The following is a 57,671-nucleotide window of genomic DNA, read 5'->3' as shown; positions in this document are numbered from 1 at the left end:
TTTGCTCCAGATAAGAACCATCACGCAAAATAAATACATTCCAAATACACGAGTGAGACCTAAATCCTTAAAGCCAGCTAAAAACTCTCTGTAACTTGCCATCAACCAAGCCGAAACCTCGCTATAAAACGACTAACTGGAAGCAATACAACCAAGCCTTAATCAACCGCAGTTCACCCACCTTCTGGATTGATAAGACGCCACAAACAAGTGGAAAGCCGAAGTTAAGTTGCGCAAGAAAGGCCGTCCACGTTTGTTTAGCGACTTAGCCATTATCACTGCCCTGCCACGAAGTTATTCGTCGAAAACGTGCCTTATTGCTTTTCACTCCTAAGTAAGCCACAGCGTTATGGTATAAGAGCATCCCAATAACTTAGCGGTCAGTAGGCAAAAGCTTCATGGCTCAAATAAGCAATAGAAGAAACTGTACAGTTATCGTCGCCGGTCATCTCAAAAAGCGCCATGTACAGGATAAAGTATCTGCGAGGTGGTACGCTGAGGATGCGAAATGATAACGCTCAGGTGGGAGAGACTTACACCATGATAAAGGCTCTGAACAAGCTTATAGTGCTATTTATGCCTGAAACCCATCATATCGTCCAATATTTAAACAGCCATAAAAGTTCTGCTCACTGAATCTGCTTAGGAAACAATGAGTTGACTGAGTTTAATGCAAGGCTGAGCCCGTGTAGTGTCGTTATCCACATAAACGGGCAACATAAGCAGGTGATGAACACAATTTTGAGCTAGCTTGATAACAACACTAGTCGTGTCCCCAAGGTTTGGGCGGTAATGCTACTGGCTGGGTAAGATCAAAATCGACTTTGAAATCGCGGTTTTCGCGCGTAAGTTGATAGCTAAACGTTGTTGGCGTAATTTCCATGTGCCACACATTCGTGATCGACTGGGTTAGCCCATTCTTAACGAAGTTATCGATAGATTCCCTATCAATTGGAAATGATTGTTTCTGTACTGTCCCATCATTCATAGTGTCGCCGCCATACATGGTCACAGCATCTTCACTTCCATCCTGATGGCGATGGTCGTGCTTCAACTTAAGTCCTTGCTGCGTTTTAGTCAGCACCCAAGTACGCGAGTGGTCATCACCCACATGGAACGGGATCTTAAGCTCAGTGTCGCTACATTCACGCACGTGCATAATTAACGACTTGCCGCTAAAGGCCGAATCAGCCGTGTCACCCGATACCACTTTTCCCGCAAAGGCTTGGCCACAATGGGCCGCGATTTGTGCGAAAAAAGTATTCTGCGTCTTGGTGGATAGCGACTCAACTTGAGCGGCGATTGATGGCAACGCGATAAAAGACAAACTGATGAGCCCGAGGCTCGGTAGGGTAATGTTGGGATTCATTATGTTCTCCACTTTTTTAGATGAAAAACACCCTAACACTAGGAAATAAATTCAAACTGAATTTCACCTAGTGTTAGTGATGATAAACCAAAGTGATTACCAGCCGATATAAGTACGCGAACGATTACCCAGACGCTTTTTGATAAAGCGAGCCGTCATAATACTGCCTACCATCATGAAAATGAAAATCCCAGCGGAAAAGAGCACGCTAGTCACAGCAGAACCTGGTGGGAAGCGGAAACGCATTACGGTTGCAGCCGTGTTAAATAGCATATCGAAGAGTGGATGAATAAAGAAAATTGCAAAACTCATCTCAGCGACTTCGACTAACCAAGGCAAACGACTTCGTCCCGACAACCATTCACAGAAATTCAGTACTAATACACATAAACAAAGTTTCTGAATAAACTGCCAATCGATACCGTTATACTCAAACGGTGCCTTATGATAATTACCAATATGCTGCACTATGTAAGTTTGTTCGACTAAGCTCACCACTAAAAAAATCATCGCTAGTGCGGTGAAAATAGAGCCAAAGCGCGTCACAATATGTTCATCTTGCGAATATAAAATACCAATCAAGTAGAAAGGTACAAAATACACAACTGAGTGGATGAAATTGACGTTACCTATAGGTCTATGCAATAGGATTGCTACCACACAGCTCAGTACAAATAGTGTCCAACGCATCTGCTGCGAGCAACGGATAAACCATAAAAAAATCGGCGAGAATAAAAACACCGCCATGATGAAGGGAATGTACCAGTGCGGATACAGAATATAACCGTTACGCACAGTATAAAAAATACTCAGCAAGACATTATCGAGCGGCTGATGCTCCATAAATATCCAGCGCAAACACAAACAAAATAGACCAATCAATGATACAACTAAAAAAGGATAAAGTACGTTTTGTACTTTGTTCTTCATAAACTTGCTGTAGTCGAAATCCTTATAAAAAATGCGATGGAAAAAGTATCCCGAGATAAACACAAATAACGCTGTGCCACCACGCAATAGATTTTCCAGCAACAGCGGGAAACCTTCACCAGAGTTGTAAATACTGTGGCCAAGCACGATAAAAATAATCGCAATGCCACGCATGTAGGTAAATTCGAGCTGATTTTTTCTCATTATTAATTCATCGCACAGTAGAGGGTTCTTCCATCAACAACACTCGCAGAAACCCTAATAGTTCCATGGACTTCCGCTTCGTTGAATACCAGATACTGACCCTCACGCTGAAAGGGGAATGCTAAAGGTAACAGAGTTGCCGCCTCAATGCCCTCACAAAAATTTTGTACTGGAACATCGAGTAATGGACTGCCACTCACTGACAAGTTACTAAATTGCGCACTCATCCCTAAATAAGCTTGAGTCATTTCCTCTTGATAGGGCACCACATAAAAGCCAGAACGTACGTCACCCACATCGATAAAACTGCTGCTATCGCTCACGCTCGGCATAACCAATAACGGCACTTTTGGATCCTGCACATTCAACAACAACTGAGACAATTTTGCTTGAGTGGCAGGGTAATACGCTAGCATCTCCTGCAGCTGTTTCTTCTGTTTAGTGTCTTTCTTGTCTAACGGGGATACTGGCTTTACGCGGTTCAGTAGTAAATCCACAGGCAACATACCCGACATGACCGACTCTTTCCATACATAAGGGTCTTGAGTGCTATCCAACAATATGCCCGCCAGAGCGCCAATATTTGCCGCCTCAGCCGTCCAACCAACCCACATTTTCTGCTGTTGATAATAGTCATACACATATTTTGTCAGTATTTGCTGATAACCAAGTAAAGTTTGATTTTGACTCAATACACGCGCACCTGCGGCCAATTCCACATACTTAGCGCTGCCTTCAACGAGATCATTGATGTAACCGACTCTATCTTCATTCGGCGCAATTTGGCGCCATTGCTGCAACCAATAAGCAGCATAGCTAAGATGTAATGACTGTTGTTCGGGTTGTGCCAGCGCCGCCATTAAGGCATCAAATAACTGTAAACGATAATAGCGAGCATCGAAGTTGAGCGGAAAGACCTCACCCTCATAACGCTTACCGTCTTCTAATACTCGCCATTCGGATTGGGCATAAAAATGGAAGGCTTCATGCAAGCCATTGCTCGCCCAGATTAAAAAAGCTAAATCCGTTGGCTTAGTGTCGCGAGTAAATTGGATGTTCGGCACTTCGAGCTGGATCAATACGCCTGGCTGGCCATTATATTGTGGAAAGCCGAAGCTCACCGATAGACCAGAGTGCAGATTGACAGACTCTAACACACTGTTATCTTGGATTATTTCGCCACCAGGCTGTCGAAGCCAGACATTACCACCATAACTAAAGAGGTGTACTTTATCTTCAAGGCGAAAACCGGGCCACAAAGCTTCGCTCTGGCGACTATTCTGTGCCATAAAATCGAGGTAAAGACGGGCGAGTTGTTCCGGAGAGGCCTCATCGGCAAACGCGGGGGTAGCGGCAGAGACACCTAAAAGCCATAGGATCACTACCATAATATTTTTCATTTATCTGCCTAAACAAACACAAGGGGTTTACAAAACAGCGCTAGCATATAGCGCAATCAAGCAATAGTGAAACATTTGCAAAAAAATATTTTTACCCCAGAAAATCTCAGTCAAAACCAAATCAACGACTCCTAATGAAATCATATTTTTAGCACAATTTTGCATCACTTAGGCGATTGCGCTCGCAATAGGTTTAAGTCTTAGGTTCGCTCGGCTTATCTCCAAACCACAGTGTGAGTTTATCCGCTGCAAGGGATTTCACTTCATCATCGATATATAAGGTCACCATAGTCAGGGCCGCGGCAAGGGCACCTAAATCATCGGTAAAGCCAACTAAAGGAGTCAGATCGGGAATCGCATCTAAAGGCAAAATAAAATACGCTAACGCGCCGTAGATGACTGACTTAGCCCACTTAGGCGTATTGGGTTGTTGCGCTGCATAATAAAGCCATAGTGCCCGCTCGATGACCTCTCTACCTGCTTGACGGCTAAAGAGTTTGATCTTGTTCCAAAATCCGCTGTCAGTAAATTGCTCATCCGCCATCATATTTCTCCAATACCCTAAAGTTGTTTGGGTATACACCCATGCCACTTCACAGTGTACGACGATAAGCCGCAGGGGTCAGGCCAAATTGCTGCTTAAAACGTAAGGAAAACTTTTCCGCAGATTGATAACCACAGGCCAAAGCCACTTGCAATACTGGCTCGCTCGAATTCTGCAACATGGCTAAACCATGACAAAGCCGCACTTCTACCAGTAACTGCCTAAAACTAGTGTCTTCTAAGGCCAATTTACGCCTAAGGCTTGCCGTGCTCATGTGTAACTTGTCGGCAATATCCTCCTGCTGCCATGACGCCGAAGGACTCACACTCATCAAGGCCAAGGCCGCTTGAGTCACGCTGCGTTGGGTGTGTCCATACAACCAGTTCACACTGCGTTTATCTGGCAAACTTAACAGTAATGCAGCCAAATAATGCAGTTGAACAGGATCGGCCAGAGACAAGGTCAAACTCTGTAATAGCGCATTCCAAGCTAAGTCCACAGCGCGTGATATATTTTGGACTGGCATAGGGTCACGCCAATCGGTAGCACTTGATAAAATGCCTTGGGGTAAATCGTGGGGGAGTAATAACTGCACCGCCCGATAACGCCCAAGAAAAGGTCGATTAACAAAGCTAATATGCGAACCAGCAGGAATTAACAGTAACTGCCCTTGGCCTACTAAAACAGATTCATCTTGCCAGAGCAGAGACTTTTCACCATAGATAACCCGAATAATCGACGGCTGATGTACAGGGACTTGAGATAAAGATTGTGCCTGCTTCGAATCATATTCAAACATACGGATCATGACACCAGCCTAATTATCAATGGATTATCGATTATATACCGCAGTCAACTTGGCGCTGCCGAGCGCTTGTGCCCTGAGCATAAAGCCCAATAAGGCAGGGCTAGCATCCTTTGGCAATTCTAAAGCACTGGGTAATGCCCACACAGTAAATTCATACCTGTGAACGCCATGACCTTGGGGCGGGCATGCGCCACCAAAATTTGTAGTGCCAAAATCGTTCTTCAAGGCAATAGCACCTTTGGGCAGTGCATCAACATGCGAGCCCGCACCTTGTGCGAGCGAAGTTTGCGCTAAGGGTAAGTTATATACGGCCCAGTGCCACCAACCGCTGCCCGTTGGTGCATCAGGATCATAAGCTGTCACTGCAAATGCTTTAGTTCCTGTGGGCACGTCAGTCCAAGTCAGTTGCGGCGAAATATTTTCCCCTTGGCAACCAAAGCCATTAAACACTAATTGCGATGTCAGTTTATTGCCCTCGCTCATATCTTTGCTCGTTAATGTCATAGCACTTGCCTGTCCAACGAATAACCCAAGCACTAAACTCGCCCCTAACCACCCTTTATTCATGTCTATCTCCTATTCATGTTCGACCTGACTCACTTTACGTCAATCAAAAAAATAACATCTGCCCTAAAACGACAACTTTCTGCCCCAAATGCTCAAATGTGAGAAAAAAGTTATCACTTTTGCATTTTTCAAGCAGGAAGATGATTTTGTAACGAAAATATCTGCATAACAATGCAAATATGGAATGCGGTATAAATCAGAATGATGATTACAGCAGCCTTTAAATTAAGATTAGATATTTGAAATAAGATATTTTATGCAAATAATATTATTTAAATAATGCTGACAATATTTACTTTCATAATTTAGATAAAGATACTTAAGCATGATTGACTCCATTTAATATTGATAATTTAAGTTAAATTGACGTGCTAATTATTTAAAAATAAGACATAGGTCATGATTTTATTTATAACTCGCATATAAACTTCATTACGTAATAAAAACCTAACCATTTTCTCTAAGTCATAATGGAGTCGTATATGAAGAGGAAATCTAAAATTATGGCGCATATCAGGCGCACACGGCATATCATGATGCCTAGTCAACGTGACTATTTCGATCACTCCTTTATCTTCCTCCGCTAACCTTAGCGTAGGTAGTAGGCCAATTAACAGGTCTAAAGTGCTATTGCCCTAATAGGTGCAAACACTTATCGTACTGTTTTATTTGGTTTATTATCTAACACCTTAATCAAAGCATTCTTTTATCAGTGCAGTTTTACTGCGGCTAAGCTATTCATACGCTCAATAAATATATTTCTACTTATATTTATTTCGTAACTTTGGCATAACCACATTTAATCTGCGCACGGAATAGCTATATCTAATTTTCATACCATTAATGTTTTTAATTAGGTATAGGCACACTTGTATCTATTTTTTATAAAGTAAAAGGGAAATTAACTATGAAATCATTAAAAGTAGCCGCTAGCTTATCTGTTAGATCTTGTTTCGATATCGACAGAGAAGTTGTCAATGTATTAACCACAGATTTTTGCGATGTGGGCGCGGCTGTCGTCTCTGTTGATGATGTTAGAAATGGTATTGTTGAAAAGATCAAAAACACAGGATTGAAACTGCCCATTTTCGTTTCAGTTTGCTGTGAAGAAACCTTCCCTGATGATGTTTGCTCATCGATTACAGGGGTATTTGAACTCTGCGGTGATAACACTGACTTCTACGGAAAACAGGTTGAGACTGCAATAAGTAAATATGAACAAGCGCTATTGCCACCTTTCTTCGGTACGTTAAAAAAATACGTCGAAATGGGTAACTCTACCTTTGCCTGTCCTGGTCACCAAGGCGGACAATTCTTCCGTAAACACCCTGTGGGCCGCCAATTCTTCGACTTTTTTGGCGAAACAATTTTCCGCGCGGATATGTGTAATGCCGACGTGAAACTGGGTGATTTACTGATCCATGAAGGCGCTCCACTGGAAGCACAGAAATACGCTGCCAAAGTTTTTAATGCCGATAAAACCTATTTCGTACTTAACGGCACTTCGTCATCAAATAAAGTCGCGACTAATGCGCTGTTAGCGAAAGGCGACCTCGTGTTATTCGACCGCAATAACCACAAATCAAACCACCATGGCGCATTAATTCAAGCAGGTGCTACACCTGTTTATTTAGAAACGGCACGTAATCCCTTCGGATTTATTGGTGGCATTGATGCCCACTGTTTCCAAGAGTCCTATTTAAGAGAGCAAATTCGTGAAGTCGCGCCAGAAAGAGCCGATGAAAAACGCCCATTCCGCTTGGCGATAATCCAACTCGGCACCTATGACGGCACTATCTACAATGCTCGCCAAGTGATTGATAAAATTGGTCATCTTTGTGACTACGTCTTATTCGACTCGGCTTGGGTGGGTTATGAACAGTTCATCCCTATGATGAATGACTGCTCACCACTCTTGCTCGAACTAACTGCTGAAGATCCAGGCATTATCGTGACTCAGTCGGTGCATAAACAGCAGGCCGGTTTCTCACAAACCTCTCAAATCCATAAAAAAGATAAACATATCAAAGGCCAAGATAGATATTGCAACCATAAACGCTTCAATAACGCCTTTATGATGCATGCCTCTACCAGTCCCTTCTATCCTTTATTTGCGGCGCTAGATGTAAACGCGAAAATGCATGAAGGCGCGAGTGGTCGTTATCTGTGGCGCGAAGCGGTAAAAGCGGGTATCGAAGCACGTAAGCTATTGCTCAAAAAGTGTAAATATATCAAACCATTCGTGCCAACAATGATCGACGGCCGCCTATGGCAAGACTATGAAACCGAACAAATGGCCGATGACTTACGCTTCTTCGAATTCGAACCTGGTCAGAAATGGCACTCCTTCGAAGGTTATGAAAAAGGCCAATACTTTGTTGACCCTTGTAAGTTCTTATTAACAACACCGGGCATAGATGCTGAAACAGGCAAATATACCGAATTTGGTATTCCAGCGACTATTCTGGCTAACTTCTTACGGGAAAATAATATTATTCCAGAGAAGTGCGACTTGAATTCGATTTTATTCCTGATGACACCTGCGGAAGATATGGCCAAGATGCAACATCTGGTATCACAAATATCTCGTTTCGAGAAATTAGTCGATGAAGATGCGCCATTATCTGAAGTATTACCTAACGTTTATAACGCCAATAAAGCCCGTTATAAAGACTATTCTATCCGTCAACTCTGCCAAGAAATGCACAATCTTTATGTCAGCCATGACGTAAAACAACTGCAGAAAGAAATGTTCCGTAAAGCGCATTTTCCTACAAAAGTGATGGACCCACAGGAAGCAAACCTAGAGTTTATTCGCGGTAAAGTAGAACTAGTCCCACTCTCGCAAATTGAAGGCCGTATCGCTGCCGAAGGTGCGCTGCCATATCCACCAGGCGTGTTATGTATGGTGCCAGGTGAAATATGGGGTGGTTCTGTTCAGCGTTATTTCCTTGCCCTTGAAGAAGGCATCAACCTATTACCTGGATTCTCACCAGAACTGCAAGGTGTTTATCTCGAAAATACCGCAGACGGCAAAATTCAAGCAATGGGCTATGTACTAAATAAATAATGAAGACTGACTGCAGAGTTTATTAACCCCACTCTGCAGTCAAATTCATGCCTCCTATAATAAGTCACCTAAATTAGGTTATTAGTATGAGTAAATCAGAAAATAAAATTGGCGTCGTCCAATTAACTATTATCACCATAGTCAACATGATGGGTTCGGGCATTATTATGCTGCCAACCCAATTAGCTCAAGTCGGTACTATCTCCATTTTATCTTGGTTAGTAACAGCAGCAGGGTCAACGGCCCTCGCCTTCGCCTTTGCTAAGTGCGGTATGTTCAGTAAAAAATCCGGTGGTATGGGCGGTTATGCCGAGTATGCCTTCGGCCGTTCAGGCAACTTTATGGCCAACTACACCTATGCCGTCTCGCTGTTAATCGCCAACGTCGCGATTGCCATCTCTGCCGTGGGTTACGCAGCCGTGTTGCTGGAAGTTAACTTAAGCCCGATGGCAATTTGTCTTGCGACCATTGGCGTACTTTGGTTGGCAACCATTGCTAACTTCGGTGGTGCCCGCATCACGGGTCGCGTCAGTAGCGTGACTGTGTGGGGGATTATTCTGCCTGTGATTGGCGTATCTTTAATTGGCTGGTTCTGGTTTGACATCGACCTCTATAAAGGCGCATGGAACCCGCATGATATGCCATTCTTCAAAGCGTTAGGCGGTTCTATCGCTATGACTTTGTGGGCGTTCCTCGGTTTAGAATCGGCCTGTGCAAACTCAGAAGCCGTCGATAACCCAGAAAAAAACGTACCTATCGCCGTGATGGGCGGAACCTTAGGTGCAGCAGTGATTTATATCGTTTCCACTAACGTCATTGCCGGTATTGTGCCAAATGCCGAGCTTGCCATGTCGAATGCGCCATTCGGTTTAGCCTTTGCACAAATGTTTAATCCAGTAGTCGGTAAAATCGTGATGGCCTGCGCCATTATCTCCTGTACTGGATCACTCTTAGGTTGGCAGTTCACTATTGCCCAAGTGTTTAAAGCCTCTGCCGATGAAGGATTTTTTCCGAAAATTTTCTCTAAAGTCAGCAAAGCCGATGCGCCAATTTGGGGCATGACTATTATCGTCTCGATCCAAACAGCACTATCGCTGATGACCATTAGCCCATCACTGAGTAAGCAGTTCGAAGCACTCGTTAATCTCGCCGTCGTCACCAACATTGTGCCTTATATCTTATCTATGGCCGCGCTTGGCATAATGCAAAGACAGCAAAAAGTGCCTATCAATAAAGCCCGCGTTGCCAACGTGATCGCCGTAATCGGTGCGTTATATAGCTTCTATGCTCTGTACAGCTCAGGCGAAACCGCAGTGATGCTTGGCGCCATAGCCACCTTCTTCGGTTGGACTATTTTCGGCGTGATCTCAAACCAAGCGCCTGTTGCCGACACACGTCCAGCCTAAATACGGCTAACGCATGATCGGAAACAATTAATACCAACATCCACATCAAGACTAACGATAACTCTGGGATCATAGGCCAAGCCTATGATCCCCTGGAGAATACTTGCTCATTATCGGGGGATTTATGAATAAGACTTGTCTCGCTTTAGTGTTACCTATGCTATTAACGGCCACCAGCAGTCAGGCGGTTGAACTCTATAAAGATCAAAAAAACACCTTAGATTTAACGGGTTGGTTAGGGTTTGCAGCATTAAATGACAGCCACGATACTTCAGTTATCGACGACTCGTCACGCCTAAGATTCAGCTTCGAGCGCAGCGAGAAAAATGGTTGGACCGCTTTTGCTACCACAGAATGGGGGATCAACATGGTCTCCAGCGACGATGGGCTAGTGATGCAAGGGGGCAAACTCGCCGCCGAAAAAACCGATGATTTTCTCTATAACCGCTTAGGTTATGTTGGCATGTCCCATGATACATGGGGCAACCTGAGTTTCGGTAAACAATGGGGTGCCTATTACGATGTCGCAGGCACGACAGATTTACCGAACGTATTTGCAGGTTACAGCGTTGGCGCTTACACCTTCGGAGATGGCAGCCTCACAGGTACAGGTCGTGCCGATTCCGCCTTCATTTACCGTAATAATTTAGGCCCAGTACAAATCGCCCTGCAATATGCCGCCAAGACCAATGGTGATGTCAGCCTAAAGAACGATGACGGTAGCGAGATGACCAACTCAGAACTGAGTTTTGACAGCAGCTACGGCGCCAGTATCACTTATGCGGTAACCGATAAATTTAAGCTACTCGCAGGTTTTAACCGCGGCGATTTTGAAGGCCACTTAGGCAATACTCAAGTCGATGAAACCAATGAAATTATCGGTATTGGTGCCATGTATGGTGACTACTATCACTATGCCGAAGGACGGGAGGCCAGCGGTCTCTATGTGGGCTTTAACGCTCACAAAAGTAAAAATAATGAACTGGTCAACGGCGATCTCTACGACGCCACTGGTGCCGAGTTGATGACGGCCTATCAATTCGACAACGGATTTGTGCCCATGGTTGTACTCAGTTATTTAGATTTAGACACAGATGCAGCTACGCCGATTCAAGGTCAATGGACTCGCCAATTTGCCATGCTGGGGCTGCATTATCGCTACAGTAACGACACTGTGATGTTTGCCGAGATGAAGCTAGATTTCAGTGATATGGATGATCCTGCACTTGAAGCACAGGAAGACAACAGCTTCGCAGTGGGGATCAACTACTTCTTTTAGGACTAAAGGAGATGTTAGCTAAGGTTTCTAAAGCGCTCATTCTACTTTGGCATTGCTTAGTCGCATGAAGCAGGACAATTTTGAGTAACAGTCTTCAGTGACCGTTCTAATCACATGTTGAGTTAAATCATGTTTAGCAGGATAGGCAGCTCGCGTCATCGCTCATATGCGTGAGCTTATTTGAGACTGAGGTGCGGCGCACGTTCCGTCTACAAACGCTCGCCGTAACACTCATTGGATGGTACCGCAGGCTTACCATTATCTCTACGCCACTCCAAGTTAGTTTCTGGAGTGGCTTTTTTCAATAATGAGCTGCTAGATCCACCTTTGCCACGATCTTCAGCGGTAATTTAAATTCCGACGACTGTCGTTCCGATTCCTCTTCGCTTTAAAAACTAATCTGCAACATCATGATAAAGCAGCCAAGCCTCGCGTTAAGATCCAATGACTTACCTACGCTTCGCCATTTATCGCATTAATACAGCGTTGTACGACTTCTTCGAAAGTGCCATCTATGCTCACTTGGATAACATCAGCTTCATCGGTCGCGGGCATTTCCAGCGTGTCGAACTGACTCTTGAGTAGCTCAATCGGCATGAAGTGGGCTTTTCTGGCAAACATGCGTGTTTTGACTAATTCAAAATCTCCGTATAGATGAATGAACACCAGCTTGCTGTTGTTCTGACGGATTAAGTCACGATACTGGCGACGCAGTGCAGAGCAGACAATAACCCCCTGCTCCCCCTTTTGCTCAATGCTATACACAGCATCGTTGATGCGCTCAAGCCAAGGAGCACGATCGCTATCGTTGAGCGGTGAGCCAGATTTCATCTTGATAATATTGGCTCTAGGATGCAGATCATCACCATCAATAAATTTCGTCTCTAAAGCCTCTGCGACCGCGGCACCAATTGAAGATTTGCCACAACTAGAGACGCCCATGAACACATAGCTATTGCCTTTTTTTCTCTCAGTCACTTTGTTAACCTCATGCCAATTCTCGAATTTAGTCACTTCCCACTCTACCATATTACGGGTAACATGTTACCGGTAACCTACAAAAATGTGGACAACTTAACTAACAAGGAAAAGTCCTCTTATGTCTGATATGTCATTGATTCTGACAGCGCTGGGTTCAATTGCCCTGCTACTGTTCTTAGTGATGAAAGTGAGATTACATGCAGTAGTATCACTGATACTGGTGTCGATCATTGCCGGCCTTTTCTCTGGCATGAACCCAGCTGATATTACCAATACAATTCAACAAGGTATGGGGGGAACACTGGGCTTTGTTGCGGTGGTGGTCGCTTTGGGAGCCATGTTTGGCCGGGTAATGGAAGAGACTGGCGCGCTAGATCAGATAGCCCATACACTGCTGAATAAATTTGGTAACGACAAAGCTCACTGGGCCATGACCTTTACAGGCTTTATCTGTGCGCTCCCCCTCTTCTTCGACGTTGCTGTGGTACTGCTGATTGGCATCGCCTTTGCCGTGGTTCGTAAAGGGGGCGGCAGCGTCGTTAAAATTGGTATTTCACTGCTCGCGGGTATTGCCACATGTCAGGCATTTCTCATCCCTGCACCAGGGCCTATTTTGGTCGCTTCCCAGCTCAATGCCGACTTTGGCTACATGATAGTCTTCGGTTTATTGGCATCGATTCCGGCGATGATTCTAGGCGGCCCACTCTTTGCCAGCCTCATCTCCCAAAAAGTCCATGTTGAGCTGCCTGCCCACGAGCAGCAGGAAAAAGGTGAACGAGAAGGTGGACCAATCCCCTCATTTGCGCTATCAATCAGTATTGTGGTGTTCCCACTGCTGCTTATCGGTTTAAAGACAGTGGTGTCACGCTTTATTGATGAAAAATCCGATCTGCATAATTGGCTCGCCTTGATAGGTCATCCCTTCACCGCCATTTTAGTAGCCTGTTTAATCGCATTCTATGTGCTAGGCGTTAGACGCAATATTCCCAATGAGCGCATCATGGAAATCTGTAGCAGTGCGTTACAACCTGCTGGGATCATTATTCTCGTCACCGGTGCTGGTGGCGTGTTCAAGCAAGTGCTGATTGACTCGGGTGTCGGCGATGCATTAGGCAATATGTTGGCAGGTTCGGGATTACCGATTGTAATACTGGCATTTATTTTGTCGGCTTCGGTGCGCGTGATCCAGGGGTCGGCCACCGTGGCCATGTTAACGGCTTGCGGCCTTATCATCCCAATACTTGAACCACTAAACTTAGATGGTGCTCAATTGGCGGCAATTACGATTGCCATTGGCGGTGGTTCGATTGTGCTCTCGCATGTCAATGATTCAGGCTTCTGGCTCGCTAACCGTTTTCTTGGATTGTCAGAAAAACAAACACTGCAAACTTGGACTGTAATGGAGACCATTATCGGCACGACGGGCGGCATAGTTGCAGTCATCATCTCTGCGTTTCTCTAACGATAACCTGTGATGACAAACATTAGGCATTAGGCATTAGGCATTAGCCGTTAAGCGAAAGAACGAGGGGAAGTCTAGAGTGTTTCCCCTAAATCAATACGATAGCCCAGGTCGATAACCGATTCTGCTATCTCTTTGCCATTTAACCTGTCTAATAGCTCAGTAGCAGCAATTCGACCTATCTCCTTTCTCGGCGTAAAAATGCTCGCCAATTTTGGCGTCATAGATTGGCCAATATCATGGCCATGAAACCCTGCAACACCAATTTGTTCAGGGATCTTGATGCCTTGTCTTTGACACTCAAATATCACTCCCGCCGCTAAGTCATCGTTGGTGCAAAAAAAGCTATCCACATAGGGATATTTCGCTAATGTTTGTTGCAATAACGACGCCCCCAAGGAAAACGACGATGCCTCATTTGTGGTCATCGCCAAAGGTGTAAGCTGAGCTTGCTGCATCGCTAACTCGTAGCCTCGCATCTTAAGCTGAGTACGAATATCCATGCGCGCGCCTAGGTAGGCAATGTGGCGATAGCCTTGTGCAATCATGGCCTTAACCATTTCGCATGCGGCCGCTGTATTATCGAAACCCACACACTGTTGAATCGAAGGCGACACGCTATCCATCATTTCGATGACCGGAATGCCCGCCGTTTCAATCATTCGCACAGTACGCGGCGTGTGGTAACTTTCGGACAAGAGTAAGCCATCGATATTGTAAGAGAGCAGTGATGCCACCCGCTCTTCTTCTAATTCGGCCTGATACCCGTAGTGAGCAAGCATAGTTTGATAACCGCGTTTGCCGGTCACATTCTCGATACCGCGCAGCACTTCAGCAAATACTTGGTTAGTTAACGAGGGCACTAACACGCCAATGGCGCGACTGGTTGCTTGCGCTAAAATTTCCGGCGCGCGATTAGGAATATAACCTAAGGTTTCTAGTGCGACAGCAATCTTCTCTTGAGTGCTTTGCGCCACCCTTGTTGGATTTTTTAAATAGCGACTCACCGTCATTTTGGTGACCCCAACTTGATCGGCAACGTCTTGAAGACTGGGTCTACGCTTTTTATTCATAATATCTAATGTTAGTTAACGAACCGCGGATATGGGTGAGATGTATAGCTAAAATATCGAATATAAACAAATAGTAGACATAAACATCAGACAGGGATCTTATAATAGTTCGCCCAGCGATACCAGTTGAGGACTATTTTAGCAGAATGACCATGCTAGCTAGGCCACTCCAAACTCATATCTGGAGCGGCCTTTGAACATTATTTGTGATGGCGAAAAGTGTTACTTAGCCTGTTGGCGCCCCTGAGAGGGCTTTCCTGCAGGTTTACCACCCGTTTTTGATGGGCTTCCGCCTTTAGCACTGCTGTTCGCTTGAGCGCCGCCGGCCTTAAAACCAGACTGGCCGAAGGGCGCTTTCGCTCCCGGACGGCTCGAATGGGCTCCGCTGGGTTTAGAGCCAGTTGGTTTAGATCCCGTTGGCTTAGCGCCATTCGCTGCGGGTTTTCCGCCTTTAGCGGCTGGTTTTGACTCAGCACCAGCCTGAGCTTGCGCACCGCCTTTAGCCGGACTTTTAGATTTGCCATCGCCCTTGCGGTCATCAAATTGATTACCCGAGAAGCGCGTAAAGGCTTTTTGGCCTTGGTTAGCATCTTTCATCCACTTAGGTCCGCGCTCATTTCGACCTTCTGGCGGAACTAACTGATGCGGACTATTACCGATCAAGTCTTCACGCCCCATAGCGGTTAACCCTTCACGGATTAATGGCCAACCCGCAGGATCGTGATAACGCAGCAATGCCTTGTGCAAGCGACGTTGGCGCCCTTTCTTCGGCACAGATACCACTTCACTGGTGTGCTTGACGTTTTTCAGCGAGTTTAACTCGGTATGATAAATCGTGGTCGCATTCGCCATCGGTGACGGATAAAAATTCTGTACTTGGTCGAGCTTGAACTTACGCTCCTTCAACCACAACGCTAAGTTCACCATGTCTTCGTCGGTCGTGCCTGGATGCGCCGAAATAAAGTAAGGGATCAGGAACTGCTCTTTACCCGCTTCCTTAGAAAACTTGTCGAACAATTCTTTAAACTTATCGTAGGCGCCCATGCCGGGCTTCATCATCTTGCTGAGCGGACCTTCTTCGGTATGCTCAGGGGCGATTTTTAAGTAGCCGCCCACATGGTGCTGCACTAACTCTTTAACGTAAGCAGGATCTTCGATTGCCAAGTCGTAACGCACGCCAGAGGCGATCAATACTTTCTTGATACCAGGTACAGCACGCGCCGCGCGGTACAAGTCGATTGTATGTTTATGATCTGTGCCTAAGTGGCCGCAAATCGATGGAAACACACAAGAAAGACGACGACAGGTTTTTTCGGCCTTTTCGCTAGTACAACCTAAACGATACATGTTGGCGGTTGGGCCGCCTAAATCGGAAATCACTCCAGTAAAGCCAGGCACTTTTTCCTGAATATCTTTGATTTCTTTAACAATCGACTCTTGTGAGCGACTCTGAATGATTCGACCTTCATGCTCGGTAATCGAGCAGAAAGAACAGCCACCAAAGCAACCACGCATGATGTTGATAGACGTCTTGATCATGTCGTAGGCAGGGATTTTTTCCTTGCCATAGATAGGATGAGGAATGCGCTGATAGGGTAAATCGAATACGGCATCCATCTCATCGGTATTGAGCGGCCATGCGGGCGGATTCACCCAAACTGCGCGGTCGCCATGGGGTTGAAATAACGCACGGGCACAACCTGGGTTTTGCTCTTGGTGCAAAATCCGTGAAGCATGGGCATATAAATATTTGTCTTCGGACACTTTTTCAAACGCTGGCAGCAGCACATAGGTTTTATCCCATGGCTTAGGTTTAGGCGGTTGAACGCTAATAGGCTTAGGGGCTTCGTTATCGAATATCTTCACATCCGACGGGCCGGACAAGTTAGCACAACCCACATCATCGGCGCCGTAAGGATTCGGCAGCGGCTCTATCTTGTGCAGTTGGTCAATCTTGCGCGAGTCCATACCGCGCCATTCGGGCAGCGGCTCTTTACGGATAACCGCAGTGCCGCGCACATCGTGCAGCGAGCTAATAGGTTCACCCGCAGCTAAGCGGCGTGCCACTTCAACTAAAGGACGCTCGGCGTTGCCATACATAAGAATGTCGGCCTTGGCATCGAAAATCACACTGCGGCGCACTTTGTCCGACCAATAATCGTAATGGGCGATGCGGCGCAAACTGGCTTCAATACCGCCAATGATCACCGGCACATCTTTAAAAGCTTCTTTACAACGCTGGGTGTACACAGTCACAGCGCGATCTGGGCGCTTTCCGCCAATATCACCCGCGGTATAAGCATCGTCAGAACGTAAACGGCGGTCAGCGGTGTAACGGTTGATCATCGAATCCATGTTGCCGGCGGTGACGCCAAAAAACAGGTTCGGGCGGCCCAATTGCATAAAGGCGTCTTTGCTCGACCAATCTGGCTGGGAAATAATCCCAACTCGGTAACCCTGAGCCTCTAACATACGGCCGATCACCGCCATGCCAAAGCTTGGGTGATCCACATAAGCGTCGCCTGTGACTATGATGATGTCACAGCTATCCCAACCAAGCTTATCCATCTCCTTGCGAGACATAGGTAAGAAAGGCGCAGTGCTGTCGCCCGTGGCCCAATACTTGGGATGACTAAAGAGTGTGGATTCAACTTGCATGGATTGTGACCCGAAAACGTAATGTCAAATAAAGGCGCCACGAAAATAAGTTACGCCAATTTAGGGACGCGGAGTATAGCAGGGAATGGAGGATATATGCGATTAAAAAAACACCAATCGAGGCATTTTCAGGGGTATTTGAGCCAGAAGCGTAATACCCCTAAATCCGCTATGGATATGGCTTAGGGCGGAATTGACCGCCCAAACCTGCGAGCCTAGAGACCCTTTCCTAAACCTTGAGCAAAATGCAGCAAATTCACCAGCGCCAAACTGATAATCACTATCCAAGTGAGCAATACGCCCCAAAAACGACCAAAATGGTAACCACCTTGGCCTTGAGTTAAGCCAATAGCATGGAGTAAGCGCGCCACTATCCACACAGTCCCAAAACAGTGTAAATAAAATGCAGGCAAGCCACCCGCTTCGGCCACCAGCATTAAAATCAATACGATAGGCGCATTTTCGATCAGGTTAACATGTACTCGATTAGCCAAAGCTAAGGTGCTGTTACCACCATCGCCTAGGCCGATTTTCTGACCTCGCCTTAATTTCACTACTCGATAAGCCAAAGCGACAATTAATAGCCCTGTGAGGCTAGCGTAAAGACCCGTTACCATCAAAGACATGCATATTTCCCCTTATCAAAAAGCTGACTATAGCCCGAGCTGCAAAAAATCAGCAATTTATTTGTATTAAGGTTAAAAGCCATTAACCTTTTATAGACAAGATAGGTTAAGATGCGCGCGTGATTCCCTACAACTTTTTATACAGTGAATACCCCGATTGGATAACGACGAGTTTATCGAAAAACGCAGATTTATCATAAAGCTAGGCAAAGCCTTGCATAAGTTTGGCACACCCGCTTATCGTCTAGAAACCCACTTACAAACCGTTGCTCGCACCTTAGGTATCGAAGGCTATTTCCTTATATCTCCAACGTCGATGACCTTCGTTTTGCAACATGATACCGATCAAGAATATAACCATGCCGCTCGCGTTAAGCCCGGTGAACTCGATTTAGGTTCACTCGCCCGCACCGATGAATTGGTCGATGAGTTAACCTCAGGTAAACGCACTTTGGCCGAGGCCTTAGATCGCTTAGAAGAAATCGCCAATAAACCCAACCCCTATGGCCCTGTATTAACTTGCTTTTCTTTTGGAACTTCTGCCGCCGCTTTCGCTATGCTGATGGGCACGGGTTGGAACGATGTATTTTGGTCAGGATTATTAGGCTTATTCGTCTATGGCTTGGTATATCGTGCCGAACGCTCTGCCCGCATGGCAGAAGTGCTCGAACCCTTCGCCACTATCCTTTGCGCTATCGCAGCCTGTGGCATAGCGCGTATCGATCCAAATATTAATATCCCAGTAGTGATCCTCTCCTCCATTATTATTTTTATTCCCGGCTTAGCCTTAACCTTAGGTTTAGCCGAACTCGCCGCACGGGATTTAATTTCTGGCACGGCGCGCATCATGGATGCGAGCATGCAATTATTTAAGCTGTACTTTGGTGCAGTGCTCGGCATGGCAATCGGTAAGGCTATGTTCGGCGAAGCGATTCACATAGAACCTGAGGGTTTACCTCGCTGGGCAATTTGGTCGGCGGTTCCGATTCTATCTATGGCGCTGGTTTTTATCTTCAAAGCAAGGATGCAAGATTCGCCTTGGGGCGTATTGGCTGGGATAGTGGCGTTTTTCTCAGCCATGCTCGGCGGACATTATTTTGGTGATTCGGTGGGGATCTTCTTTGGTGCCTTGGCAGTAGGAATTTATTCTAACCTCTTCGCCCGCTGGATGAAGGCGCCAGCCTCCATCGCCCTGTTGCAGGGAATAGTGATCTTAGTCCCCGGCAGTAAAACCTATATCGGACTCAATGCACTGATCTCAGGTGAGACCATGCTCAATCAGTCGCACATAGGCTCGCAAATCTTTTTGATTTTTATGTCGCTGATTGCGGGGCTCATCTTTGCTAACGTCGCTGTCCCACCTAGGCGTACACTGTAACAATCGCTAATTCGGCTGGAGCCCGCGCCCAGCCGCTACCTCAAGATAATCTTAAGCTAACCTTAAGTAAAATAAGAAACTTATTAAAATGTTTCCTTGACTAACACTCGCTTTCCATGTGTTATTAAATTGTGAATTGCAACGTGAAATTGTTTTCGCTGCAGTCGTCGATTTCATGGGAGTGGCCTTTTATGCAGAAATTTTTTCAGTATGCATGCATCCTATCTTGTTGTGTTGGCAACCTAACCAGGGTTGCCCAAGCAGAAGAGGCTAAGCTCGCCGATCCCGCAAACCAAGGTCAAACCAAACAAAAAGTCAGCAAGATTGTGGTGGTCAACAACCCCATTTTCGATGAATCCGATCCCGACGCATTTTTTATCCATCGCTGGGCTAACGCCCTGCATATCAATACCAAAGAATATGTGGTTCTCGATAATCTAACCTTCAGCGAAAATGATACTGTTACACAAAAAGATCTCGACGAATCCCAACGACTTTTACGGGCAATGCCTTATATTCGCGACGCGAAAATTTATATCGCAGAAAAAGATCCCCAAGCCGATGTCGATCCATCCGTTGAGTCCGTGGTGGTGGAGACCTGGGATAATTGGTCATTATTACCGACAGCGAGTTTGAGTAGTTCAGGTGGCGACACCCGTTACTCCTTCGGGCTCAAAGAAGACAACTTGCTTGGAACGGGGATCCGCACTCGACTTAAATATCAATCCAATGAATCCCGGAATGGCTATAAATTTGCTTTTGAAGCGCCGCTCAGCATTATTGAGCACGGCACAGTTGCCGCTGAGTTCTACGACAATAGCGACGGCCAAGCTAAACACGTTTATGTAAGTAAGCCCTTCTATTCCCTCAATACGAGTACCATGTATTCGGCGGAGTTTTTAGACGATAACCGTACAGATACCCTCAGACAAAATGGGCAAGAGGTGAATGAGTTCACACACACAGTCGACTATCTCAATCTGCAATATGGCTGGTTAATTAATAAAAACAGTCGGCACCTTTCTCGCTTTATTACTGGTGTCACCCAAGACAAGCACGAGTTTGCCCATTCTGAGCGCTATCCTACTTCCATACTCCCTCAAGACAGGGACTTTATGTACCCTTGGGTCGCCTACGAGTTTATCGAAGATGATTTCCACGTACTGAATAATGTTCACCTGATCACCAACAATGAAGACTTTAACTTAGGTTGGCATCACTATGTACAATTCGGCATAGAAACCAATGACATAGGTGATAACAATCCCTTAGGCTACCACGTTAACTGGCAAAGCACTGGCGGGTATAAGTTTAACGATCAACTGTGGCTGTTAGAAATGGGGGGGACAAGCACTATCGGTACCACTCAAAAAGATACTTATAAGGTTGATGTTCAAGCCGAATACTTCTATCAAATCCATCCTAAGTGGACGGCTTATGGCAAAGCTTGGGCTAGCCTTTCACAGAACACTTATCTGGATCTAACAAAAGGATTAGGGGATGAAACTGGAGTGCGCGGTTATCCAAACGAATACCAACAAGGGGATAATCAGTGGTTACTGACCGCCGAGATACGCAACTACCCCAATATCAACTTATACCAACTGGCTGAATTAGGCTGGGCAGTCTTTGCCGATCTGGGTCAAGCCTCCGGCGGCCAACTCGCCGAGAATAACGAAGTCAGCGGTCCACTGGGTAGCATAGGTATAGGCGCACGGATTTATTCCTCTCGATCCAGCTATGGCAACGTAGCCCATATTGATTTTTCACTCCCTTATACGGGCGGCGAGTCAGTAAACAGCTGGGAATGGCGATTCCTAGTGAAAAGCAGTTTTTAAACCTAAGGTACATAACAATCGTATCAACTATGTACTTTTTAAGACAATCCTTGACGCCTTGTGGCCTAAAATAATCCTGGTGCTATCAGCCTAACCTCCTGCTCAATCCTCTGTACCAAAAGAGCATCAGCCAATATAGGTGAGCCACAATTAAAGGGAGGTTTAGGATCATATTCAAACAATAACTGCAGTGTTTTAGCCTGTTGTTCACCCTCTATATGGGCAATGAGTGCCAAAGCAAAATCGAGCCCTGCAGTAATACCCCCGCCACTGATCCGATTACGGTCAATCACAATACGTTTATTTTCAAAGGTAATTTGAGGATATTGTGCCAACACTGAAGCATAAGCCCAGTGAGTAGTCGTGCGATAACCATTAAGTAAACCTGTTGCCGCAAGAATCAAGGCTCCAGTGCATACAGATGTAATGTATTGCGCTTGCTCCCCCTTGCGTTTTAAGAAAGAAATGACTTTCTCATCCTGTATTTGCGCCAAAGGATTTGCGCTCCCAGGCACTAAAAGGATATCTATCGGCGGACAATTATCGAAATCGTAATTAGGCTGTAAGTTAACGCCCGCATCACAGGGTAATAGCGTGCTGGTTTTCGCAAAAGTGAAGGTTTCAAATGATGGCACAAAGGCTAAAAACTGTAGTGGCCCATAGGCATCGAGCATCGTCATGCCGGGATAAAGAAAAATACCTACTCTTAATTTGTGTTTGATTGGATGATTTGTTTTATCACTTTGGGCCGTTTCAATATTTTCACTCATCACAGATTCTCCATCGGTAGTGACAATTTCATATTTCAGGTAACACTGTCATTGCAGTTAACCCTATGACCATCACTATAAAGCCCATTATTCCTAACCATCAGGCACAAACTCGCCCGAATGTTTCAAATGGTACACCTGAGCCTATCTGTTCCACTTAAGCAAAAATCACAACACAAGAGCCATTGAGGCTAAGGTATAATCAAACGCCTGAATTGAATTTGGAGCAAAATCCAGTATGCACACCAAGCCCCACATGCGCATAGAACAAAGCCCGCGAGCGATGCTCAAGGTTCTCCACGTTTTCAAGGAAATGCTTAAACAGCAAGATTATCGTGATATTGCAGTGGCAGATATTGCGCACAAAGCCGATGTCGGGCGCACGACGTTTTATCGCTACTTCAAACGTAAGCTGGATATTCTTATTGCACTACATCAAAATATTTTTGAAAATATCTTTGAAGATCTACGGTCAACCGAAGACTGGCTTTCAACCAACACACCACCCTCATTGGAAAAACTGCTTATTACTTTTAGCCGAAACAGCATGTTTCGCCGTTCCATGTCATTTAGACTAGGTAGCGACCTCGATGCTGCAACTAAACAATTACAAACTAAACTTGTGCAACATATCGAAAATAAATTGATCAACACCTTCAACACTGACGAATTTATTATTCCAAGCTACACATTAGCTCATAGCATAACAGCTCTTTATTTCAGCCAAATTCAACAACTTATCGCCAGTCCCACACCTTGTCCTATACAACAAGCAAAATACTTACACTTACTGACTCGAGGCATGATTGTAGCGGCATTGACGACAACTAATAGCAGCGAACCCCATACCCGCACCAATGGAAATCATTAAGGTAAAAATCACGGCATTTACATCATTCTCAAGCGATGAGTTTGGTAATCCAACGCAAGCCAAAAGTGCTACGCAGTAGTTTTACAGTGCTGTTGTGGCGCATTTGAAACAGGCAGCCAAGGCTAAAACTGACGATTAAACCTGGCGTCGATCCTATAAAATCACGACTGCTTTGCGCTAATTGTCGTTTCCTCATCAGTAACAAATCATGCTGCAACTGGCCTTGTTCCGTCAGCACAGTCAGCTTCAACTGCTGTTTTTTAAGTAACTGTTGAATTAGCATACTCGCACCTCCTATTTTTGATGTTCCGACTCTCGAGTCGAGAGCAAAAGCTGTAATTGCTGCCAAGTCTTCGAAAAGCCAGTTTGTGACAGCACATAGCCAAGACTTCGCCAACACCAAAGCAATAAAACAAACTGTAGCACCACCAAAGCGCTCACTGTGGCCAATAACGAACCGCTCAATTGAAACAGCATATAGCCCAGCAGCAATAAAATACTGCCCCAGAATAACGTAATGCCAGTACCAAAACAGACGACTAAAGCCGCAGCAATAATGAGGCTACGCCCTGTTAACCGCCATTCTGCCGTTGCTATTTCCCCAGCCAACTTCAACTGCTCGAGATAAGCTTGCTTCACTGAACTGCTAAGAACAGCTATTTCAGCAAGTTGCTCCATTGCCTGATCAATAACTTTATGCTGGGCAGCAGCTGATGCTGTCTGCCCAGTTTTGGCGGTTTGCGCACTATGCTGGACGGGCCTTTGTTCTGGCGCCTCTGACCTTGCACGGTTTTGCATAAATCCACCTTAGCGACGGCGCAATAAAGCCGTTAATACCACGCCAGCGGCAAAGGCAATCCCAGCTGTGGCCAATGGATTTTGCGCTGCCAACTCACGGGTTTTGCTATAAGAACTTTGCAGTTGTAATTTGATTTCCTCCTGCTTGAGCGCCAGAGTTTCCTGTGAGCTAGCCGCCGTTTTACGCAAAGTGTCTTCTGCAACTGCGGCTTTCTCTGCTACAGCATCAACAGCATGGTGCGTCACTTCAGTTGCTTTCGCTGTTGTGGGTGAATTTAAAGCACCACTATCTTTACTGTTAGTTTGTTCTGCTACGCTTTTTGAACTGGCCATAGAAAGCCTCCTTGGTGAACACTGTGCAATGCAACAAGATGCTGCACTTTGCGTACAAACCAATGCAATGGCTATACCAAACAATATAAACACATAAAAACAATAAGTTATAACTAATTTATTTCTATTAACTCTCTCAGTTAACGGTAGATGTTACCTGCATTGAGTAATTTTTACCTGCGACGAAGAAAGGCGAGAAATGGCTGTAATGGCGGCTAAACTGAAAGCTAAATAAGCGATAGACTGAAGGGACGGGAGAACAAGATAACTCTTATTTTTTAATGAGTTAATCAAATAAAATTTATCATTACCGTATAAATTAAAAAACAAAAAGCCCGTTTGTCATTACGACAAACGGGCTTTTTGTTGAATGAGGTGAGTTGGCCGATAAGCCGGGTCCTGTCTTGGACAGTCATTCATCTAGGCCTGCAATCGCTCACAGGCTCAAGCGACCTACCCGGTTCCAACGCGAGCCACGCCATACGGAACCCTATTTGGTCTTGCTCCGGGTGGAGTTTACCTTGCTACGAACTATTGCTAGCCGCACGGTGCGCTCTTACCGCACCCTTTCACCCTTACCGACCTGATAAATCAGGCAGGCGGTCTACTCTCTGTTGCACTTGTCGTCGGTTCGCACCGCCCAGGCGTTACCTGGCACCCCGCTCTTTGGAGCCCGGACTTTCCTCCCCGTTCTTACGAACGCGGCGACTGTCTGGCCAACTCGGCGCGGATTATAGCCTAAGCCACCCTGATGCACCACAGATAATCCGCTCGTAACCGTTTTAGCGCTTATAAATCAGACTCTAGGCCGTATTTATACAGAGCATTCTTTTTAAGCCCATGAATTTGCGCGGCAATTGCTGCGGCTTTCTTCAATGGCAATTCCTCACATAAGAGTTTTAGCGTATTAATGGCGACGGTGGGAATTGCTTCGTCATCACTCAAATGGTAGCCATGCACCATAAGCACGATTTCACCCTTCTGCTGATTCGGGTCAGTACTAACAGTGGCAAGCACCTCTGAGACAGGGCCAGATAAAAAAGTTTCGAAGGTTTTGGTCACTTCACGCGCCATGACGACATGGCGTTCGCCACCAAGCACTTCGACCATAGTCGTTAGGCTGTGCTCGATGCGGTGGGGTGATTCATAAAATATCAGCGTGCGCGGATCTTCTTTCAGTGCCAATAACTTATCAGCGCGAGCTTTTTCTTTAGACGGCAGAAAACCTTCGAAAGAAAAACGGTCCGATGGCAAACCCGAGGCGCTCAGGGCGGTAATTGCCGCGCAAGGGCCGGGTAAGGGGATCACATTAAACCCAGATTGGCGCACATGGGAAACCAAGTGATAACCCGGATCGGAAATCAACGGGGTACCCGCATCTGAAATTAATGCAATCGACAGCCCAGCTGCAAGCTGATCGACAATCCACTGGGCACGAGCACGCTCGTTATGATCATGCAGCGCCGTAGTTTTTGTGGTAATACCAAAGTGGCTCAATAACTTACCGCTGTGGCGAGTATCTTCACAGGCGATCAATGAAACCTGATTCAGCACCTCTATTGCCCGTGAGCTCATATCGCCCAAATTACCTATGGGAGTAGGAACTATGTAGAGTGCGACGCTTTGGTCCATATATACCTCTGTAATGACAGTGCCAAGACTTTCGTCAAGCGCGAGAGAAGGTTAAACTAGAGGCTGCATCTTACCAGAGTGAAGCCCAGTGTTAAAAAGCCTGAATACAACTAAGTTCGTTTCCGTGGCCATTTTATCGGTAATCTTGGCGGGTTGTGGCACTTCAACGCCCACCTCGACCGGAACTGCACCCACAGTGGCCACCTCTTTAGCATCCGCACCTTTGTCGGCCAATGTGTATTTGGCACAAGCCGCCAATAGCAAAGATCCGCAGCAGCGCGATACTAATCTGCTGCTCGCAGCCCATGCCTACATCAATGCCAACGACTACGCAGCGGCGCAGAAGCTACTAAAATCGATACAGCCAAGCTTGAATCAGAGCCCAACATTTCTGGCCGAACATAAATACTTGACCGCACGCGTGCTTGAACACACGTCCACCTATAGTGATGCACTTAAAGTTCTGAATTATCCAAGCAATTGGAGTTTGCCAAGCTGGCAGATGACGGCTTATCACCAATTCAAGGCGCATTTATATCAATTGAATAAACAGCCTATTGAGCAAGTGCGTGAACTGAGTTTACTGACGACTTACTTGCCCCCCGCCCAAGCCAACGAGGTGAATAACGCGATTTGGCAAGTTCTGCAGCCAATGCACGAACAAACCTTAAAAGCCTTTACCCAAGATGCTAAGACTCCTGTGTTTACGGGTTGGTTGCAATTGGCTTATATTGCGAAACATTATGCTGTCGATCCGACACAGTTGGTACGCTACTTAGGAGAATGGCAGAAACAAAATCCTTATCATCCTGCAGCGGCTAAGCTACCCGCCGATCTTGACAGAGCCTTAAATGCTAAGCCATTTACGCCAAAAAACATTGCTGTGCTGTTGCCGCTGACGGGCCCAAGAGCTAACGCTGCCAATGCAATTCGCCAAGGCATATTAGCCAGTTACATGGCCAAGCAAAATGACCAAGTCGCAGTCAACTTTTATGACACGGCAAACGATGCTGCCAGCGCTTACCAACAGGCACTAACTGCGGGAGCCGAATTTATTATTGGCCCATTATTGCCTACTGAAATTGAACAACTGCAAGTGATCAATGCGGCAAACGCAGCCACCACTAATGCGGTGACTAATACTGCTAACCCAGACAAAACAGCCAATACAGCACCTGCTACGCCTGTGCCGCAACTATTTTTAAATCAAGTTGATAAGTTCACCCCCGATCCGAATAAGTTCTACTTTGCATTATCTCCCGCACAAGAGGCGGCCGATGCGGCGGAGCATTTATATCAAGATGGCGTAACTATGCCGTTACTGCTCGCCAGTAACGATGCCCTTGGTAAACGCATGGCCGAAAGCTTTATTCAAGCATGGAAAAAGAAGAGCGATAATCCTGTCGAAGTTCACTACTTCGATGGCGGTGATAAAATGCGCACCACAGTACAAGATGCCCTTGGCGTGCGCGATAGCCAAGAGCGGATCGCCCGTATTAAAGAGCTGTTAGGCAATTCAGTACAAGCCGACTTCCGCTCGCGCCAAGATATTGATGCCATTTATATGATTTCAACCCCACAGGATCTAACCCTGCTCAAGGCCTTTATCGACGTCAACTTTAGCGTTTTCACACAACCTGTGCCTTTATATACCTCAAGCCGCAGCCGAGTTGAAAATGAAAGCACACAAACGGCGCAGGATTTAAATAACCTGACCCTAAGCGACGCACCTTGGCTAATGCAAAACGGCGAAGAAAATCTGATGGTCAACACACTATTTTCGGGCTGGAATAACAGTCAGAAACGTTTGTTTGTTATGGGTTATGATGCAATGGATTTGATCGGCCGTTTAGCGCAAATGCGCTCATTCACGGGTTATCAATTCAATGGTCGCAGTGGTGCTTTATCTGTCAGTCCAGATGGCATAGTCAACCGCCAATTAAGCTGGGGACGTTATGAAAGAGGTAGCTTCCGCCAGCTATGACACTCGGACAGCAGGCAGAATCGCACGCCCAACGTTACCTTGAACAACAAGGCTTAACTTTTGTCGAACGTAATGTCCGCTATCCGTTTGGAGAAATTGATTTAATCATGCGCCATAAAAACCATTGGGTATTTGTCGAAGTGAAGTATCGTTCGGCAAATCAATATGGCGGCGCATTACAGGCCCTAAGCAGCGCGCAGATTTCGCGAATTCGCAAAGCGGCTAGCCACTATTTACAACTCAATAGACTCGATGTTCCCTGTCGTTTCGATGTCATCGCCATGGAAGCCGATCAAATTCATTGGCTGGTCGATGCCTTTTAAGCACCAATAGTGAAAGAGTGACTACACAAATTATTTTAACGTCTGTGCCTCAACACGCTTGTGGAAATATGGCATGATAGCAACACTTTATCCTGAAAGGATTTATCCATGTTAGAACGCATTAAAGACAGCTTTACTGAATCTATCCAGACAAAAATCGATGCAGCCGAAGCACTGCCAGAATCCATCGCCAAAGCGGCCGAGATGATGGTGCACTGTCTTTTGGGTGGCAATAAAATCCTTGCTTGCGGTAACGGCGGCAGTGCTGGTGATGCGCAACATTTCTCAGCAGAACTGCTAAACCGCTACGAGATTGAGCGTCCACCCTTACCAGCCATCGCTCTGTCTACCGATACTTCAACCATCACAGCTATCGCCAACGACTATAGCTATGATGAGATTTTCTCAAAACAGATTTTTGCCTTAGGTCAACCGGGCGACATTCTGCTAGCAATCTCGACCAGTGGTAACTCAGGTAACGTGATTAAAGCCATTGAAGCCGCATTAAGCCGCGACATGACTATCGTAGCGCTAACAGGTAAAGATGGCGGCGCTATGGCTGGCCTACTGAGCGTGAACGATGTGGAAATCCGCGTACCTTCAAATGTCACTGCACGTATCCAAGAAGTGCACTTACTGGTGATCCATTGCCTGTGTGACAATATTGACCGCACCCTCTTCCCACAGGACGAGCAGCAATGAGACACGCTGCCCCGCTGTTAATGGTTTGCTTGCTGCTTCAAGGCTGCGCCGGTGCCGTTATGGTGGGCGCAGTCAGTGGCGCTATGATGGCCAACGACGAACGTACTGTTAAGACTCAGCTTGATGATACCAATACTGATTTTAAGATCACCAGCGCACTGCTAGAGCAAGAAGATCTTAAAAAACAAACGAATATCACAGGTGTATCCGTCAATGGCAATGTACTTATGATAGGCCAAGCCCCTAACTCTACGTTAAGGGATAAAGCCATCAAGGTCGTACAAGATCTTAAGCTCGGCGGCAAAATACATAATCAAATCCGCATTGGCAATCCAACCTCTTTCACCACCCGCAGCAATGACACTTGGGTTACGACCAAAGTGAAGGGCCGCATGCTGAACGAAAAAGATTTGGATGTGACTCGCATTAAAGTCATCACTGAAAATGGTGAAGTCTTCCTGCTGGGGGTTATTCATCGCTCACAAGCAGACTTAGCTGTTGATATCGCCCGTAATACTGCTGGCGTGCGTAAAGTGGTGAAAGTATTTGAGTATGCTAAGTAATTTTGCAGTTTACCTATTTAAAACTTGAGCCTAAGTGAGCCAACTCGCCCACTTAGGCTTAAACCCTCGCTGTTATTTTCCCGTGAGTGTATCTGCTATCTTAGGTGCCGATTTTGATAGGAGCGATCCTAGCCAAGGTAAAAACAACGAAGGCAATACGATTAAGGCGGCACCGAGCCAACTTAAGTTATCCAACCATTCATCGAACAACAACCAGCCTAAAAAGACAATAAACAACAAGCCTGTGTATTCCGCAATCGCGATATCACTCGCCTGGGCCTTGCGGTAAGCCAGCACACAAAACCAGTGATAAACCAATAAAAATGCGTTGCTCAGCAAGGCCACGCCCACCAGCTCCCAACTCAAACCCTCAATCCCCTGAAACGCTGCAATCACTAACGTTGCCGGAATACCCAGCAAGTTATATAGCATTAGCGTTAGCACGGGATGCTCAGCATGGGGCACTTTTTTAAGTGCTAACTGATTCACTGCAAAGGTAAAAGCAGAAAACAGTACAGCAATGCCGTACCAGTTCATTTCACTCGGTCGCAGGATAATCAAGATGCCGACAAAACCTAAGCCAGTACAGATTGTCTGAGCAGCGGTGATCCTCTCGCTCAGGAAGAAATACCCCATCAAAATAATCATTAGCGGTGCGGAATAAAACAATGAGCTAACTGTCGCGAGCGGCAATGCCATTAAGCCAATAATTAAAAAAAGCGCGCCAACTGAGCCTATGTTGGCACGCCAAAGGTGAACTGAGATATGTGTCGTCATCGGACGCTGCGAATACAACCACACTGGCAACAACATAAATACTGAAGAGATTTGCCTGACAAGGAGGAAAGTCGAGGCACTCGCATCGTCCGGTAACCACTTGATCGACACATCATAGAAGGCACTGAATAGGTTACCTACTATCAATAAAATCAAACCAATAACTACTGGGCGTTGCATTTTTTAACATCCATAAATCTCAATGGCGGCATGATAATCCTCGCAAAACTTAAGCTGAAATGATGCTTTCTCATGCTAGATGAATTAAATTCATACTAAAGCCTTTAGATATTGAAAATCATGAGAAAGCTCCCGCCATTACGCGCTCTACAAGTGTTTGAGGCTGCCGCCAGACAGCAGCATTTTTCTAAGGCCGCCGATGAACTGTGCATCACCCAAAGTGCAGTGTCGCACCAAGTGCGAGTATTAGAAGAGTATTTTGGCGAGCAACTGTTCGACCGTCAGGGGCGTAAACTGCAGTTAACGCCTAAGGGGCACGGACTATTTTTAGAGTTAGAGCGGATATTCAACGAGTTAAGCGACCTCAACTTGAAAGTACGCGATACGCCAAATCAACAGCTCTGCCTAGCCGTTTACAGCTCATTTTCAGTAAAATGGTTAATCCCAAGACTCGCCGATTTTCGCCGCCAATATCCGAGCGTGAAAATCCGCCTCGAGATGATCACCCAAGATCCTGATCTAAGCACCAGCACTGCGGATATCTTCATCGCCGGTAAGCTAAATCAACGTGGCTATTGGCAACAGTTACTGCACAAAGAGCGTTTAATTCCTGTATGCAGTCCCAGTTTTTACCTTAAATGGCGCGACATAAGCCTGAGTAATTTCCAGCAACAAGCTCTGCTGGTGGTTGATGAAGGACCATTAGGGCTTGACTGGCACAAGTGGTCATCGGCGCACCAAATACCACTCGATAACGAACAACAGCATGTGTTTAGTCATATTGTGATGGCAATTGAAGCGGCGATTGCTGGCCAAGGCTTAGCCCTAGCGCCGGACTTTATGGTGGCAGGCGATATCACCACGGGGCGTTTAGTCGCCTTGAATCTTCCCGATGTGCATACCGGATTTGAATTTACCTTCTTTTGTAAGCAGCGCCGTTTATCAGAACCTGCGATTGCCGCTTTCTCATCTTGGCTAAAATCACAGGCTTAGGATGAATTACAGGCACAAAAAAGCCGACGCGAACGTCGGCTTAATTTATCGATCGATTGATTACACTAACAAACCAATCTTCTCATACACTTTCTTCAGGGTCACTTCGGCACGCGCCTGCGCACTCTGTGCACCAGCTTTCATCACTTGGTCTAAGTAAGCACGGTCGGCACGAATCGCGCGGTAACGCTCTTGCAGTGGCTCTAACATGCTCACAACCGCTTCACCTGCTGCACCTTTCAAATGGCCATACATCTTGCCTTCAAACTCGGCTTCTAGGCTCGCAATGCTTTGCCCTGTCACACCCGACATGAGACTCAGCAGGTTAGAAACACCCGGTTTATTATCTACATCAAAACGCACGACTGGCGGCTCATCACTGTCTGTCATGGCTTTTTTCAGCTTCTTCAGCACTGATTTCGGATCTTCTAGCAGGCCGATAACGTTATTACGGTTGTCGTCTGACTTAGACATCTTCTTTAGCGGCTCCTGCAGCGACATGACTTTAGCGCCAAGCTCAGGAATAAAAGGCTCAGGAATGGTGAAAGTATCACCATAGGCATTGTTAAAACGAGTAGCGATATCACGTGTTAACTCAAGGTGTTGTTTCTGATCTTGGCCAACAGGGATTTCGTTCGCTTGATAAATCAGAATATCCGCCGCCATCAACACTGGGTAGCCAAATAAACCCACGTTGATGTTGTTAGCGTGCTTTTGTGATTTATCTTTAAACTGAGTCATGCGGCTCAACTCGCCCATTTGGGTATAGCAGTTTAATGCCCAACCCAATTGCGTATGTTGTGGCACCTGTGACTGGATAAACACTGTACTCTTTTTAGGATCTACGCCACAGGCCAAATACAGGGCTAAGGTATCTAAACACGCTTCACGCAATGCTTTAGGATCTTGGCGCACGGTAATGGCATGCAAATCAACTACACAATACAGGCAGTCGTGGCTATCTTGCATCGCAACCCATTGACGCAATGCACCCATGTAGTTACCTATGGTTAATTCGCCGGACGGCTGTGCACCGCTGAGTACTATGGGTTTGGTCATTACGTCATTGCTCCACTATCTATATATAAAAAGACTAAAAAATCGACTAAAGAACAGGTAACCCCCCATTACTTGGTAGGTTTTACCCAGTTCAGAATCTCACTAAATTGCTCACATACGGCATCTGGGCCACTGAGCCCAATATCTTCACCGTAGTTGTAGCCGTAGGTCAAGCCGATTGACGCTATCCCAGCCGCTTTCGCCGCTAAAATGTCGTTTTTAGAATCGCCGACCATCAATAACTCAGTTTTCTCCAATTGCCACTCATGCAATAAATGCTGCAGCGGCAAAGGGTCAGGCTTCATCTTAGCTAAGGTATCGCCACCTAACACTAAGCTGAAAAAGTCGTTAATCCCAAAAGCATTGAGTAATGGCATGGTAAAACGATAGGGTTTATTGGTGACAACCGCTAACTTAAAGCCTGCATCAAACAAAGTTTGCAGCACTTGATGCACGTCGCTATACAGCGCACTGTGCTTTTCAAGATTTTCTTGATAATGATGCATAAAAATCGGCATAGCCGCATCAAGGGTTGTTTGCTCAACATCCGTACCCAAAGCATGACTCATAGCACGGCGCATCAACATCTCTGCACCGTTACCGACCCAAGTACGAACTTGCGCCTCAGAGCAGCTCTTCAAACCTAACTCAGTCAAGGCTTCCTGCGTAGCAACGGTTAGGTCCGGCACACTGTCAATCAGCGTGCCATCTAGATCAAACGCAATCGCTTTAATCTTATCCCACATGGCTATGCCCCAACTTTAGCCAGTTCGGCACGCATCTCATCAACAACGGCCTTATAATCGGGCTTGCCGAAAATAGCCGAGCCCGCAACAAACATGTCCGCACCCGCCGCAGCGATTTCGGCGATATTGTCGACCTTAACGCCGCCATCGACTTCTAAACGAATATCAAAACCACTGGCATCAATACGCGCACGCACTTGGCGCAGCTTATCTAAGGTTGATGGAATAAAGGATTGACCACCAAAACCAGGGTTCACTGACATCAATAGGATCACGTCGAGTTTATCCATCACATGGTCAAGATAATGCAGTGGTGTCGCAGGATTAAACACGAGACCCGCCTTGCAACCGCACTCTTTGATGAGCTGAAGTGTGCGATCGACGTGCTCAGAGGCTTCTGGGTGGAAAGTAATAATAGACGCGCCCGCTTTAGCAAAATCAGGCACGATACGGTCAACCGGCTTGACCATCAAATGCACATCAATATCAGCGGTAATCCCATAGTTACGCAGTGCCTGGCACACCATAGGGCCAATCGTTAAGTTAGGAACATAGTGATTATCCATCACATCAAAATGTACTACGTCGGTTCCCGCATCTAACACAGCTTTTACATCGTCACCCAAACGGGCAAAATCGGCAGATAAAATTGATGGAGCAATCAAGAATGGACGCATAAAACACTCGCTGCTATTTGGATAAAAAGTGCCATATTTTACCCTGAGCCAAGCTAAGCCTCTATAGCTAAAGCCACATTTCTGGCAATTGATCCGCTATGCCTATGTCAGCAAAGCAGCACACTCTGCAGCTATCGCAGTAAATTGGGGCTTAGATTCGGAAAATAAGCTAATATTTCCGAGCATTTTGGCTGGAATTGATAATTTTTTGTTCATAAACTAAGCGAGTTTGTTATACTCGAGGCGCAGTGCTGGTTCATTCCAAAGGAAGCGTTATGATGGAGCGGTTTAGTCAGTTTTCACACTATGTTAGGTCGGTGACATTTAAGTCATCTATGATGTTGGCATTTACTGCAGTTGTAGTGGCCACGCTAGCTTTTGGCGTTGAAAAACTTACGGAAAATACCGAAACTGCATCTTGCGCTTGTAGCAATGACACTCGTTACAACAATGCACTGCCCAGTAGCCACCCTAATAATCGCTGCGCCGATCAAGCACAAACCTTAAGCTGGAAAACGTGGCTTACAGGTAAAAACCGTTCGAGTCAGTTCCACTTTGTCGATCTACTTGAACTATTACATGGTCATCAAGATAAACCTATGGATGATCTCAAGCCCACTACGTCGCATCTCGCCTATTAATGCTTAGCCGCATTTGGCAAGTATTCCACAGTACCATTGCCGCCTTTTTCGGGGTACAAACTAGCGAAAATCGTAAAAAAGATTTTCAAACCAGTTCCCCATTGCCCTACATAGTGATGGGCATAGTGTTAGCTGTCATCCTAGTGGCAAGTCTGATGTTTCTCGTAGGACAAGTGCTTAGCTAAACGTTATTTATGTTGAAACTAGTCGTCTTTTGGATCGTAGTTTTCATCATATAGCGCCATCAACTCATCCACTTTGTTACGACCACTGCCATTTTGGCTAATGTTGCGTTGCACTTGAATTTTCGCTAAATGCGCGCCGCGATATAACTCGCGAGTTAATGGAATATCGTGATTACTAATCAATACCGGAATACCACGCTCTAACGCGGTATGGCGTGAATGACGAGCCAGCAGTGCTTGATCGTCTAAACTAAAACCTGCACCAACATATGTCGTGAAACTGGATGTAGTAGATAACGGGGCGTAAGGTGGATCGCAATAGATAACATCGCCACTGCGTGTCTGCTCAAAGGCTTTTTCGTAACCAATGCATTTAAACTCAGCACGTTGCGCTTTTTCAGAAAAGGCCCAGATTTCCTTTTCGGGGAAATAAGGTTTTTTATAGGAGCCAAAGGGCACATTGAAGCCACCCTTACGGTTATAACGGCATAAGCCATTAAAACCATGGCGATTTAAATAAAGAAAATACACAGAACGCTGGAAAGGGTCGCGACATTTATTAAAGTCGGTACGCACCTGATAGTAAGCTTCCTTTTGATTCATCTCGTCGACAAACAATGCTTTAGCTGCGGCAATGTATGCTTCCGGTTGATGCTTCACTATCTGATATAACTCGATCAAGTCCTGATTAATGTCACAGAGCAGGTAGCTAGGATAATCCGTATTCAAGAAAACGGATCCTGCACCCACAAACGGCTCGACCAAACGGTCTCCTGCGGGTAAATAACTGGCTAAATCATCCACCAATTTAAATTTACCGCCAGCCCACTTAAGGAAGGCTCTGTGTTTTTTTATCATTTAACTTGATGAATGCCGACAAAAATAAAGGCCATGATTGTACTCTGTTTATTCTGAAATTTCACGATTTGAGAGACTTTCTTCTACTTGATAATCTTTCAAATCGGCCCATTTTCTAACCCAAGGTTGCTCAAAACGATACTCCTTAACCAATTGCGCCGCCGCATTCGAAGCCAATTTGCTACTGCTATAGTGACCAACGAGAACAACCCACCGCTGTTTATACTTTGCGACTCGAACGCCCTCGACATTCTCAAGACTCTTTAATGTCGAACGCAGGGTATCTAACTGAGCAACACTCGCTATTTGTACGGTATAACCTTTGAGTGGCTTTTGCGGTTCCAAAACTGTTTTATCAACCTTTGCTGCCTCTGGCGCTGGGGACTGAACATCTACCATTTTAGCTTGAGGCTCTGCATCCACAGTTGGCTCATCATCACCAAAAGACTTGCTACTCACTTCACCAACACTCACTAAGACTGCATCATCAGGCTCTGGATGTGGTGCCTCACCATGGAATTCACTTAATGGCTCGACAGCCTGTTCTGTTTTGGCTTTGGATGTATCTAGTTCGTTAACTTTCACGGTTACGGCGGCAAACTTTAATTGATCAGCGCGCAGAGCAAAATAGGGGGCTAAGATTTTTTGCCCATAGGACAAAAAAGCGGGGGAATCTATCGCAGGAAAAGTCGCAGCCTCTAGGGCTTGCTCTTCAGAAAATGGTTGAGTAACACTAAGCCAAATACCTAGCGCTAACAACATGCTCACAGCTGTCACCATCACAGCTTTATATTTCACCCAAGAAGATATTTTCTCTTGCGGGCTATGCAAGGCTTTATCTAACAGATTGACCACTTCTTGCGGCGTACCCGTTTGCTTTTCAAGCTGACTGCGTACGATTTCCCTTGGCGTAAAAGGGTTTTGATCGCTGTATCTCAGTAATGTTTGATACAAAGCTTCACGCTCTGGCATGGTTAACGGCTCAATACTGATAGGTAATATTTGCCGCCGCAATTGCTCGGGTAATTGTGGCAATAGGTCCGCTAAGAATGCCGGTGGAACCGTGAGCGTGACGGCAATATTCTTACCCGCACACTGAATTTGATTGAGAATAATACACTCAGCCCATAGCGCCTTAGGCAATAAATGCGCATCATCGATAATGATATGTAGGGGTTTAGTTTGCGTGCTCGCAAGCCGCAACAGAGTATCGGCGAGGGGAATGTCGTCGTCAAAAATAGGGGATGAAATTAGCTGGACTAGAATTTTGCGGCGTATCTCAGCGTTATCGGCATGCATAGGACAAATCACAAATGCCGCATTTGACTCGTCAAAATCGGTCGCTAATCCGGTAACTAAGGTCGTTTTTCCTGAACCGCTGACACCAGAAAGCACCAGCAGCTGATCGCTATAACTGGCAACATGATGCATTCTTTGTATGAGGGCTTCCTGAGAAGGAAGCAAGACAGAACCCTGAAACGTCACTCGCCCACCACACAGTTTTTATGCGCAGCGAATAACCTGTTCAAGGGTAGATTCTGTGACTTGACTAAACACATCCGCGCGGCCTATTGCCGTTGGGAGCACCAGTCGAATCTGACCGCCTAAAACTTTTTTATCGCGTCGCATATGTTGAATGAAACTGTCGAAATCCATAGATTCCGGCGCACTCACTGGAAGATCAAAAGCTTGTAGTAACTGTATGATACGACAAACTATTGACTCATCGATAAGCCCCAGTGCCTTAGCTGTTTTAGCAGCAAGGACTGTGCCAGCTGACACGGCTTCACCATGCAGCCAATTACCGTAGCCCATTTCGGCTTCAATCGCGTGACCAAAGGTATGACCCAGATTCAACAAAGCACGCACGCCCTGCTCAGTTTCATCTTGGCTAACCACATCGGCTTTAATCTCACAGCAACGAGAGATAGCATAAACTAATGCTTCGGCATCTAAGGTTTTTAGCGCCGTTACATTATCTTCAAGCCATTGAAAAAAATCAGCATCCCACATGATGCCATACTTGATGACTTCCGCCATTCCCGCCGCAAACTCGCGCGCTGGAAGCGTATGTAAACATAAAGTATCGATAAGCACGATTTGTGGCTGATAAAAGGCCCCAATCATGTTTTTACCAAGAGGATGGTTAACAGCCGTTTTACCGCCGACGGAAGAATCCACCTGCGACAATAAAGTTGTCGGAATTTGAATAAAATCGATCCCACGTTGATAACATGCCGCGGCAAAGCCCGTCATATCACCAATCACGCCACCACCCAAAGCCACCAGCACAGAATCTCGACCATAGTTTTGCTGCAGCAATGCAGTAAAAATAGTATCTAGATGTGCTAAGTCTTTGAATTGTTCGCCATCAGGAAGGATAACACTCTCTACCTCACCAAACGAAGCCATCGTCTCTTGTATCTGTTTAAGATACAAAGGCGCGACAGTTTCATTGGTGACGATAAGAATACGTTTTTTAAGCAGGTAGCGAGACAAAGTCTCGCCATCACTCATCAAATTCTGGCCAATGTAAATGGGATAACTACGTACACCTAAATCAACCTGAATTTGCTTCATAAATTCTGCCTAAAAACCTAATTGCTCAATGATCTGATTTGCGACGATCTTTGCGCTTTGATCATCGGTTTTGACAATCACATCGGCAATTTCTTCGTACAATGGATTACGGATCTCTGCAAGATTCTCCAACACTTCTCGAGGATCATCCACTTGCAATAATGGGCGTCGCTTGTCTCTTTGAGTACGAGCGACCTGTTTGTCGATAGTGGTTTCCAGGTAAACCACAATGCCACGAGCAGACAGATGATTACGGATATCTTTGCTTTGTACTGAACCACCACCGGTGGCAAGGACGATACCTTGTTTCTCAGACAAATCAGCAATAACCTGAGCTTCACGACGACGGAAGCCTTCTTCACCTTCGACGTCAAACACCCAAGCAATATCAGCGCCTGTGCGTTGTTCAATCTCTTGATCCGAATCGTGGAATTCTAAATGCAGCATTTGCGCCAGATGGCGACCAATTGTGCTTTTACCTGCGCCCATAGGGCCTACCAGAAAAATATTACGTTTTTCAGCCATTTCTTGTACGTCTGAATCTTATTGAAAAGTATGCCTATATCGACTCAACATCAAGCCGACCTATATGTTACCTTGCTCTTATGAGACTTGACCGAGGATTATCTCAGCTTAGGGTCTACTATGGCAAGCCATGTGCGCTATTTATGCAAAGAATTGTATTCCAGTAATAATAAAGCCAGCAATCACTGCTGGCTTTAGTCGATACATAGCAAGTGCTTAGATCTTCTCACCGACTATTTTGGGGGTTACGAAAATAAGTAGCTCTTGACGCTCATTTTTGTCTGTTGTGTTCCTAAACAGGAAACCGACTAAGGGAATGTCACCGAGAATAGGGACTTTACTCACCCGGCTGATCAAGTTTTGCTGATAAATACCACCAAGGACTATGGTTTCACCGTTATCAACTAGCACTTGAGTGCCAATACGTTGGGTATCGATGGCGACAGCGGGACCCGTTGGTGTGTCAACCGTCTTGCCCTGAGAGTCTTGGGTGATTTCCAAATCTAAAATAACGCGGTTATCTGGTGTAATTTGTGGTGTAACTCGCAAGGACAACACGGCTTTCTTAAAAGTGACCGAGGTTGCGCCGCTTGAAGTCGACTGCACATAAGGTATCTCCACACCCTGCTCAATATAAGCCGCCTTTTGGTTAGAGGTAGTAATACGAGGGCTGGCGATAATTTCACCTTTATTTTCTTGCTCTAACGCACTCAATTCCAAATCAAGAATAGTACCATCTGCCAACTTAGCAACGTGGAATGCGATACTTGTTGGATTGGTCACTGCCGCAGGCAAATTAACGTTCAAACGTTGGTCAGGAGTTGGAATGATGCCGTTGGCAATACTCTGAGCACCTTCTAATGTACCTGAGGTTCCCTTACTGCCCTGCTGATCCGTTACGCCCCAACGTATGCCTAAGTCTTCAGAGACATCATCTTTGACCGTTACCATACGTGACTCGATCAGCACTTGGCGAATAGGGATATCGAGTACTTCGACTAAACGATGGATGTTCTCAATCGTTTCTGCCGTATCTTTCACAAGTACAGTGTTGGTACGTTCATCGACCGCGACTGAGCCGCGTGGCGAGAGTAAACTAGAATCTGCGCTTTTAAGCAGCTCAGCAATATCGATCGCTTTGGCATAGTTAATTTGCAAGTACTCAGAATACAAAGGTGCTAACTCTTTAACTTCTTGCCTATTTTTGAGATTTTGGCTTTCACGAATAGCCAACTCTTCGCTCGGTGCCACCATTAAGATGTTGCCTTCGATACGTTTATCTAGGCCTTTGGTTTGTAGAATCAAATCTAATGCTTGGTCCCAGGGCACATCATCCAATCTCAAGGTGATGTTGCCCTCAACAGTATCACTCGTGACTAAGTTAAAATTGTTATAGTCAGCAATGATCTGCAAAACAGTACGTACAGGGATATTTTGAAAGTTAAGCGACAAAGTACGGCCATTGTATTTTTTAACATCTTTCTTGGCGGCAACTCTCTCAACTTTATTCATCGAGAGTCTAAAGAGATTATCCTCTTGCTTGTAACTGAACTCATATTCCCCTGCAATATCAACTAAAATGCGCGTTGTTAAATCTTCTTTAAATGTCTCGAAGCTTTTTACTGGTGTTGAAAAATCTTTCACATCCATAACATAAAGCAGATCACTATTAATATCAGTGTTATATAACTTAACTTCGAGTTTAGCTCCCACTTGCTCAACGTTAACGGCAACCGAGCGGTTATTCAAATAGACTAATAACTCACCGCCACCATTTTCATTACGACGAAAATCGATATTTTTAATGCTGTTAACGAAGGGGTTTTCTGCCTGAGTCTGAGCGCCCGCAACCTCATCATTAATAGTGAGTCGATATGAGTTGCCCATGACTGAACCTTGGTAAGGTTTCACTTTGGACATACCTAAGGTGACTTTAAGACGAGTATCTTGCTGCTCAGTCATCATGTCAGTTACACCGACTTGATTAATGGGTAAGCGATCCTTAGATAAACCAGAAATACTATTATCAAAGGTTAATACGAGCTCTGCAGGCGAGGCATTAGAGTCAATAACTGGCGGAGTGACCGCTTCTTCAAATACCAACTCTAGCTCTAACTGGTGGTCAACCAAGGCATGGTATTTAACATCCATTAATCGGTTTGCAGCATAACTCGATGGCAAAATTCCAAATACCAATGCGATCCCAATAACAGACTTGATTAAGCCTGAAGAAATTAACGGGACTTTTATCGCGGCAGAAGATTTCATTATTCCCTCATCCTTCGCTCGTTATTCTCCAGAAAGTTCTAAATTGCTCGTCCTTTCGGACCAACAGCCTGAACCATCTGGAATTAATTCTACTACTTCGACATTTTGTGAAGTAACTTTAGAAATGCGTCCATTAAACAGACCTAAATACTCACCAACGCCCATCCGATAAACACTGCCGTCATTTGTTTCAACTAACGCCCAAGTTGTATCGGCTTCACTTAAGGTGCCACGCATTTTTAAATTATCTAAAGGATAAGTTTCTAATCGTCCTTTTCGACGCTTTAAGTCCGGTTGTAAACAATCTTTGCTGGTATCAACAACTTCTTCCGTTAACTCACGCGAAGGTGGTACAAAAGGGCTACGCATTAACTCGGCTTGATAGGCAAAGTGCTCAAATCTTGGCGGCTCTTTCAAGGGCGGGATATGAGCAACATGTTGCGCTTTGGTTGTAGTAACAAATAGCTCTAAATCACTACGATCGCCAACACAACCCATTAAAAAAAGACTCAAGGCTAACAAAGGTAAGAATTTCATTATTTCTTCCCCTTATTAGCAGGTTTTTCAGGCGGTAATTCAGCCCCTTCTTTAAAGCGGTATGTCTTGGCTAAGATATCCATTGCTAAGTTGCCGGCTTCATCTCGCTTAATGGTGAAATCATGGAGGCTAACGATACGCGGCAGCTTAGCGACACCACTCACCATACTACCTAGCTGATGGTAATCTCCCGTCACAGACATTTTAATTGGAAACTCAATATAGAAATCCCGCTGAATTTCGGCCTCCCAATTCAAACTATTAATTTTGAGTCCTGCATCCGTAGCCACAAAAGTTAAATCGTCTAGCAAACCTGGCATTTCATTTTCAGATGGCAGCATCTTCAGTAACTCTGCAAACTGTACTTCCATCGTCGCTAGCTGATCTCGGTAGAGTTTTAAATTTGCCGCAAGTTGATACTTATTCTTGAAATCATCTCTGAGCTGCACTTCTTTATCTTGCTCTGCGGTATAAATATCTACCGAATCGGAGACGACCAAGAAATATCCCGCAGCAAAAACACAAAGTGCTAAAAGGATCGCGAAAAAGGTTTTAACTTGATTTGGCCAACCACCAATATTTTCAAAGTCGATATCATTAAATTGACTTAGATCGAGTTTCATTTACTCGCTCCTTTTGTCATTTTCTCAGGCTCGTCTACACTCGCGCCTTTAATAGTGACTCTCAAACTAAAACGCTGTAATTGCCGTAACTCTTCATTTTGGGTCACGATCGACTGCATATTAGGATCGGTTAACCATTCGGAAGTTTTCACTTTTCGCATCATGTTGGCGACGTTATTGTTCGATTCACTACGCCCTTCAATCAGCAACAAACTGCCCTTTTTCTCTAGGCTAGACAGATATATTCCTGGAGGTACAATTCGAACAAGCTCATCTAACACGTGAGTAGGCAAATTACGGGATTGCTGTAGATTAAGAATAATTTCTGTACGCCGCTCAATGTCTTTCTTACGTTCTGTAATTTTCTTGATCTCAGAAATTTGTGTTTCAAGCAGACTGATTTCCGATTGCAAATAAGCGTTACGTGCTTTTTGCTCATCGGTCATAACATCTAATAAAGATACTGCGACATAGACTAAAATCGCCGACGCTAAAAATACTGCCGCTAAAATACCAATATAGTCGCGCTTTTGTTTTTCTCTCGCCTCTTCTCGCCAAGGGAGTAGGTTTATGTTCGCCATTGACCGTAACTCCTCAATGCTAAGCCACAAGCAACCATATATTTGCTGATTGTAGGTTGCAGCGCACTTTTAACCGACTCATCGGCATGCAAACAGCCTTGAAAAGGATCGGCGATAATAGTGTGAACACCCAATTCATTCGTCAGTAAATTAGCCATACCTTCTAATTTAGATGTTCCACCGCATAATACGAGGTAGTCGACTTTATCTTTACCGCTGGAAGTGCAATAAATCTGCAGCGTACGTTTTATTTGTTGTAATAGCTGAGTTTGAAAAGGTGACAAAACTTCAAACATATAATTTCGTGGTAAGTCGCCTTCAATCTTTGCTTTCTCAGCTTGATCATAAGACATGCCATAGAAGGATAATATTGACTGAGTAAATTGCTCACCACCGAAAGCTTGCTCACGAATAAAAGTCGTCTCACCCGATTCAACCACAGAGAAAGTCGTCATATTCGCGCCGATATCAACCATAGCGACGGCTTTATGTTTCGCTCCTTCTGGAAGCTGGGCCATAATTAGCTCGGCAGCTCTACCTAGAGCGTAACCTTCAACATCCACCACTTTAGCCTCAAGTTCCACGCTATCCAGCGCATCGACTCTGACATCAATATTGTCAGTGCGGCATGCGCTCAACAGCACATCAACTTTAGTAGGATCGGTACTGTTTACGTTTAGCGTTTCAAAATCTATGCTAACTTCATCGAGTGAATACGGAATAAGATTATCGGCTTCAATTTCTATCTGTGCCTCCATTTCTTCCTCACTAAGGGAGGCATCCATGTAGATCACTTTCGTCATCACAGCAGAACCCGAAACAGAAACAGCGGCATATTTAACGGATTTAGGCAGGCTACGTTTTATTTGCTTAAGGCATTCAACAACGGCATCAGCATCACGAATATCATGATCGTTAACGGCCCCCTTCTTAATGGGTACCGCGGCATGACTCAATATTTTGTATCCGTCAGCAGTCTTACTCAACAAAATGGCCTTAACTTCATGGGAACCGATATCGATTCCCACCATCTGCGGAGCCTGACGCTTCCATAAATTTGAAAGCATATCCATTGTCACTTTTTTATTTATATTTCAGTAAAAGAGATTAGCACAAAATCAACTTGTTATACTTACTTGTATCGAATGTTTCATCATTTTACAAATGCTATTTTGTGAGTCTCACGTTTTTACTTCACCAAGACGTGTGCGCCTTATATACTGTCGCACTTAACAGAACATTAGGATAAATTTTGGTGAAGTGGTTAAAACGTATTGTTATAGCACTATTCAGTCTAGCCCTTTTGGGCGTAGGCGCCATTGTGGCAGCATACTTTTATGTTTTGCCGGATTTACCGGATGTTTCAACACTAAAAAATGTGCAACTTCAAACACCTTTACGTATTTACAGTAGTGACGGCAAACTTATTTCTCAATTCGGTGAGAAACGTCGCATTCCACTAACGTTAGACGAAGTGCCAAAACCTCTGCTACAGGCGTTTATCGCAACCGAAGATGCCCGCTTTTATGAACATGGTGGTATAGACCCTGTTGGCGTGCTTCGCGCCGCATTAGTGATGTTGACCACTGGTGAGAAAAAGCAAGGTGCGAGTACGATTACCATGCAGGTCGCACGTAACTTCTTCTTAACCCGAGATAAGACTATTATTCGTAAAGTGAAGGAGATTTTTATCTCCTATCATATTGAAGAGTTACTCACCAAAGATGAAATTTTAGAGCTCTACGTAAACCGCATTTACTTAGGCCAACGGGCCTACGGTGTTGGGGCTGCTGCGCAAGTGTATTTCGGTAAAAACGTGCAGGAACTCAGCTTATCTGAACTGGCCGTTATTGCAGGCCTACCCAAGGCGCCCTCTACACTCAATCCAATCACGTCACCTTCGCGTGCATTAGCTCGCCGTAATGTCGTCCTCATGCGGATGAATGAAGTCGGCTACATCAGCCAAACCGAATACCAAGCAGCACTACAAGAGCCATTGGTTGCCAGATATCATGGCGCTGAAATTGATCTCTATGCCCCTTATATTTCTGAAATGGCTCGGGATTACATGGTACAGAAGTACGGTGAAGAAGAGGCCTATACCAATGGCTACAACGTCTATACGACTATCTCATCGGATCTACAACTTAAAGCTCAACAGGCACTGCGTAATAACGTCTATGCCTATGATGAACGCCATGGCTACCGAGGTCCTGCTGCCGTGTTGTGGACGGACGAAAAACCTGAACCTGCTCAAATCAAAACTGAACTAGCCAAGATTGCTTCAGTACAAGAATTGCAACCCGCCGCAGTCATCAGCATTGCAGATCAGCAAGCCAGCATAATGACCGCCAAAGGCGAAACTAAAGTCATTACTTGGGATGGATTAAAGTGGGCACGTAAATTTATTACTGATAAGCGTCAAGGCAGTGTACCGAAATCAGCTTCTGACATACTCAAGGTCGGCGAGCGTATTTGGATCCGTGATAACGGCCAATATTTGCAACTATCGCAAGTACCAGAAGTCGCCAGCGCAACAGTATCACTCGACCCCAAAAATGGTGCTATTCGCACTTTAGTTGGTGGTTATAGCTTTAGCCAAAGCCAATACAACCGAGTGACTCAAGCGAAGCGTCAATTAGGTTCGAATATAAAACCTTTCATCTATGCCGCAGCATTAGAGAAAGGCTTTACCTTAGCGACCCTCATAGACAATGCGCCAATTAATAAACCCGATATCAGCCAAGGCACAGCATGGCGCCCTAAAAACTCACCCGATATCTATGGCGGCCCCACTCGTTTACGTGTGGGTTTAGCGCAATCTATTAACGTTATGTCTGTGCGTGCAATGCGTCATGTCGGACTCGACGAAACCATTGCTCAACTCGTTGAATTTGGTTTTGATCCTAACGACTTACCTCGCAACGAATCGATTGCATTAGGTTCGTCTTCAGTCACGCCATTGCAAGTGGTTACTGCATTTAACGTATTTGCTAACGGCGGTTTCTTACTCGAACCTTTCTATATTGATCGCGTAGAAGATGCTTACGGCAATGTTATCGAAAAAGCGAACCCTACATTGGCCTGTAAGCCTAGCCAAAGTCTTAACCAACCAGTTACACCGAGCGATCCTGTGGCGTTCAGCGTAAGTGGAGACTCTGGTGCTGAGCCTAGTGCACCTGTTGCGCAGTGTTTCGATCAAACCGGTCGCTACGCTCCGCAAATTATTTCAGAGCAAACGGCATTCCTCATTACCGAAGCACTGAAGAGCGTGATCTGGGGCGGCGGCGATTGGAGTAAAGGCACAGGTTGGCAAGGTACGGCTTGGCGCGCAGCAAAATTGATTAAGCGCCATGATATTGCAGGTAAAACGGGTACCACAAACGAATCGCGCGACACTTGGTTCAGTGGTTTTAGCCCAGTCATCACTAGCACTTTCTGGGTCGGTTTCGACGATCACGGTCGCCAACTGGGCAGAACCGCATGGAATGCAAACGGCGAAAAAGATCAGATAACTGGCGCCGAAGCGGGTGCGAAAACAGCAGGTCCAGGCTGGAACGAGTTTATGAACAGTGTCTTACAAGGCACTCCTGAGACAACCTCGATTCCGCCAGAAGGCATAGTTTCGGTACGCATTGATTTAGCGACGGGTAAACTTACTCGAAAAACCGACTATACCAGTGCGTTCGAGTACTTTATTTCAGGTACAGAGCCGAAGGAATACATCAGCGAAACTCAGGATGAAAACAATTTATTCATCGATGCACCAACCGATGATTTATTCCAATAAACAAATGCTAAAAAGTCATTACCACTAATTGTGGCCCAATAAAAAACGCGACCTAATGTCGCGTTTTTTATTGGCTTGTATTGTGGATTTGAATAACTCGCTTAACGTGCTTTCTTAGCCGCAATCGCCTGCTGAATTTGTGGCAATGCAGTACCACCGAGCACGTCACGTTTCGCTAAACAAGCTTCAATAGTCAGGTTTGGATAGACATCATCTTCAATGATAGCGGCAAAAGTTTTTAATTCGGCCAAGGAGAAATCCTCAAGCGGAATTTGCTTCGCTATCGCAGCAACCACGACTTCACCCACAACATGGTGCGCCTCACGGAAAGGCATGCCTTTAGACACGAGATAATCCGCAAGCTCAGTAGAGTTTGCATAACCTTGCTGTGCCGCTAACAGCGCATTAGGGCGATTGACCTTCAAACCTGACAACACTAACGCCGCCATATCGAGGCAAATTGCCCAACTATCGACCACGTCAAACAGGCCTTCTTTATCTTCCTGCATATCTTTGTTGTACGCCAAAGGCAGCGCTTTCATCGTAGTGAGAATGCCCACTAAGCTGCCATACACCCGGCCAGTTTTGCCACGGATAAGCTCTAATGCGTCTGGATTTTTCTTCTGTGGCATCAGGGATGAACCCGAGGTCACTTCATCACTCAGGGAAATAAAGTTCGCTTCACCTGAGTTAAAGAAAATCAAATCTTCAGCCATACGGCTTAAGTGCATCATGCTGATCGATGCGGTTGAACAAAGCTCTACCACGTGATCTCTGTCTGATACGCTATCTAAGCTATTCAGCGTTGGCGAGGCAAAATTCAGCGCCGCGGCCAGAGCATGTCGATCTATTTTATAGGCTGTACCCGCCAGCGCACCTGAACCTAAAGGACAGGTATTCGCGCGGGTTAACGCATCGCTTAAACGGCTGATATCCCGCTCAGTCATTTCCACATACGCTAAACACCAGTGGCCAAATGTCACAGGTTGCGCGCGCTGCAAGTGAGTATAACCCGGCATTACCGCATCAAACTCACGTTCTGCCAACGCCAGTAATTCAGCATGTAAGCTGTGAAGGCGCGCGAGTAATGCTTTGCCTTCGGATTGACACCAAAGCTTTAAATCGGTGGCAACTTGATCGTTACGGCTACGACCAGTGTGCAATTTCTTACCGAGATCGCCCACTTTGGCAATCAAAGCCGACTCGACGAAACTGTGAATATCTTCGGCGCCCGAGGCAAGAATAATCGCCGGATCGCCCTGCACTTCCACCAGCAAGTCATTAAGCGCTTTTTTCAAGTCGCAGCATTCAGTTGCCGAGATAATTCCCACGCTGGCGATCGCATCCGCCCAAGCGATGGAGCCGACCACATCCTGTTCGAACAAGCGATAATCCACAGGCAACGAATCGTTGAATAATTTGAATAGCGCGCTCGTTTCGCCCTGAAATCTTCCACCCCATAAAGCCATGCTAACTCCCCTTACTCACTGCTTATTTGAAATCGACTCATCTGAATCAAAAACTAAATCAAAACCTAAAAACAAAAAAGGGCGCTAGGCGCCCTTTTAAACGACCTATTACTTAGACTTAACGTCATTAGCGTTGAGTGCGCGGATGCGGCTCGCTAATGAGTACAGGCGGATAAAGCCTTCTGCATGTTTTTGATCGTACACTTGATCTTCACCAAAGGTGGCAAACGCTTCAGAGTACAAGCTATTAGGTGAACGTTTCTTCACTGCCGTTGCTTGGCCTTTGTAGAGTTTAACCACGACTTCACCGTTAACTGATTCTGCCAATGACTCAGATGCTGCCAGCAGTGACTTACACAGTGGCGTGAACCAGCGGCCGTCATACACTAAATGCGCCATTTGTGCGGCAACTTGCTCACGCCAGTTACGGCTAGTTTTGTCGAGTACCAGCTCTTCAATCGCACGCAGTGCTGCGAACATCACAGTGCCGCCGGGAGTTTCGTAACAGCCACGAGACTTCATGCCCACTAAACGATTTTCAGTGATGTCGATACGACCCACACCGTGTGGCGCAGCAATCGCGTTCAATGTCATCAGCGCAGCATAAGGCGTTAGGGCTTCACCATTCACTTTAGTGATACGGCCATGTTCTACTTCTAGCGACACATATTCAGGCTTGTTCGGTGCATCTTCAGGATCGGCGGTCAGAGTCCACACACCTTTGCTTGGCTCGTTCCATGGATCTTCTAACTCACCACCTTCATGGGAAATATGGAAAGCATTGGCATCACGGCTATAGATTTTAGTCGCTGACGCTGACGTCTTAATGTCACGTTCAGCTAAATAGGCCAGTAGATCTTCACGGCTCTGCATGGTCCATTCACGCCATGGTGCAATCACTTTTAAATCAGGCGCTAATGCAGCGAAACAACCTTCGAAACGCACTTGATCGTTACCTTTACCGGTACAACCGTGGCACAGAGCATCGGCGCCCACTTTACGGGCCACTTCAACCTGTGCTTTGGCAATGATAGGACGCGCCATTGACGTACCGAGTAAATAAGTGCCTTCGTAAATCGCACCGCTCGCAATCGTTGGGTAGATATACTCTTTAACGAATTCTTCTTTCAGATCGACAATATGACACTCAGACGCACCCGAAGCTAAGGCTTTTTCAGTCAAGCCAACCAGCTCTTCTTCGCCTTGGCCGACGTCGGCGCAAAATGCGATGATTTCACAGTTATCGTAGTTTTCTTTTAACCAAGGAATAATGGCCGAGGTATCTAGACCACCTGAATAGGCTAAAACCACTTTTTTCACGCCAGTATTTTTTATCTCGATAGACATCTTAAATTCCTATGACTCGTTTCTCACCTAGGAGAAAACAGGCTGCTAAACAGGGTTAATTTAACTAAATAAGGTTACCAGTACCGCATTTTGGGCATGCATCCGATTTTCGGCTTGTTGCAGAATTAAGGAGCCTGCACCGTCCATCACTTCATCTGTTACTTCTACACCACGGTGGGCGGGCAAACAATGCATAAAGAAGTTAGCGCCCGCTTTCGCCATCAAGGCTTTGTTTACTTGGTATGGTGCAAACTTCGCTTTGATATCCGCCAGCGGTGTTGGATCGCCCATTGAAATCCAAGTATCGGTATAAATAGCGTCGTGACCTTCAATCGCATCGATATCTGAAGTCAGTACCAGCTTACCGCCATATCGCTTAGCAAGCTCTTGCACTTCTGCCACTACGTAGCCATCAGGAAAGTGACCCGCTGGGCAGATCACTGTCATGGTAGCACCGAGAATAGCCGCACAGTACATCAGCGAGTTAGTGACATTATTACCATCACCAACATAAGCTAATTTGGCTTTGCTGACATCCTTAAACTGCTCGGCCAGTGTTAAAAAGTCGGCTAATGCTTGGCAAGGATGATAAAGATCCGACAAGGCATTAATCACGGGCACTGTGCCGAACTCGGCTAATTGTTCAATGGTGGTGTGTGAATAGGTTCTCGCCACAATTGCGTCGGCCCAACATGACAGGTTAGAAGCAAAGTCAGCAACCGATTCCCGTTTTCCCAGTTCACCATTTTGCTGGTCTAGGTATAAACAGTGGCCACCGAGCTTATTAATACCGATATCAAAGCTAACGCGTGTTCTGAGTGAGGGCTTTTCAAATAACATCACCACACTCTTGCCATCCAGCGCATGACGATACTCAGCCGGATTGGCTTTGATCGTTTTTGCCAAGGCAATTAGATCCTGTAACTGCTGCTGGGTTAAGTCTTTTATCGATAGTAAATGCTTCATAACCTACTCCACTTATGGTTGGATTTGTGTTCCTACGGCTTCACCTTTTGCTAATGCGATTAATTGGCTTGCATCACGCCACGAGGCAACTTGTACCGCCTGCCCCATCCACTGTGCTACTTCGAGCGCAGCTTCAACTTTGACCTTCATTCCCTTTTCGATCACACCTTGCTTAACAAGGTCTGCTATCTGCTTGCCATTTAAACTATGGATGAGCTGGCCTTTACCATCGAGCACCCCAGAAACATCCGACAGTAGCACTAACTTGCCGCCCACTAATTTGGCTAATGCCGTCGCCGCTTGGTCTGCATTAACGTTAAGCATTTGGCCATCGTCCATCATGGCGATAGAGCTACAAATCGGCATCCAACCTTGGGCGAGGATAAACTTAAGATAAGTGCCATCGTTTGGTGTGACTTCGCCCACTAAGCCTAAACGCTCATCTTTAATCTTAGCCGAAACAGTATTGCCATCGGCGAGGCTCATGCCCACACTCACAATGCCAGCCTTAGTCGCTGCGCCTTGAAGGATTTTGTTCGAAGTGCCCGCCAATGCGCCGGCAATAATCGGCATTTGCTCGGGCGGAGTCACACGTAAACCTTCTAACTTGACGGTCTCCATACCATTAGCCGCTAACTGCTCATCCACCAGACAGCCACCGCCATGTACCATCAACACTTGCTGACCATTGGCTAACATAGCCGCAGCCGTATCCATTAACCGCGCCATCCCCATTTCACACTGCAGCAGCGCGCCACCAACTTTAAGAACTAATACTGAGTTGTTTGTAGACATCTTGACGACTCTCTTAAATAAGGATGAACAATTAAAGGTTAAAATGAATCTTTATGCATTGCAGCGCTTGGCTGGCAGCACCTTTCATCAAATTATCGATTGCACTGGCTACCACTAAGTAACCGCTATTCTCATCAAACTTCCAACCTAAGTGGCAGTTAGGTGTCAGCACCACATCGTCCACTTTAGGGAACTGATTATGCTTCACGGTGACCAATGGCGCCTGGTCATATACGCTATAGGCCGCTGCTACATCGGCAGTCGTAGTGCCTGGTTTTAGCTGCACGGTAATAGTCGCTAAAATGCCACGCTTAAAGTTGCCAAGATGCGGGGTAAATATCACTTCTTGACCAAGCTGAGTGGCGATCTCGGGTTGATGTCTGTGGCCTAATACGCCGTAGGGTGTCAGGCTAACTTCACAAAAACTGGTGTGTAACTGCGCTTTACGGCCCGCACCTGTTACGCCGCTCACCGCATTGATCACCGGATAAGCTGATGTCAGTAAACTCGCCAGCGGCTTTAAGGCAGTAAGTGATGCAGTTGGATAACAACCTGGTACCGCAATAATCTTAGTTGCCGCGATTTCTTTAGCGTTCCATTCGGCAAGGCCATAGACGGCTTTAGCTAAAACCTCTGGATATTCATGCTCAAAGCCATACCATTTAGGATATTGCGCCACATCGCTGAAACGATAAGCACCGCTTAAATCGAATACCGCTAAGCCTTGGCTATAAAACCAAGCCGCTAAATGCAGGCTCACCGAGTGCTCAGTCGCTAACACCACGGCATCCGCTTCGGCCACGATTTTTGCCTTAGCCTCATCGGACAATGGCGACAGCGTTAATGCGATATGGCTATAGCTAGGATACAAATCCGCTAAAGGCTTACCTTTATCTAAACTGTTTTCAGAAACATACAACCCCTGAATCGTCAGTTCTGCTGACGCATGGATTAAAGCGGTCAGTTGCGCGCCTGTGTAACCACTGGCACCAATAATGGCGATATTTTTCATGTTTTTTGTCTTATTAACCGAATCAAAGAAACTTAAAGAGTAGATGAATAGCTTACACGCAACCGCGCATATCTATGATGACAAGACTATCGTCGCAGGAAATCGTAATAGGTTGTTATTTTATTCACTGTCAGGCTAATACTGTGCATCATGATATTCACTCTACAGGTCACAGGTGGTGACTCATCTCAACTGATGGCTAGACTACCACAAAGATCTACTTATGCAATATATGTGAATATATATTTTTAATTTATTTTCATATTTTAAGCTCAAACTGGGATATCGAAGACACGCCTCCCATTCAGCTAACTCGTTAATAACTCAGTTATCCAGGGTCAATATGAGTCAAATCAGTCCTTTTCATTAACAGCTAAGATACATGTCTGCAAAGCATAAAATGATGCACTTCATATTCACTTGCACTAATCATCAAAAAATATTGCGTGACTTCGCATTTCTATTGAATATTCTTCATCAAATACCGTGATTGGTTGCATATCGGATAAGCCAGTCGTATAAGTTATAAGTTCTGCTGTTGACCATAGCCCCAAGTGATAGGTATTGTGCTAACGGGCTAAATGCACAGCGGAATTTTCATGTTTTTCTATTCGGAGTAACTATGTCAGTAACCATGGCAGACAATATGACAGATATGTATGCGTCATTAAGATCGAACGTGAGTATGTTAGGCCAAATCCTTGGCGATACTATGCGTACCCATCTTGGGGACTCTTTTCTTGAGAAGGTTGAACAGATCCGTAAGCTTGCCAAAGACTCACGCCGAGGCGATCAAGCCGCCAGAGAGCAAATGCTCGAGTTACTGACAGCTTTGCCAGACGAAGAATTAGTCCCTTTTGCAAAAGCTTTTAACCAATTTCTTAACTTAGCTAACTTATCTGAGCAATTTCATACTATCAGTCGTAATTGCGACGAACTTGTCTGCGTGCCAGACCCAGTGGAACAACTCCTAGGACGCATGCTCAATGGTCGTGTCGACCAAGCTAAAATGCTCGACTGTCTAAAAACACTGGATATCGATCTGGTGCTAACAGCGCACCCCACTGAAATTTCCCGTCGCACCCTGATCCAAAAATACGCCGCCATTGTCGACTGCTTAACAGAGCAAGAAAACGACCAACTGTCGGATAGAGAACGTCAACAGATCAATCTGCGCCTGCGTCAATTAATCGCGCAAATATGGCACACCAATGAGATCCGCCGCGAGCGCCCCACCCCAGTGGATGAAGCCCGCTGGGGATTATCCACCATTGAAGAGTCACTCTGGCATGCGGTGCCTGACTTCTTAAGACAACTTAACGATCGAGTGCAGCAACGCACAGGGCAGCAATTACCGATTGATATCGCGCCAGTGCGCTTTTCAAGCTGGATGGGCGGCGATCGCGATGGCAACCCGTTTGTTACCGCAAAAGTCACCCAAGAGGTGCTCGATCGTAACCGCCATGCCGCCGCCAGATTATTCTTAAAAGATATCGTGCTGCTGGTCGGTGAACTGTCGATGGAAGAAGCCAATGATGAGTTAAAGGCTTATACCAATAACAGCTGCGAACCTTACCGCCACGTGCTGCGATCTATTCGTCAAAGACTGCGTGACACCATAGATTATTTGAATGCTCGTATCGAAGGCCACAATCCTGAAGTCGATAAGTCGAGCCTGATTTGGCAAGAAAGCGATCTCAAAGCGCCGCTAGAAATGCTCTATAAGAGTTTAACCGACTGCGGTATGCGCTTAATTGCCAACGGTTTATTGCTCGACATTCTCCGCCGTCTCGCCTGCTTTGGCATTCATATGCTCAGGCTCGACATTCGCCAAGACGCCAGCCGTCACAGCGATGTGCTCGCCGAATTAACTCGCTATCTCGGCATGGGTGATTTCAACCATTGGGATGAAACCGAGAAACAAGCTTTCCTATTACGCGAACTCAGCAACCGTCGTCCACTGATCCCAAGTAACTGGCAGCCGTCAACCGATGTGGCCGAAGTGCTCAATACCTGTCGTTTAATTGCTAAACATCCGGCTAAAGCACTTGGATCCTATGTGATTTCGATGGCGGGTAAACCATCGGATGTCTTAACGGTTTTACTGTTACTCAAAGAAACGGGCTGTTCGCACCCAATGCGCGTGGTGCCGCTGTTTGAAACCCTAAGCGACTTAAACAACGCCGCAGCATGTATTACCGATTTACTCGATATCGACTGGTATCGTGGTTACACCAAGGGTATGCAAGAAGTGATGATTGGCTACTCTGACTCTGCTAAAGATGCCGGCGTAATGGCGGCGGCTTGGGCTCAGTATCACGCTCAAGAGCAGTTAGTGGCCGTCTGTAAACAAGCGGGCGTCAAGCTCACATTATTCCATGGCCGTGGCGGCAGCATTGGTCGCGGGGGCGGTCCAGCACACAAAGCGATTCTATCCCAACCTCCTGGGTCGGTAGATGGCCGTATTCGTGTCACTGAGCAGGGCGAAATGATCCGCTTCAAGTTTGGCTTGCCAAAACTCGCGGTTCAAAGCTTAGCCTTGTACACCTCTGCCGTATTGGAAGCAACCCTACTACCACCGCCAGAGCCTAAACAAGAATGGCGCAATTGCATGCAACGTATCGCTGAAGAATCAGTGGGTGCATACCGTGGCATAGTGCGTGATGAACCTGATTTTGTGGCTTATTTCCGCGCGGCAACGCCAGAAGTGGAATTAGGAAAACTGCCACTCGGCAGCCGCCCAGCTAAACGTCGTGTCGATGGCGGGATTGAAAGCCTACGGGCAATTCCGTGGATTTTTGCTTGGTCGCAAAACCGCTTGATGTTACCTGCATGGCTTGGCGCCGGTGAAGCACTTCAAGCCGCCTGTGAACGCGGTGAAATGGGCTTACTGCAAGAGATGGAACGGGAATGGCCTTTCTTCAGCACTCGCATTTCAATGCTGGAAATGGTCTACGCCAAGGCGGAACCTAATTTAGCCCGCTACTACGAAACCTGTTTAGTACCTAAGGAATTGCATCACTTAGGCGAAACCTTGCGCCAACGCTTAGATCTGGGTATTAAAGTCGTGCTTGAACTGACAAAATCAGATAGCTTAATGGCGCATACGCCGTGGAATCGCGAATCAGTTAAACTGCGAAATCCGTATATCGATCCATTAAACTTCTTACAAACCGAGCTATTAGCGCGGACACGTAAGGAAACAACCGAAACTCCTGCGTCTGAACATGTGCAATTAGCGCTAATGCTGACTATTGCAGGTGTGGCCGCGGGTATGAGAAACACTGGTTAATGAAAAAACTTTCCCGCACGATTTGCTTGGGACTGACTGTACTGCTTGGCGGCTGCGTCTCGCAGTACAGTATCAGCGAGCACGAAATGGAGCAGTACCTCAGTAAAGAGATCCATTTTGAGATTAAACAAGGTAATCAATTAGTTGGCGCAGAAGTGCGTATTAACGACATCAGTGTCAAGCTAGGTGCAAAACCTGACACTATGAGCGTAAGTGCCGCAACTCAAGTATCAATTAAGAATCCGATCTTTCCATTGAGTGCCAAACTCACGACGACTTTCGAAGCCAAGCCTTGGTATGACAGCGCAACGCACAGTGTCTATCTGCGCCAGCTCGAATTAGTCAAAGTGGAATCAACGCCAAAGGATATTGAAAAGGCGATTAGCAGTGCCACACCGCAGGTGATGAGTTATCTAAGGCAATTCTTAGAAAACCAGCCTGTGTATGTACTAGATACCAAGGACAGTAACCAAGCACTGATGGCAAAAATGACCGAAAGCATTCAAGTTGCCCCAGGCAAATTAGTGCTTAAGTTCACTAAATAATCTGCCATTTTTGTATCTCTGTAGAAGTTAAAATGCTCCCTCGGGAGCATTTTTGTTGACGGGCATAAACTGGCATATATCCGTATAAGAGTTACTTGCTGAATCGCCCAATCGACTGATAATCGACGATCACAGCTTCAGCTAAAAGCTCACGTCTTAGCATATCGTAAGCCACAGCAGCACTTAAACTGCGTACCAGATCCCGTGAACGTCTCGGTAGTTTAATCATCTGACTATAAATACCGCCGCGAGTTGCTAAAGCGATCGCCACAGTGCCCACAGGTTTCTCATCTGTGCCACCATCGGGCCCCGCAATTCCACTGGTTGCCAGCGCATAATCACTGTCTAAAATTTGCCTTGCCCCCTTAGCCATTTCTTCCACTGTCGCAATAGAGACTGCACCATGATCATCTAAGGTTGAAGGATTAACACCTAACACGCGCACTTTAGATTCATTACTGTAAGTCACTAATCCGTGCTGTAAGTAAGATGAACTGCCTGGGAAATCAACTAACTGGCTGGTGATCATGCCGCCAGTGCAAGACTCGGCAACGCTTAAGGTCAAGCCTGAGTTAAGCAGCTTATAATGAATTTCTTCGGCAAGGGTGGCTTTATCTTCCGCCACAACCGCAGTACCCAGCACCATTTTAATGTGCCCAGCGACGCGAGGTAATACCGCAATCACCTTCTCGCCACGGGCGAAAATCTTAATCTCAATATGCGGCATAGAAGAGCGGTAACCAATAGTAATGCCTTCTGGCAGCTCTAGCGGTTCTAACTTATCTGCCAAAGCGGACTCACCTTGGCCTATGGTCAATAGTTTCTTTAAGGCGACCTTAGCATCAAGGTTAAACTCTTCGCGAATAAAGGGCACAAACTGCTCTGTAACCATGTGCTTCAGCTCAAAAGGCACACCAGGCGTAAAGAATAACCAAGCGCGGTTAAGCTTAACTCTAAAACCACAAGCGGTTCCCACGGGGTTATCAATCATCACAGCTGACGCTGGCAGCATAGCTTGCTTGAGATTACTTAAAGGCATTTCACGGTTATTACGGGTAAACCACTCCTCTAAACGCTCACGCCATTCCACATTCTCGACCAAAGGTTCCCCCTTTGCCTTCGCCATAGCTAAAGCAGACATATCATCACTTGTCGGTCCGAGACCACCATTAACGAGAATCACATCGGCATGTAAGCTACGCTCTTGGAAAACTGCAATCAAATCCTCGAGGCGATCGCCGACAGTCACTCGACGCTGGATCTCGACACCATGCTCCATCATAGTACTGGCAAACCAAGCGGCATTGGTATCTACAATCTGCCCCGCCAACACCTCTTCCCCAGTACAAATCATCTCTAACTTCATCTCAGATCCTTATCTACCCCAACAAATTAAAACATAAGGTAAGTAACCGCTTAACTAATAGCAATAGCTAGACGCGATCTAGAACTCAGATCGCTGTAGCAAAATCGGAGCATTGACAAAATAACCGTACAAATAACCGACAACTATTACTTATTATTGATGTCATGAAGAGTGAAAGAGAGTGTTAAGGAGAGAAAAAAGGAGGAAAACTGACTAATTGAATAGATACTAGGCTGGATTTAACAAATTACAGACGCAAAAAAGCCAGCTTATTCAGCTGGCTTCATTGT

Annotated in this window: 52 protein-coding genes, 1 other RNA gene and 1 pseudogene; 19 read left to right on the top strand and 35 right to left on the bottom strand. The window is 45.8% G+C overall.

Going from position 1 to position 57,671, the window contains the following annotated elements; translation table 11 throughout:
• Window positions 1–95 precede the first annotated feature (95 nt).
• A pseudogene (locus AAA952_RS16440) lies at window positions 96–636 on the top strand (transposase).
• A gap of 127 nt (window positions 637–763) precedes the next feature.
• Here AAA952_RS16440 and AAA952_RS16435 read toward each other — a convergent pair.
• From AAA952_RS16435 to AAA952_RS16410, 6 genes are all read right to left on the bottom strand, one after another.
• A complete protein-coding gene (locus AAA952_RS16435) occupies window positions 764–1,369 on the bottom strand; it encodes a hypothetical protein (RefSeq protein WP_113941432.1) in 606 nt (201 codons plus the stop codon).
• A 96-nt stretch (window positions 1,370–1,465) separates the two neighbouring features.
• Window positions 1,466–2,503, bottom strand: a complete 1,038-nt coding sequence (locus tag AAA952_RS16430) for an acyltransferase family protein (protein ID WP_113941433.1) — start codon at window positions 2,501–2,503, stop codon at window positions 1,466–1,468.
• A gap of 2 nt (window positions 2,504–2,505) precedes the next feature.
• A complete protein-coding gene (locus AAA952_RS16425; protein WP_105250504.1) occupies window positions 2,506–3,903 on the bottom strand; it encodes a hypothetical protein in 1,398 nt (465 codons plus the stop codon).
• A 193-nt stretch (window positions 3,904–4,096) separates the two neighbouring features.
• Window positions 4,097–4,447 carry a YkvA family protein gene (locus AAA952_RS16420; RefSeq protein ID WP_263147694.1) on the bottom strand — a complete coding sequence of 117 codons (351 nt, stop codon included), beginning with the start codon at window positions 4,445–4,447 and terminating at the stop codon, window positions 4,097–4,099.
• Between the two features lie 49 nt (window positions 4,448–4,496).
• Window positions 4,497–5,255 (bottom strand): helix-turn-helix transcriptional regulator, encoded by a 759-nt coding sequence (locus tag AAA952_RS16415; RefSeq protein WP_113941435.1) that lies wholly within the window; start codon window positions 5,253–5,255, stop codon window positions 4,497–4,499.
• A gap of 24 nt (window positions 5,256–5,279) precedes the next feature.
• Window positions 5,280–5,822 (bottom strand): YbhB/YbcL family Raf kinase inhibitor-like protein, encoded by a 543-nt coding sequence (locus AAA952_RS16410; protein ID WP_113941436.1) that lies wholly within the window; start codon window positions 5,820–5,822, stop codon window positions 5,280–5,282.
• A 470-nt stretch (window positions 5,823–6,292) separates the two neighbouring features.
• On the opposite strand from AAA952_RS16410, the gene speFL reads away from it, so the two are divergent.
• The 4 genes from speFL (at window position 6,293) to AAA952_RS16395 (ending at window position 11,577) form a co-directional block, all read left to right on the top strand.
• Window positions 6,293–6,409, top strand: coding sequence for a leader peptide SpeFL (gene speFL / locus AAA952_RS22395; RefSeq protein ID WP_100199882.1), 117 nt, complete (start codon window positions 6,293–6,295; stop codon window positions 6,407–6,409).
• 320 nt (window positions 6,410–6,729) lie between these two features.
• Window positions 6,730–8,892 (top strand): ornithine decarboxylase SpeF, encoded by a 2,163-nt coding sequence (gene speF, locus AAA952_RS16405; RefSeq protein WP_105250508.1) that lies wholly within the window; start codon window positions 6,730–6,732, stop codon window positions 8,890–8,892.
• Between the two features lie 86 nt (window positions 8,893–8,978).
• The gene (gene potE / locus AAA952_RS16400) at window positions 8,979–10,298 is read left to right on the top strand and encodes a putrescine-ornithine antiporter (protein WP_105250509.1); all 1,320 of its coding nucleotides are present in this window, start codon (window positions 8,979–8,981) and stop codon (window positions 10,296–10,298) included.
• A gap of 124 nt (window positions 10,299–10,422) precedes the next feature.
• Window positions 10,423–11,577, top strand: coding sequence for a porin (locus tag AAA952_RS16395; protein WP_338258541.1), 1,155 nt, complete (start codon window positions 10,423–10,425; stop codon window positions 11,575–11,577).
• Window positions 11,578–12,030: 453 nt separating this feature from the next.
• Here AAA952_RS16395 and AAA952_RS16390 read toward each other — a convergent pair whose 3' ends face one another.
• On the bottom strand, window positions 12,031–12,591 hold the full coding sequence (locus tag AAA952_RS16390) for a gluconokinase (RefSeq protein WP_338258540.1): 561 nt from the start codon (window positions 12,589–12,591) through the stop codon (window positions 12,031–12,033).
• Between the two features lie 85 nt (window positions 12,592–12,676).
• Between AAA952_RS16390 and gntU the strand changes: the two genes are divergently transcribed.
• A complete protein-coding gene (gntU, locus tag AAA952_RS16385) occupies window positions 12,677–14,020 on the top strand; it encodes a gluconate transporter (protein ID WP_338258539.1) in 1,344 nt (447 codons plus the stop codon).
• 74 nt (window positions 14,021–14,094) lie between these two features.
• Here gntU and gntR read toward each other — a convergent pair whose 3' ends face one another.
• The 3 genes from gntR to AAA952_RS16370 form a co-directional block, all read right to left on the bottom strand.
• Entirely contained in the window at window positions 14,095–15,093 is a 999-nt protein-coding gene (gntR, locus tag AAA952_RS16380; protein ID WP_338258538.1) for a gluconate operon transcriptional repressor GntR, read from the bottom strand.
• A gap of 222 nt (window positions 15,094–15,315) precedes the next feature.
• Window positions 15,316–17,751, bottom strand: coding sequence for a YgiQ family radical SAM protein (locus tag AAA952_RS16375; protein ID WP_338258537.1), 2,436 nt, complete (start codon window positions 17,749–17,751; stop codon window positions 15,316–15,318).
• Between the two features lie 215 nt (window positions 17,752–17,966).
• On the bottom strand, window positions 17,967–18,377 hold the full coding sequence (locus AAA952_RS16370; RefSeq protein ID WP_105250514.1) for an MAPEG family protein: 411 nt from the start codon (window positions 18,375–18,377) through the stop codon (window positions 17,967–17,969).
• A gap of 157 nt (window positions 18,378–18,534) precedes the next feature.
• Here AAA952_RS16370 and AAA952_RS16365 point away from each other — a divergent pair, with 157 nt between their 5' ends.
• Together AAA952_RS16365 and AAA952_RS16360 are read left to right on the top strand one after the other, a co-directional pair.
• Window positions 18,535–19,755, top strand: a complete 1,221-nt coding sequence (locus AAA952_RS16365) for a threonine/serine exporter family protein (RefSeq protein ID WP_105250515.1) — start codon at window positions 18,535–18,537, stop codon at window positions 19,753–19,755.
• A 191-nt stretch (window positions 19,756–19,946) separates the two neighbouring features.
• A complete protein-coding gene (locus tag AAA952_RS16360; RefSeq protein ID WP_338258536.1) occupies window positions 19,947–21,593 on the top strand; it encodes a hypothetical protein in 1,647 nt (548 codons plus the stop codon).
• Between the two features lie 65 nt (window positions 21,594–21,658).
• Here AAA952_RS16360 and AAA952_RS16355 read toward each other — a convergent pair whose 3' ends face one another.
• The gene (locus AAA952_RS16355) at window positions 21,659–22,363 is read right to left on the bottom strand and encodes a DJ-1/PfpI family protein (protein ID WP_338258535.1); all 705 of its coding nucleotides are present in this window, start codon (window positions 22,361–22,363) and stop codon (window positions 21,659–21,661) included.
• A 238-nt stretch (window positions 22,364–22,601) separates the two neighbouring features.
• Here AAA952_RS16355 and AAA952_RS16350 point away from each other — a divergent pair, with 238 nt between their 5' ends.
• Window positions 22,602–23,234, top strand: a complete 633-nt coding sequence (locus tag AAA952_RS16350; RefSeq protein WP_338258534.1) for a TetR/AcrR family transcriptional regulator — start codon at window positions 22,602–22,604, stop codon at window positions 23,232–23,234.
• A 28-nt stretch (window positions 23,235–23,262) separates the two neighbouring features.
• On the opposite strand, the gene AAA952_RS16345 is transcribed toward AAA952_RS16350, so the two are convergent.
• From AAA952_RS16345 to rsmI, 5 genes are all read right to left on the bottom strand, one after another.
• Complete coding sequence (locus AAA952_RS16345; RefSeq protein WP_113941445.1) at window positions 23,263–23,517, bottom strand: hypothetical protein; 255 nt, start codon at window positions 23,515–23,517, stop codon at window positions 23,263–23,265.
• Window positions 23,518–23,528: 11 nt separating this feature from the next.
• Window positions 23,529–24,032 (bottom strand): hypothetical protein, encoded by a 504-nt coding sequence (locus tag AAA952_RS16340; protein ID WP_263178918.1) that lies wholly within the window; start codon window positions 24,030–24,032, stop codon window positions 23,529–23,531.
• Window positions 24,033–24,041: 9 nt separating this feature from the next.
• Window positions 24,042–24,365: a DUF883 C-terminal domain-containing protein gene (locus AAA952_RS16335; protein WP_113941447.1), complete on the bottom strand. Its 324-nt coding sequence runs from the start codon at window positions 24,363–24,365 to the stop codon at window positions 24,042–24,044.
• Window positions 24,366–24,737: 372 nt separating this feature from the next.
• An RNA gene (rnpB, locus tag AAA952_RS16330) (RNase P RNA component class A) lies at window positions 24,738–25,089 on the bottom strand.
• A 65-nt stretch (window positions 25,090–25,154) separates the two neighbouring features.
• Entirely contained in the window at window positions 25,155–25,997 is an 843-nt protein-coding gene (rsmI, locus tag AAA952_RS16325) for a 16S rRNA (cytidine(1402)-2'-O)-methyltransferase (protein WP_105250522.1), read from the bottom strand.
• 88 nt (window positions 25,998–26,085) lie between these two features.
• On the opposite strand from rsmI, the gene AAA952_RS16320 reads away from it, so the two are divergent.
• The 4 genes from AAA952_RS16320 (at window position 26,086) to dolP (ending at window position 29,569) form a co-directional block, all read left to right on the top strand.
• Window positions 26,086–27,981, top strand: a complete 1,896-nt coding sequence (locus AAA952_RS16320) for a penicillin-binding protein activator (protein ID WP_113941449.1) — start codon at window positions 26,086–26,088, stop codon at window positions 27,979–27,981.
• The gene (locus AAA952_RS16315) at window positions 27,978–28,304 is read left to right on the top strand and encodes a YraN family protein (protein ID WP_105250524.1); all 327 of its coding nucleotides are present in this window, start codon (window positions 27,978–27,980) and stop codon (window positions 28,302–28,304) included. The genes AAA952_RS16320 and AAA952_RS16315 overlap by 4 nt, the downstream gene beginning before the upstream one ends.
• Window positions 28,305–28,412: 108 nt before the next feature.
• On the top strand, window positions 28,413–29,006 hold the full coding sequence (locus tag AAA952_RS16310; RefSeq protein WP_105250525.1) for a phosphoheptose isomerase: 594 nt from the start codon (window positions 28,413–28,415) through the stop codon (window positions 29,004–29,006).
• The gene (gene dolP, locus AAA952_RS16305; protein ID WP_105250526.1) at window positions 29,003–29,569 is read left to right on the top strand and encodes a division/outer membrane stress-associated lipid-binding lipoprotein; all 567 of its coding nucleotides are present in this window, start codon (window positions 29,003–29,005) and stop codon (window positions 29,567–29,569) included. The genes AAA952_RS16310 and dolP overlap by 4 nt, the downstream gene beginning before the upstream one ends.
• Before the next feature lie 72 nt (window positions 29,570–29,641).
• Here dolP and AAA952_RS16300 read toward each other — a convergent pair whose 3' ends face one another.
• Window positions 29,642–30,526, bottom strand: coding sequence for a DMT family transporter (locus AAA952_RS16300; RefSeq protein WP_131525400.1), 885 nt, complete (start codon window positions 30,524–30,526; stop codon window positions 29,642–29,644).
• Window positions 30,527–30,646: 120 nt separating this feature from the next.
• Between AAA952_RS16300 and AAA952_RS16295 the strand changes: the two genes are divergently transcribed.
• Window positions 30,647–31,519: a LysR substrate-binding domain-containing protein gene (locus AAA952_RS16295; protein ID WP_173913161.1), complete on the top strand. Its 873-nt coding sequence runs from the start codon at window positions 30,647–30,649 to the stop codon at window positions 31,517–31,519.
• Between the two features lie 60 nt (window positions 31,520–31,579).
• On the opposite strand, the gene trpS is transcribed toward AAA952_RS16295, so the two are convergent.
• The 3 genes from trpS to rpe form a co-directional block, all read right to left on the bottom strand.
• A complete protein-coding gene (gene trpS, locus AAA952_RS16290) occupies window positions 31,580–32,578 on the bottom strand; it encodes a tryptophan--tRNA ligase (RefSeq protein ID WP_131525401.1) in 999 nt (332 codons plus the stop codon).
• 68 nt (window positions 32,579–32,646) lie between these two features.
• Complete coding sequence (locus AAA952_RS16285) at window positions 32,647–33,324, bottom strand: phosphoglycolate phosphatase (RefSeq protein WP_131525402.1); 678 nt, start codon at window positions 33,322–33,324, stop codon at window positions 32,647–32,649.
• A gap of 2 nt (window positions 33,325–33,326) precedes the next feature.
• Entirely contained in the window at window positions 33,327–34,001 is a 675-nt protein-coding gene (rpe, locus tag AAA952_RS16280; protein WP_012090481.1) for a ribulose-phosphate 3-epimerase, read from the bottom strand.
• A gap of 275 nt (window positions 34,002–34,276) precedes the next feature.
• Here rpe and AAA952_RS16275 point away from each other — a divergent pair, with 275 nt between their 5' ends.
• Window positions 34,277–34,642: a hypothetical protein gene (locus tag AAA952_RS16275; protein WP_105250531.1), complete on the top strand. Its 366-nt coding sequence runs from the start codon at window positions 34,277–34,279 to the stop codon at window positions 34,640–34,642.
• The gene (locus AAA952_RS16270) at window positions 34,642–34,827 is read left to right on the top strand and encodes a DUF2970 domain-containing protein (RefSeq protein WP_131525403.1); all 186 of its coding nucleotides are present in this window, start codon (window positions 34,642–34,644) and stop codon (window positions 34,825–34,827) included. The genes AAA952_RS16275 and AAA952_RS16270 overlap by 1 nt, the downstream gene beginning before the upstream one ends.
• An 18-nt stretch (window positions 34,828–34,845) precedes the next feature.
• Here the strand turns inward: AAA952_RS16270 and AAA952_RS16265 are convergent, their stop codons facing one another.
• The 9 genes from AAA952_RS16265 to AAA952_RS16225 form a co-directional block, all read right to left on the bottom strand.
• Entirely contained in the window at window positions 34,846–35,685 is an 840-nt protein-coding gene (locus AAA952_RS16265; RefSeq protein WP_131525404.1) for a Dam family site-specific DNA-(adenine-N6)-methyltransferase, read from the bottom strand.
• A 48-nt stretch (window positions 35,686–35,733) separates the two neighbouring features.
• Window positions 35,734–37,170, bottom strand: coding sequence for an AAA family ATPase (locus AAA952_RS16260; RefSeq protein WP_338258533.1), 1,437 nt, complete (start codon window positions 37,168–37,170; stop codon window positions 35,734–35,736).
• A gap of 18 nt (window positions 37,171–37,188) precedes the next feature.
• Entirely contained in the window at window positions 37,189–38,265 is a 1,077-nt protein-coding gene (gene aroB, locus AAA952_RS16255) for a 3-dehydroquinate synthase (protein WP_113941457.1), read from the bottom strand.
• Between the two features lie 9 nt (window positions 38,266–38,274).
• Window positions 38,275–38,790, bottom strand: a complete 516-nt coding sequence (gene aroK, locus AAA952_RS16250) for a shikimate kinase AroK (RefSeq protein WP_006083542.1) — start codon at window positions 38,788–38,790, stop codon at window positions 38,275–38,277.
• A gap of 216 nt (window positions 38,791–39,006) precedes the next feature.
• Window positions 39,007–41,058, bottom strand: a complete 2,052-nt coding sequence (locus tag AAA952_RS16245) for a type IV pilus secretin PilQ (RefSeq protein WP_113941458.1) — start codon at window positions 41,056–41,058, stop codon at window positions 39,007–39,009.
• A gap of 21 nt (window positions 41,059–41,079) precedes the next feature.
• On the bottom strand, window positions 41,080–41,595 hold the full coding sequence (locus AAA952_RS16240; RefSeq protein ID WP_105250537.1) for a pilus assembly protein PilP: 516 nt from the start codon (window positions 41,593–41,595) through the stop codon (window positions 41,080–41,082).
• A complete protein-coding gene (locus AAA952_RS16235) occupies window positions 41,595–42,218 on the bottom strand; it encodes a type 4a pilus biogenesis protein PilO (protein ID WP_105250538.1) in 624 nt (207 codons plus the stop codon). The genes AAA952_RS16240 and AAA952_RS16235 overlap by 1 nt, the downstream gene beginning before the upstream one ends.
• Complete coding sequence (locus AAA952_RS16230) at window positions 42,215–42,799, bottom strand: PilN domain-containing protein (protein WP_105250539.1); 585 nt, start codon at window positions 42,797–42,799, stop codon at window positions 42,215–42,217. The genes AAA952_RS16235 and AAA952_RS16230 overlap by 4 nt, the downstream gene beginning before the upstream one ends.
• The gene (locus AAA952_RS16225) at window positions 42,787–43,866 is read right to left on the bottom strand and encodes a pilus assembly protein PilM (RefSeq protein ID WP_263140930.1); all 1,080 of its coding nucleotides are present in this window, start codon (window positions 43,864–43,866) and stop codon (window positions 42,787–42,789) included. The genes AAA952_RS16230 and AAA952_RS16225 overlap by 13 nt, the downstream gene beginning before the upstream one ends.
• A 188-nt stretch (window positions 43,867–44,054) precedes the next feature.
• Here AAA952_RS16225 and AAA952_RS16220 point away from each other — a divergent pair, with 188 nt between their 5' ends.
• Window positions 44,055–46,589: a penicillin-binding protein 1A gene (locus tag AAA952_RS16220; RefSeq protein ID WP_338258526.1), complete on the top strand. Its 2,535-nt coding sequence runs from the start codon at window positions 44,055–44,057 to the stop codon at window positions 46,587–46,589.
• Window positions 46,590–46,690: 101 nt separating this feature from the next.
• Here the strand turns inward: AAA952_RS16220 and argH are convergent, their stop codons facing one another.
• The 5 genes from argH to argC form a co-directional block, all read right to left on the bottom strand.
• On the bottom strand, window positions 46,691–48,058 hold the full coding sequence (gene argH, locus AAA952_RS16215; RefSeq protein ID WP_338258523.1) for an argininosuccinate lyase: 1,368 nt from the start codon (window positions 48,056–48,058) through the stop codon (window positions 46,691–46,693).
• Window positions 48,059–48,166: 108 nt separating this feature from the next.
• Window positions 48,167–49,405 (bottom strand): argininosuccinate synthase, encoded by a 1,239-nt coding sequence (locus AAA952_RS16210; protein ID WP_006083550.1) that lies wholly within the window; start codon window positions 49,403–49,405, stop codon window positions 48,167–48,169.
• A 60-nt stretch (window positions 49,406–49,465) separates the two neighbouring features.
• Window positions 49,466–50,371, bottom strand: a complete 906-nt coding sequence (locus AAA952_RS16205) for an ornithine carbamoyltransferase (RefSeq protein ID WP_338258519.1) — start codon at window positions 50,369–50,371, stop codon at window positions 49,466–49,468.
• Window positions 50,372–50,383: 12 nt separating this feature from the next.
• Complete coding sequence (argB, locus tag AAA952_RS16200; protein WP_106649098.1) at window positions 50,384–51,166, bottom strand: acetylglutamate kinase; 783 nt, start codon at window positions 51,164–51,166, stop codon at window positions 50,384–50,386.
• A gap of 31 nt (window positions 51,167–51,197) precedes the next feature.
• The gene (gene argC, locus AAA952_RS16195) at window positions 51,198–52,178 is read right to left on the bottom strand and encodes an N-acetyl-gamma-glutamyl-phosphate reductase (RefSeq protein ID WP_338258515.1); all 981 of its coding nucleotides are present in this window, start codon (window positions 52,176–52,178) and stop codon (window positions 51,198–51,200) included.
• A 622-nt stretch (window positions 52,179–52,800) separates the two neighbouring features.
• Between argC and ppc the strand changes: the two genes are divergently transcribed.
• A complete protein-coding gene (gene ppc, locus AAA952_RS16190; RefSeq protein WP_338258513.1) occupies window positions 52,801–55,470 on the top strand; it encodes a phosphoenolpyruvate carboxylase in 2,670 nt (889 codons plus the stop codon).
• Window positions 55,470–56,015 carry a DUF1439 domain-containing protein gene (locus AAA952_RS16185; RefSeq protein WP_263196797.1) on the top strand — a complete coding sequence of 182 codons (546 nt, stop codon included), beginning with the start codon at window positions 55,470–55,472 and terminating at the stop codon, window positions 56,013–56,015. The genes ppc and AAA952_RS16185 overlap by 1 nt, the downstream gene beginning before the upstream one ends.
• Window positions 56,016–56,106: 91 nt before the next feature.
• On the opposite strand, the gene AAA952_RS16180 is transcribed toward AAA952_RS16185, so the two are convergent.
• The gene (locus AAA952_RS16180; protein ID WP_338258510.1) at window positions 56,107–57,381 is read right to left on the bottom strand and encodes a CinA family nicotinamide mononucleotide deamidase-related protein; all 1,275 of its coding nucleotides are present in this window, start codon (window positions 57,379–57,381) and stop codon (window positions 56,107–56,109) included.
• Window positions 57,382–57,671: the final 290 nt, after the last annotated feature.

This window comes from Shewanella sp. M-Br (assembly GCF_036245925.1).
Lineage (GTDB): Bacteria > Pseudomonadota > Gammaproteobacteria > Enterobacterales > Shewanellaceae > Shewanella > Shewanella oncorhynchi.
Note: the sequence above shows the minus strand (reverse complement) of the source record. Positions and strands in the feature narration are given on the sequence as shown.

Bases quoted from the DNA above. Each gene is read 5' to 3' on its own strand.
- AAA952_RS16410 (WP_113941436.1), bottom strand. From the start codon at position 5,822: ATGAATAAAGGGTGGTTAGGGGCGAGTTTAGTGCTTGGGTTATTCGTT.
- trpS (WP_131525401.1), bottom strand. From the start codon at position 32,578: ATGACCAAACCCATAGTACTCAGCGGTGCACAGCCGTCCGGCGAATTA.
- rsmI (WP_105250522.1), bottom strand. From the start codon at position 25,997: ATGGACCAAAGCGTCGCACTCTACATAGTTCCTACTCCCATAGGTAAT.
- argH (WP_338258523.1), bottom strand. From the start codon at position 48,058: ATGGCTTTATGGGGTGGAAGATTTCAGGGCGAAACGAGCGCGCTATTC.
- AAA952_RS16370 (WP_105250514.1), bottom strand. From the start codon at position 18,377: ATGTCTTTGATGGTAACGGGTCTTTACGCTAGCCTCACAGGGCTATTA.
- AAA952_RS16395 (WP_338258541.1), top strand. From the start codon at position 10,423: ATGAATAAGACTTGTCTCGCTTTAGTGTTACCTATGCTATTAACGGCC.
- AAA952_RS16355 (WP_338258535.1), bottom strand. From the start codon at position 22,363: ATGAGTGAAAATATTGAAACGGCCCAAAGTGATAAAACAAATCATCCA.
- AAA952_RS16270 (WP_131525403.1), top strand. From the start codon at position 34,642: ATGCTTAGCCGCATTTGGCAAGTATTCCACAGTACCATTGCCGCCTTT.
- AAA952_RS16275 (WP_105250531.1), top strand. From the start codon at position 34,277: ATGATGGAGCGGTTTAGTCAGTTTTCACACTATGTTAGGTCGGTGACA.
- AAA952_RS16335 (WP_113941447.1), bottom strand. From the start codon at position 24,365: ATGGCCAGTTCAAAAAGCGTAGCAGAACAAACTAACAGTAAAGATAGT.
- AAA952_RS16310 (WP_105250525.1), top strand. From the start codon at position 28,413: ATGTTAGAACGCATTAAAGACAGCTTTACTGAATCTATCCAGACAAAA.
- AAA952_RS16205 (WP_338258519.1), bottom strand. From the start codon at position 50,371: ATGAAGCATTTACTATCGATAAAAGACTTAACCCAGCAGCAGTTACAG.
- dolP (WP_105250526.1), top strand. From the start codon at position 29,003: ATGAGACACGCTGCCCCGCTGTTAATGGTTTGCTTGCTGCTTCAAGGC.
- AAA952_RS16415 (WP_113941435.1), bottom strand. From the start codon at position 5,255: ATGATCCGTATGTTTGAATATGATTCGAAGCAGGCACAATCTTTATCT.
- AAA952_RS16375 (WP_338258537.1), bottom strand. From the start codon at position 17,751: ATGCAAGTTGAATCCACACTCTTTAGTCATCCCAAGTATTGGGCCACG.
- argB (WP_106649098.1), bottom strand. From the start codon at position 51,166: ATGTCTACAAACAACTCAGTATTAGTTCTTAAAGTTGGTGGCGCGCTG.
- AAA952_RS16435 (WP_113941432.1), bottom strand. From the start codon at position 1,369: ATGAATCCCAACATTACCCTACCGAGCCTCGGGCTCATCAGTTTGTCT.
- gntR (WP_338258538.1), bottom strand. From the start codon at position 15,093: ATGAATAAAAAGCGTAGACCCAGTCTTCAAGACGTTGCCGATCAAGTT.
- speF (WP_105250508.1), top strand. From the start codon at position 6,730: ATGAAATCATTAAAAGTAGCCGCTAGCTTATCTGTTAGATCTTGTTTC.
- AAA952_RS16300 (WP_131525400.1), bottom strand. From the start codon at position 30,526: ATGCAACGCCCAGTAGTTATTGGTTTGATTTTATTGATAGTAGGTAAC.
- AAA952_RS16340 (WP_263178918.1), bottom strand. From the start codon at position 24,032: ATGCAAAACCGTGCAAGGTCAGAGGCGCCAGAACAAAGGCCCGTCCAG.
- AAA952_RS16350 (WP_338258534.1), top strand. From the start codon at position 22,602: ATGCACACCAAGCCCCACATGCGCATAGAACAAAGCCCGCGAGCGATG.
- potE (WP_105250509.1), top strand. From the start codon at position 8,979: ATGAGTAAATCAGAAAATAAAATTGGCGTCGTCCAATTAACTATTATC.
- aroK (WP_006083542.1), bottom strand. From the start codon at position 38,790: ATGGCTGAAAAACGTAATATTTTTCTGGTAGGCCCTATGGGCGCAGGT.
- AAA952_RS16235 (WP_105250538.1), bottom strand. From the start codon at position 42,218: ATGAAACTCGATCTAAGTCAATTTAATGATATCGACTTTGAAAATATT.
- AAA952_RS16245 (WP_113941458.1), bottom strand. From the start codon at position 41,058: ATGAAATCTTCTGCCGCGATAAAAGTCCCGTTAATTTCTTCAGGCTTA.
- gntU (WP_338258539.1), top strand. From the start codon at position 12,677: ATGTCTGATATGTCATTGATTCTGACAGCGCTGGGTTCAATTGCCCTG.
- AAA952_RS16285 (WP_131525402.1), bottom strand. From the start codon at position 33,324: ATGTGGGATAAGATTAAAGCGATTGCGTTTGATCTAGATGGCACGCTG.
- AAA952_RS16225 (WP_263140930.1), bottom strand. From the start codon at position 43,866: ATGCTTTCAAATTTATGGAAGCGTCAGGCTCCGCAGATGGTGGGAATC.
- AAA952_RS16345 (WP_113941445.1), bottom strand. From the start codon at position 23,517: ATGCTAATTCAACAGTTACTTAAAAAACAGCAGTTGAAGCTGACTGTG.
- AAA952_RS16265 (WP_131525404.1), bottom strand. From the start codon at position 35,685: ATGATAAAAAAACACAGAGCCTTCCTTAAGTGGGCTGGCGGTAAATTT.
- rpe (WP_012090481.1), bottom strand. From the start codon at position 34,001: ATGCGTCCATTCTTGATTGCTCCATCAATTTTATCTGCCGATTTTGCC.
- AAA952_RS16315 (WP_105250524.1), top strand. From the start codon at position 27,978: ATGACACTCGGACAGCAGGCAGAATCGCACGCCCAACGTTACCTTGAA.
- AAA952_RS16210 (WP_006083550.1), bottom strand. From the start codon at position 49,405: ATGTCTATCGAGATAAAAAATACTGGCGTGAAAAAAGTGGTTTTAGCC.
- aroB (WP_113941457.1), bottom strand. From the start codon at position 38,265: ATGAAGCAAATTCAGGTTGATTTAGGTGTACGTAGTTATCCCATTTAC.
- AAA952_RS16240 (WP_105250537.1), bottom strand. From the start codon at position 41,595: ATGAAATTCTTACCTTTGTTAGCCTTGAGTCTTTTTTTAATGGGTTGT.
- AAA952_RS16425 (WP_105250504.1), bottom strand. From the start codon at position 3,903: ATGAAAAATATTATGGTAGTGATCCTATGGCTTTTAGGTGTCTCTGCC.
- AAA952_RS16230 (WP_105250539.1), bottom strand. From the start codon at position 42,799: ATGGCGAACATAAACCTACTCCCTTGGCGAGAAGAGGCGAGAGAAAAA.
- AAA952_RS16360 (WP_338258536.1), top strand. From the start codon at position 19,947: ATGCAGAAATTTTTTCAGTATGCATGCATCCTATCTTGTTGTGTTGGC.
- ppc (WP_338258513.1), top strand. From the start codon at position 52,801: ATGTCAGTAACCATGGCAGACAATATGACAGATATGTATGCGTCATTA.
- AAA952_RS16185 (WP_263196797.1), top strand. From the start codon at position 55,470: ATGAAAAAACTTTCCCGCACGATTTGCTTGGGACTGACTGTACTGCTT.
- AAA952_RS16430 (WP_113941433.1), bottom strand. From the start codon at position 2,503: ATGAGAAAAAATCAGCTCGAATTTACCTACATGCGTGGCATTGCGATT.
- argC (WP_338258515.1), bottom strand. From the start codon at position 52,178: ATGAAAAATATCGCCATTATTGGTGCCAGTGGTTACACAGGCGCGCAA.
- AAA952_RS16420 (WP_263147694.1), bottom strand. From the start codon at position 4,447: ATGGCGGATGAGCAATTTACTGACAGCGGATTTTGGAACAAGATCAAA.
- AAA952_RS16295 (WP_173913161.1), top strand. From the start codon at position 30,647: ATGAGAAAGCTCCCGCCATTACGCGCTCTACAAGTGTTTGAGGCTGCC.
- AAA952_RS16180 (WP_338258510.1), bottom strand. From the start codon at position 57,381: ATGAAGTTAGAGATGATTTGTACTGGGGAAGAGGTGTTGGCGGGGCAG.
- speFL (WP_100199882.1), top strand. From the start codon at position 6,293: ATGGAGTCGTATATGAAGAGGAAATCTAAAATTATGGCGCATATCAGG.